This is a genomic window from Lactobacillus sp. B4007 (genome assembly GCF_026535895.1).
Classification (GTDB): Bacteria; Bacillota; Bacilli; order Lactobacillales; family Lactobacillaceae; genus Lactobacillus; species Lactobacillus panisapium.
The window spans coordinates 57,672-115,342 of record NZ_JAFNPA010000002.1; the positions used below are offsets into that span (position 1 = coordinate 57,672).

The following is a 57,671-nucleotide window of genomic DNA, read 5'->3' on the forward strand; positions in this document are numbered from 1 at the left end:
GCGGAATACTAATTACTTTGCGTTGATTATGCTCAGCGGCATATGCAAAAGGGCCATATACGGGAGTATTTAATAAAACTGCATCGTTAGGCTTTAATAAAGCTTGAATAATAACGTGCATATTGGGAACAGTCCCATATCCTAAAGTAATCCAGTCATGTTCAACGTGATTATGGTGCCGTCTCAATTGCCAATTTATTACACTTTGGTACCATCTTTCGGTCGGATAAGTATAACCATATGCTCCATTTTCTGCCATTCTAACTAAAGCTTCCCGAATCTCTGGTGCAGCTTTAAAGTCCATATCCGCAATCCAAAGCGGAATAAAGTCCGTACGAGCATGGGTAAATTTCTTGTAAACAATATTTTTATCCCATTTACGAGCGTTATCGATTGTTCTATCTGCTAGTGTATCAAAATCATATTGTGTCACTTTTATAACCTCTATTCCATTGTCTGTGTATTCATCAGTTTTTCAACGCCATCCTTGACGCTCTGAACTTGGGCACCGTATACAACTTGAACCGATTTTTCCGCTTTCATTACTGCTAAAGCACCTGATTGCTTAAGTTTATCTTCGTCTATTTTTTGTGGATCTTTAACTTCAAGGCGAAGACGAGTCACGCAATTATCGAGAGAAACGATATTTTGTTGACCACCTAGAGCTTCTAGAATTACAGTTGGGTCGTAAATTCCGTTATTTTTGGTCATGACTACATCACCAGCATCTTCACGGCCGGGAGTTTTGACATTATATTTTAAAATGTACCACCGGAAAAGGAAGAAGTAGATGGCAAACCAAATGAGTCCAATTGGAATTAAAACCCACCATTTAGAGTTAGGCTGAAGCCAACCAAATAATATCCAGTCTAAGACTCCACCATCAGTATTGCCCATGCAAGCACCGGCAAGCATCATGACTGATAATGATAGTCCTTGTAAAATTGTGTGGAACACGTAAAGCATTGGCGCAATGAACAAGAAAAGATATTCAGTAGGCTCTGAAATACCGGAGACAAATGCAATTAACGTTGCGGATAATAAAAGCCCTTTTATTCGTGTTCGGTTTTGTGGTTTGGCAGTTACATAAATTGCTAAACAGATTGCTGGCAAGCCAAACATGAATGTTGGCATAAATCCTTGAGATAAAAATGCCGTTGCTCTGTGCGAAATAGGTACACCAGCGTTTAACTGAGCATAAAAAATGTTTAAGGCACCAGTAACTACTTTTCCCTTTACAACCGCTGTTCCACCAGCATCCGTAAAGCGGATCATTGCAAGCAGAATATGATGCAATCCCATTAGTTTTAAAATTGATAGTGCAATTCCATAGAGGAAGGGACCAAAAATACCTGCATTTTGAATTAAATGTCCTAAGGCTACGATACCACTTTGGAAAGTAGGCCAAATAAATGGTATTACCAAGCCAACAAATGACTCAACAATTACGGAGATAATCGGAACAAATCTGATACCTCCAAAAAACGAGAACGCATCAGGAAGTTTAATTTCCTGGTAACGTTCTAATAAATAATAGGTAATAAGTCCTACTAAAATTCCACCAAGAACTCCCATTTCTAAGCTTTGTATACCTAAGACATTTACTTGACCAGCGGCTTGCATTTTATTTAAAGGAGCCAATTTACCTTGTTGCTTAAGCATAAAGTTAATTCCCATGTTCATAGAAATATAACCGGCTAAAGCGGCAATCGCACCGACACCCTTATTTCTTTTAGCCAAGCCAAAGGGCAAGGCCATTGCGAACATCACCGGTAAATAAGTAAAGCCAAAGCTACCTACTGTATTGATGAAGTCAAAAATAATATTAACAAAATGATTTTGTAGGAAAGAAAAGCGTTCCATCATCGGCGGGGCGGTAAAGGCGCTACCGATTCCAACTAATATTCCCATTGCCGACAATGTAGCAATTGGAAACATAAAAGATTTACCTAAGTCTTGTAAAAAGGCATATAATCTTGTTTTAAAGCTTTCCTTTTTTTGTGAATTTTCCATAACTTTCCTTCTAACTTTTTAACAAAAAATACCCAACAACTGAACGCAAAAAGCGTTTCGGTTATTGGGTATTGCCTATTTAAAGTAACAAGCCCTTATTTAATTAAGAAGTAATATGAATAATGTGAATCAGCAAATATAATTGGTCGGAATCAGAAAACTGATATTTCAACTGGTCTTCCAAATATGCAACTACTTGTTTTAAACAACTCGCGGCACGTCGATTATTATGACTAAGTGAAATCAGGAGCTCTGAATCGCCTGGCTTGACCTTTTCTGGTTTAGCTGAATTGGTCCGTAAAATCAGATAATGTAAATGGTTCATTAACCGACTGACAGCTAAACTATTTTCAGAAAATTTGCGCCCAAATTTAGCTTCGATAATATTATTCACTCCGTTTGAGATTTCCATGATAGTGGAAAAATTTTTGACTGAGCTATCTGATTTTTGAATTTTGTATTCTACTAAATGAATGGCTATAAAGCCAGCTTCATCATCAGATAAGGGGACGTGAGATACTTGCTCGATTAGATTTACTGCTTGTTTACCAACGTGATATTCTTGTGAAAAAAAGCGTTTAATATCGAACAACATTGGGTTGGACAAAGCTAAACCCATATTGTATCGCTTTACTGCGAAGAAGATGTGATCTGTTAATGGAACTAAAAGATGCTCATCAAATTTAGCATCGAGTTCATTCTTAGCAAGTTGAATTATCTTTTCAGTCAATTCAAAGTATTCACGCGGGACCTCTTCAGAAAGTTTCTTAAATGAAGCAAGCCACTTATCATCCTCTGCAATTGCAGAAAAAACTTTATCAGTTGCTTTTAAGTTGTAATTTTGCCCTGCATGAACTTTAAAGCCGATTCCACGGCCCCAGATTATTTTTTCTTGCCTTCTTCCATCTTCCACGAGTATTACGTTATTATTCAATACTTGTGAAATTAGCAAAGCAATCTCCCATACTGTATAAATGTAATTGGTTAACCAATAAACTTAAATCTTCGTAAACGTTTACAAAGATGATATTAATAATAAAATTTTTGTTTGTCAAATTTATTTTAAAGTATCAAAATTGCTGGTAGTAGATTACAATTTCAATTTCACTAATAAAATATTTAGGCAAGTGGTGAACGAAAAAGGCGGTACATGATAACTGCAATCAAACAAAAGACAACTATTGCTGCAATAAATAACTGAAGACGTCTTTTACGTGTTTTACGTACGTCAAAACTGAAAACTAAGCAAAAGGCAGCAACTACAATTAGTGGTGCAGTTCCAAATAGTAAAACCGAATTAACTCCCATTTTTTCACCAACTTTTATTTTTATGATAATTAAACCACATCGGCTTGAGTTTTTGTTGTCAAATTAATATGATTAATATAGAAAAGGAGGATCTTATGACCAAAATTAAAGTAATGCTGGTTTTTGGCACAAGGCCAGAAGCAATTAAAATGGCGCCTTTAGTACTTAAATTAAAAGCGGATAATCGCTTTGATGAAATAACGGTTGTAACTGCTCAACACCGAGAAATGCTTGATCAGGTTCTGAACATTTTTAAAATAACACCTGATTATGATTTTAATATTATGAAAAAAAATCAAACCCTTGAAGGAGTTACAGCAAAAGTTTTGCTTGATCTTACTGATGTGATTAAAAAAGAAGATCCTGATATTGTGCTGGTTCACGGTGATACAACTACTAGTTTTGCTGCAAGTTTAGCTAGTTTTTATCAACAGCGGCCAATTGGCCACGTTGAGGCGGGGCTAAGAACATGGAATAAGTATTCACCGTTTCCTGAGGAAATGAACCGGCAAATGACAGACGATTTAGCCGATTTATATTTTGCGCCGACTAAGCTCAGTAAAGAAAACTTACTAAAGGAAAATCACAAGGCAGATAATATCTTTATAACTGGGAATACGGCAATTGATGCTTTGCATGAGACGGTTCAGGCCGATTATCATCACGAAGTCCTTGATTTAATCGAGCCAAAGCACAAAATAATTTTAGTAACAATGCATCGACGTGAAAACCAGGGCGAACCAATGCGGCGCGTCTTTAAAGTAATGCGTGATGTGGTTGACAGTCACAATGACGTCGAGATAATTTATCCGGTTCATATGTCGCCTAAAGTTCAGTCGGTAGCAAAGGAAATACTGGGCAATGATCCCCACATCCATTTAATCCCACCGCTTGATGTTGTTGATTTTCATAACTTAGCTAAACGAAGCTATTTCATTATGACTGATTCGGGCGGAGTTCAAGAAGAAGCTCCTGCTTTGAATAAACCGGTTCTGGTTTTACGTGATACAACGGAGCGTCCAGAAGGGGTTAAAGCGGGTACCTTAAAACTAGTGGGTACGCAAGTTGATGCTGTCCGTTCTGCTATGCTTGAATTACTTGAAAATAAAACTGCTTATAATCAGATGGCCAATGCCAAGAATCCTTATGGTGATGGTCATGCCTCCGAGCGCATTATGGAAGATATTGCTTATTACTTTTCTGATCATAAAAATAAACGTCCAAGGGATTTTACTTAAATCAGAGAATTTATTTAAAATAAAAAAACTGCTGAGTCACTTCACAATGACGCTCAGCAGTTTTTTATTGCCTATTTTGAACCTAATTAATGGGTCTCAATGACTTTTAATTGTCCTTTTTATTTTGATGAGTCTGTATTCTTTTTTTAGCCCGTTCAATCATAGTTGTTTCCTGTGCTTGAAAAACAGAGCGCGTCGTCAAATAATTGAAAATTCCGACTAAAATTTGGTCAATAATTTTAACTAAGAGCGCGTTGAGTTTTAACCAAGATAGACCAACCAGCATGATTAAACTGTCCGGAATTAGACTAATAATCCGGTAGGTAAAGAATACGAGTAATTTTTGCCAAGTTGAATGCTCCAAATCAACGTTATTAGTAAAGACCGCTTTTTGATTAAAAACAAAAGATGCCAGATTTGAAATTACAAAAGCAATCGTATTGGAAATTAAAACTGGGCTATGCAAGTATTTATGTAATACCATGAAGGCTACAGTATTAATTAGCGCAGCAATAAAGCCAAAAAACATATAAACGAATAAGTTTCGGTGCCTTTTGACTAAATGTTGTCCTAAACGATGAATTGTTGGATCAGCTGTGGAATTAAACTTGGATGTATTATCGTTTTTTTCTTTAATCATTTAATTGATCAGCCATTTCCTTTGCGGCGTTGTCAATTGCAGAAATTGCCTCATCATCAGGTGCATTTTCGATAGTTACCGGTTTGGTAACTTCTGTTGCTCCAACTTGTTTAAACATTTTTTCAAAATCAAAAACATTTTCACAGAAATGGTCGGCATATACCATGTCTCCACTACCCATGACGGCGAAGTACTTACCGCTTAAATCTAGTTCCTTTAGTTGCTCATAAAAATCGGCAACATCATCGGTCATTTTACCCTCGCCATATGTGTAGGTGACAAAGATGCACAATTCACTTGCTAAATAATCACTAGCATCTGTGAATTCTGCTTCACTGGTTTCGACATCAAAGCCCAGATCTTGTAAGTCTTCTTCCAAGATATCTGCCATATCGGCATCGTTACCAGTCATACTAGCATAGACAATTCTAGCCTTCATCCTTCTCCATACCTTTCTTATTTTTTTGCTTATCACAATATTATACATAATTTCACCGTCTTGATGAAATTCTTTAGTAAAGTTTTAAAAAACGCTATAATGTTAGTAAATATCATTTTACTAAGAGGAGAAGTTTAATTTTGATTACAATTAAATCCGTTCGTGAACTTAAAGGTATGCAGGCTTCAGGCCGTCTACTGGCGTCAATGTTTGAGGCCCTTCGGGATGTGATTAAGCCAGGAATTACAACTTGGAAAATCGAGGAGTTCTGCCAAGAATTTGTCAAAAAAAGGGGCGGACGATTGTCAGAGCAAGGCTTTGAAGGTTACAAATACGGCACGTGCATCTCAGTTAACGATCAAATTGCGCACGCAACCCCGCGTAAAGATACCATCCTAAACGAAGGTGATTTAGTAAAAGTTGATGTCACCTGCAATCTTAATGGCTTCGAAACTGATTCTTGTACTACATATGCCGTAGGCAAGATTTCGGATGCGGATCGTGACCTTATGGAAACAACCAAAAAAGCTATGTATCTTGGAATTGATCAAGCAGTCGTAGGCAACCGGATTGGTGATATTGGTGCGGTGATTCAACATTACGTGGAAGATGAACATCATTACGGTGATGTTAAGGAGCTAGTTGGTCACGGCATCCAGCCAAGCATCCATGAAGATCCTGAAGTACCGCATTGGGGTAAAGCTGGACACGGATTACGGCTACGTGAAGGTATGACTATTACCGTTGAACCAATGGTTGAAGCGGGAGGCGATTGGCGCATTGAACAAAAAACGGTTGCTGATCTAAATGATGATTGGGTATTTTATGCAACCCCAGACGGTTCAAAGTCAGCGCAATTTGAGCACACCTTTGCAATCACTAAAGATGGTCCCAAAATTTTGACTTTACAAAAACCTTATGACGGTTACGAAAAGTATTTACCACACTTTGATGAAATGGATGACTAAATTGAATGGGTAGAAAAATCGGCGCAGCCAAACAACGTATCTCTTTGTTTTACAAGACAGTTTCAGCTAAATTTACGCAAGGCGAAGTCTTAACTAGCGCAATTGCAATTGCTTATTATGTGCTGTTTTCAATTTTTCCGTTAATCATTATTATTGGAAACATTTTGCCCCTTTTTCGGATTAATACGGCACCTATTGCTAGTTACCTTAAGTTGATTTTCCCTGATCGAATTGCGGGATTCATTATGCCAATTATTGATTCCTTGTTAAAAAGCAATTCTACAGGGTACATTTCGTTTGGTATTTTGCTTGCCCTTTGGTCGGTATCTTCTCTTGTTAATGCGATTCGAATAGGGATGAACCGAATCTATGGCGTACGTGACATTGAATTACGTCAGAAATGGCAGGTAACTGTTTGGACGCGTTCCATTACCATTATGTTGACCAACCTGATGATTTTGGTTTTTGCTTTACTTAGTTTAACTTTGATTTTTGGTCAGCAAGTACTTGAATTCTTACGACCGATTTTTTCTTTTTCAGTAGGCGAGATTGAAAAGGTCTTTAACTACCGTTACCCTGTGATTGGGATCATCTTGATCAGTGCTTTATACTATTTAAATTATTTTTTACCAAACATAAAACTAAAAAAACGGGTTATCTGGCCAGGAGTTTTTACGACTCTAATTGGTTGGCTAATTTTATCTTGGCTGTTTAGTTATTATTTACATAACTTCCACATTAGCTGGGAAAATTACGGAATAATCGGGACCTTTATTATTTTCATGTTATGGCTTAATATTTCTTCCATCCTCTTTTTGCTTGGAACTTGTGTCAATGCTGCAATTGTGACGATAAACTATGGTCAAGTGCAGTATTCGGTAGGACATTTAGCTGAATATGTGCAAAGAAAGCGCCACCGGAAAGACTAGATTCTTCCAGTTTAATTTGCTATATTAGGTTTTAGGAATTTTAAAAGAAAGTGTATAAGGTATGAAAGTAAGGAAAGCGATTATTCCTGCTGCAGGACTTGGTACGCGGTTTATGCCGGTTACCAAGGCGATGCCAAAGGAAATGTTGCCAATCGTAGATAAACCGACAATTCAGTTTATCGTTGAAGAAGCAAAAAAGTCCGGGATTGAAGATATTTTAATTGTGACCGGAAAGAACAAACGCTCCATTGAAGATCATTTTGATTCAAATCCTGAGCTTGAGCAAAACTTGCAGGAAAAGGGTAAAACCGGCCTGTTAAAGATGTCGCAGGCGATCACCCATCTTGGAATTAATATTTATTACACTAGACAGCCATATCCAGCTGGTCTGGGCGATGCAATTGCCCGGGGTCGCAGCTTTGTTGGGGACGAGCCTTTTGTTGTAATGCTGGGCGATGACCTAATGATGGACAAAGAGCCGCTTACTAAACAATTGATTAATCGCTACAATGAAACTCACGCCTCGACCATTGCGGTAATGCCTGTTCCGCATGAGGAAGTTTCGAAATATGGCGTTATTGAACCTGATAATGAAATTATGCCTGGACTAATTAACGTTAAGTCATTTGTTGAAAAGCCTGCAATTGACCAAGCACCAAGTGACTATGCGATTATTGGCAGGTATTTATTAACTCCTGAAATCTTTGCAATACTTGCGGAACAAAAGCCTGACAAGGGCGGTGAAATTCAATTAACCGATGCCATTGATACCATGAATAAGACACAACGCGTCTTTGCCCATGTCTTTAAGGGTGTACGGCATGATGTCGGGAATAAAGAAAATTATCTGGAGACCTCAATTGAATATGGTTTGCAACACCCTGAGACTAAAGACCAGTTGCGGCAATACATTATTGACTTAGGGAAAAAGCTGCAGGCACAAAATAAGAAAAAATAATTAAATAACAAAATATTGGAAACCACTGCAAAGTGGTTTCTTTTTTAGGTAAAATTTTTCTAAATCTAATTCGATTTACTACTTTTAACTAGCAAATTTAGGTATTATGCAACTTGAATATTTTGCTAGGAGAATAACTAATGAAAGATATTTATGTTGTTGCTGCTAAAAGAACGCCGTTTGGTCGTTATCGTGGCTTATGGAATGATCAAGATGCAACCAGTTTAGGTGAACTCGCTCTAATTGAAACCCTTAAAAGCATTAATTTGGATCCCCAAAAGCTTGATGCTTTATTTATGGGTAATGTTTTAGGGGCTGGCTTAGGACAAAATATGGCGCGCCAAGTCGCTTTGGACGCTGGCATGAAAGAAACAAGCAGCAGTGTTACTGTTAATGAGGTTTGCGGTTCGAGCTTAAAAGCTGTGCGCTTAGCCCAGGGCCAAATGGTCATGGGTGATTTTGATTTAGTCGCAGTTGGTGGAGCCGAAAGTATGACGAATGCTGTTTATTTTGCGCAAGATAAATCTGGGCAGGATATGAAAAGCGAGATGCTTACTAACGGATTAACCGATGCCTTTTCTGGGATGCCAATGGGGTTAACAGCGGAAAATATTGCTGAAAAATGCCACATTTCAAGAACAGAAATGGATGAATTTAGTTTGCGGTCTCACCAAAAAGCGGTTGCTGCAAGAAAGAACGGCTATTTTGATCGTGAGCTAATTAAGGCGGATTCTAACAGTGAACGAATTGTTTATGATGAAAATATTCGCCCAGATACTAATATGGCGGCTTTGAGTAAGTTAAAGCCAGTATTTAAAGAAAATGGTTTAGTTACTGCTGGCAATGCATCCCCGTTAAGCGATGGAGCCAGTATGATAATTTTGGCAACGGCTGCCAAGGTGGAAGAATTGGGCTTGAAACCATTGGCTCGTCTTGGTGCCTTTGCTGAATCAGGCAATGACCCAGCATACATGGGCTTTGCACCTTATTTTGCCGTGCAGAAGCTGCTTAAGGAAACGACCAGTCAGATCGAAGATTTTGATATTATTGAGTTAAATGAAGCATTTGCTGGTCAATGTGTTGCACTTGAAAAAGCCCTGGCAATCCCAACGGATAAGTTGAATATTGCTGGGGGAGCAATTGCATTAGGCCATCCACTAGCCGCAACGGGAACCCGAATTCTAGGAACAGCGATTAACGCTTTGGAACATGTGAAGGGTAAAAGAGCTTTGGTAACCTTGTGCATTGGTGGAGGTCAAGCAATTGCTTGCGAATTAACTAGAGATTTTTAAAATGACGAAGTTTTATGAATTATCCCCTGAAAAAAGACGCGCGTTTTTATCTCAGGAAGGCATCGAATTAGATGAGATTGAGCCAGCTATATTACACGAACTCGATCAATTGAGTGAAAATGTTATCGGACAATTACGTCTGCCAGTGGGTGTCGTCCAAAATTTACTCGTAAATAACAAAAGCTATTTAGTTCCCATGGTAACTGAGGAGCCTTCGGTTGTTGCTGCAGCCAATCACGGGGCAAATCTTTTTGCTCAAAATCACGGAGTCAAGGCGCACAGTCAGCGTGACGGCATCTATGGTCAGATAGTTTTGCAAAAGAATCCGGGTTTTGTGCAAGCTAATTTACAAAGAGAGTTGCCTAATTTAATTGCTAAGGCAAATACTAAATTTCACAGTTTGGTTGCTCATGGCGGCGGAGTTCGCCAAATTGATGTGCAAGAAACTACCGGGCAACTGGTTTTTTTAAGAGTATTAGTTGATCCGGCGGAATCAATGGGTGCAAACCGTGTTAATTCAATTTTAGAATTTATGGCGGGCGAATTGAGCAGCTTTCCCGGGATAAGCTGTAAGCTTTTTGCAATACTATCTAATTATCCGAGTCAATTTACTGAAGCCAAAGTTGAATTGGATGTAGCTACAGTTGGTGGCGTTGCTACGGCCAAACGCATAGCATTATTAAGTCAAATTGGCGAAGTTGATCCTTATCGGGCCGTGACTAATAACAAGGGCATTATGAATGGTGTCGACGGAGTATTACTAGCAACAGGTAATGATGTTCGCGCAATTGAAGCTGCCTGCGGTGTCTGGGCTAATGACAAAGGCCATTACCACAGTCTCAGTAAATGGACAGTCGAAAATGACAAATTGCTTGGAAAAATTGCGTTACCCTTAGCAATCGGAACAGTTGGTGGCTCCATCAGCGCCCGCAAGGATGTTCAACAAAACTTTCGGCTTTTGGGTAAGCATATTTCAAGTGCGGAATTGGCGAATGTGATTGCTGCAATCGGCTTGGCCAATAATCTGGCTGCTCTTTTAGCAATTGCGACTAAGGGAATTCAAGCAGGTCATATGAAATTACAAGCCAGAAACATCGTTGCTAATTTGGAGGCAACTGCAGAAGAAAAAGAGCAGGTAAAGGAAAGAATGTCTGCTGCAAATAAGTATTCTGTAAGTGATGCTGAATGGTTTTTGGCTAAGATAAGAGAGGAAAATAATGCAAGTAGGAATTGACAGAATTGGTTTTTATACGCCGAATAAATACGTTGATATGGTTGATTTAGCACATGCTCGCGGTGAAGATCCCAATAAATTTTTAATTGGAATTGGGCAAAGTAAAATGAGCGTTGCTGATCAGACGCAAGATGCTGTTTCAATGGGGATTAATGCTACTCTGCAGTATCTCGATCAAATTGAACGCAACAATGTTGGGTTATTAATTATTGGAACTGAAAGTGGTGTTGATCAATCAAAGTCAGCGTCATTATTTGTGAAAAGTGCGCTTAAGCTTAACCCAGATGTTCGCACTTTTGAAGTTAAAGAAGCGTGTTTTGGTATGACCGCTGGAATTATGATTGCACGTGATTATGTTCGACTTCATCCGCATCATAGTGCGCTTGTTATTGGTAGTGATATTGCGCGCTATGGTGTCAAAACCGGCGGTGAGGTCACTCAAGGAGCTGGCAGCGTCAGTATGCTAATCAAGGCTGAACCGCAAATATTGGCATTAGAAGATGGTCATAGTGCATACAGTGCAGATATCAATGACTTCTGGCGTCCCAATGATTCGGCCGTGGCCCTCGTTAATGGCAAGTATTCAAAAGAAGTTTACTTGGACTTTTTCCAGCGTACTTTTAAATCCTATCAAGAAAAAACAGGAATAAAGACAAGCGCATTCTCGGCCCTAATTTATCATTTACCATTTGTTAAGATGGGTTATAAGGCCAATCAACTTGCAATCACAGGGCAGGACGCAAGTACGACCAAGCACTTAGAAGAAAACTTTACGGCTTCAGCTAAATACAGTCGTGAAGTTGGTAACCTATATACGGCCTCGCTTTATTTAAGTTTGTTAAGTTTGCTTGAAAATGGTTCGTTTGAACCTGAGGCATTAGTAGGACTATTTTCGTATGGGTCAGGTGCGATGGGCGAGTTTTATGCTGGTCGCGTTGTGGCCGGCTATCAAAATGTCTTAGACGCAAATGCTACCCAACAAATGCTTAAGCGGCGGCAAAAGCTTACCATTGCCGATTATGAACAAATTTTTAATGAGGCATTGGTTTTACCGCAAGATAATATTGAACTTAATAGTGACGAAGAGCCCGGTTACTGGTATTTTGCCGGGACAAAAGATCACGTCCGGCAATACAAGCAAAAATAACGTGGTGCTCGGATTTAAACGCTAAAAATTAATGTAATAAACAACAGCAGTTGTCAAATAAAAACCGCCTTGCTATAAAAGCAAAGCGGTTTTTATGTTAGTTTAACTAAATTGTTTTCGGGAACAATTTGAATGCCGTAAACATTGATTTTTTCTTGCTGGTCAATGATATATAACGGAATATTGCGACCGTGAAGATTTTTAACCAGTTTAGTCATTTTGGCTTTAGTCATCGGCTTTTGACCAGGGTAAAGTAAGCATGCACTGCTTGAAATTTTAAGTTTTGCCAAGGGTTTGATTTGCTGATGAACTGTTAAAAAGATGTTGATTTGATCATTCAAATCATTGGTGAGTTGCAATAAATCTATTAATCTCATTATAGTCATTCCTATACAACTTAAAAGTGTTATACTATTGATATTAATTTTTTGAAAAAGGTGGCTTTATCGTTGAAACAATTAAAGCACAAAAAGCTTTTGCTTGCACTAATCGTTATCATTTTGCTAATTTGCATCGGATTTGTTAGTGCAGGATTTTATTTCTTTAAAGTGGCTTGTGTGCCTGGTCCAAAGAGCTTCTTAAGTTCTTCAAGTAGCAAACTGACTAAGTCGGATCCACTTTATCACGAGAAGAAATGGTTTAGAGATTCTACGAAACAAAAGTGGCATATTAAATCAGCAGATGGGCAGTATCAGTTAACGGCAAATTACCTTCCATGTCATAATTCTAACAAAACAGTAGTTGTTTTACCGGGTTATATGGATACAAAAGAAGACATGGGTGAATATGATGCACTATTTCACAAAATGGGGTATAACACTTTAACGCCTGATCCACGTTCTCAGGGACAGAGTCAGGGAAAATATATTGGTTATGGCTGGCCTGAAAAGAATGATGTCAAAAAATGGATTGAATTTCTTTTACAGAAGAAAGGCCAACAACAGCAAATTGTTGTTTACGGTCTAAGTATGGGTGCTGCTACCGCGATGATGGTTAGCGGACTGGAGCTTCCGCACCAGGTAAAGGCTTTTGTCGAGGACTGTGGTTATACCAGCGTAAAGGATGAAATTGAGCACGAGGCAAAGGCTTTGTATAATATGCCAGCTTTTCCACGTTTTCCTTTAGTTGAAATCCTAAGCGGTATTAATAAAATGAAGGTTGGCTATTTTATGAAAGATGGTTCAAGCATCGCCCAGCTCCACAAAAATCACCGGCCAATGCTGTTTATTCACGGTGATCGAGATAAATTTGTTCCAACAGAAATGGTGTACCAAAATTATCGTGCGACAAGAGGTCCGAAAAAGTTATGGATAGCAGCAGATTCTGCTCATGCCAAGTCTTTTGCCAATCATCCCAAGGCATATCGTAAACATATTGAGAACTTTTTAACAAAGTACGTTAAATAATAGGCAAAAACTTTGCAAGCGTTTGCACAAACTGCTATGATGTAATTGTGGTTAGGGGTAATGACGTAAACAAGGTTTTATCTCCATAATTTGTATATTGTCAAAGTAAAGTAAAAAATATGTAATGATATAATTTAAATTTTCTATAGTTTGGAAAATTAGTGATTTTCAAAGATAAATGTTGGCTGCTCAGACCGCTATTAATATCAGTCATTATTTACCATTGTATCTACAACACAGTAATATGCCTCATCCACTAACAAAAATAGTTGTCGCATTGCGACAACTATTTTTTATTCGCTGATTTTAGCGCAAGGTTAATTTAACGACACATTCACAACGCGGAGTTTGTGGCAGCATATCAACATTTTCGATTAACCGCACGTTATAAGCTTCACTAAGTAAAACTAAATCCTGGGCTAAAGTTGAAGGGTTACAAGAAATATACACAAAAGTTTTAGGTTTAACCTTGAGTAAAGTCTTAATTAACCGTTTAGCCAGACCAGTTCTCGGCGGGTCGACGATTAAAGCATCAATTGGAACGCCATTTTGCTCTAATTCAGGTAGTACCTTTTCGACACTTCCCTGAATATAATTAGCATTTTTTAGATGGTTCAATTCAACGTTATGATTGGCATCAGCAACCGCCTCGCCAATGGTTTCGATTCCGATAACTTGCTTAACTTGGTCTGCCGCTAATATTCCTAACGTGCCAACGCCACTATAGGCATCAATTAAAGTGTCTTCAGGGGTTAAGTCTAAAAACTTGAGGGCTTTTGAATAAAGGGTGGCAGTTTGAACCGGATTTAGCTGAAAGAAGGCGCGCGGCGAAAGAGCAAATTGTTTGCCTAATATCTCATCAATAATTTGGTTTTTGCCGGCAAGTTTTTCAGTCTTATTACCCCAGACTTGCGGATTGCGCCAATCAGTCTCATTTTGGTAAACACTCACGACATTTGGTAATTTCATAATTTCACTGCTTAGTTCAAGCAAGTTTTTAATTTTATGACCAACAGTAATTAGTGTTACTTGAATTTCTTTAGTGGCTTGAGCTTGACGCACAACTATTGTTTTTAACCCATCAGGGTGGCGGTAAGGGTCTGCAATGGTAACATGCAAGCGTTCAGCTAATTCCTTAATTTGCCGTTCTGTTTTTTGCGTTGCCACGCTTTGAGTAGGCATAACTGGTAAGTCGTATAACTGGTGCGAATTTGGCGCAAATAAACCCAATTTGGTTTTGCCGTGGTCGCGTTCAATTTGATATTGGGCCTTATTCCGGTAGTGCCAAGCATCAGGCGCTGGTATAGTCTTCTTAACCTTATACTTGCTAAAACCGCGGGGATGATATTTTTTTAGTGCTTCTAGCACGTTGTCACGTTTAAATTCGAGTTGCTTATCGTAAGATAGGTGAGCCAATTCAAGACCGCCAATTGCAGGATCAACCCCTTTAGGGTATGCTACTCGGTCGGGACTTTTTTCTTTAATTCGGACAAGCTCCGCTTCAATGTAGTGCGGGTATTCCTTGTTAATTTTGGCTACTACTACTTCACCAGGTAAAGCACCAGGAATAAAAATAATTTTCTTACGGTAATAGCCAATTCCTTCACCGTTTATTCCTAAGCGTTTAATAGTAATGATAACGTCTTTTTCTTTAGTTTCTTTTTGGTTAAATTTTCGGTACATTCTTTTTCTTTCTACAATTAAAACGTTAAAATGATAACAATTTATTGTACTACCTAAGAAAAGTTTTTAGCAAGAATGAAAGAAATTTGCTAGCATGGACATAGACTAATAGAAAGGTGAACCAACATGCCAATAATTACTAAGGTTAGCAGCCAAAAACGTCCTGGACGCTATAACATTTTTTTGGATGGTAAATATGCATTTTCAGCCAGTGAGCAAACCGTTGCGGAGTATGTGCTCTTAAAGGGGCAGGAACTAACTCCGGAAAAAATAGCAGAAGTTAAGCAATATGATGCAGATGCCAAGGCTACTAATTTAGCTTCACGGTATTTAAATTACGAGCCGCGAACGGTCTTTGAGGTTTTGCAATATTTACAGCAACATCAAGTTGATGATGAACCTGCACAAAATGCAGTGGCTCAACTGACCGAAATGGGCTTCTTAGATGATCAAAAATATGTCGAATTAACCATCAGGCAAAATCTGCGCATAGGAACCGATGGCCCGCTGAGTTTAACGCAAAAACTGTTGAAAAAGGGAGTGGATCCCGAACTGATTCAGGTAGGGTTAGACGAAATTGCCGATGAAGAGTGGCAAGATGCTGGAATGCGAGTCCTAAAGTCAATGAAAAGCAAGGTGGGGAAGCTGGCTCAGCGCGAACTTGAGCGCAAAATGCGTACGAAACTTATAAGTCATGGCTTTTCCAGTGCATTGGCCGGGGAAATTATTGCCAGTCTTGATCTTGAACAAAATGATGAGGAACAATTAGAAGCGTTAAGAAAGCAAGGCGTGAAAGCTTACAAGCGCTTTCGTCGTTTACCAGAAAGTGAGCGTCAAGCAAAGATGCGTAATTATCTGTTTACGCATGGCTTTTCTAGTAGTGAAATTGATGCCTTTTTGGCGGGAAAGATTATTCCGCTTGATGAATTAGCTGAATATTAGGAGTACTTATGCAAAAATTACAAGAAGAAATTACCTTTGTTGGCCGTCCTTTTTCTGATCAAATGATTGATGAGCAAAAGACATATAATAACTGCAACATCGAGCTTGAACAAGATCAGCAGTTTCAACAATTTTTAACGGATAATGAACTAACCAATCGTAGTAGCATGGTAGTTTTCGGACCAGAAAATTTCATGTACTGGTATGGCGTGCTCACATCAGAAGTAACTGAGCTGCCACAAGGATTAATGAAATTTACGCTCCCTAAGGCTCAGGTAGCGGTTGAGGAACGGGAGCAGCAAAATCAATCCTTCTTTGCCCAGCCCTTAAACATTGTGATTCCGCAGTTTCTTCAAACTGTGCGCGAACAAGGAATTCAAACATATGAAAACCCTGGGGACAGTTTGACACCTTATTTTGTACAAAAGCTTGATTTAGAAACAAAAAAACTGACCCAGATGCTCTATCTGGAAGTCAGTCAGTAGATATTAATGCTGTTTAGGGTCGATTGACAGATTATCATATTCAACATAAGCGCCCAAGCAGGTTGATAATAGCATGATTAAAAAAACAATGCCCACGGATTTACCAACAATTTGGTCTAGGGTAAGAAAAGCACGCACGACGAAAGTGGCGGCAAAACAAAGAATAAAATCTAAGATAACGTTTGCCATTTGCAAAAGAGGGCGCCTTCTAATACTGAAGAAACGTAAAAGCTGCTTTAAAATACCATCATCAACTTCAACAGCTAATAGGTCAACTGGACGCTGGATTGTGGCTTTGATTGCAAACATAATTAAGGCGCCAACGAAAGCCCCAATAGAAGTTCTAAATAAGTCAGCTGAGTGCAGGACTAAAGCATTATAGCCAATTCCAATTATCGTGAGGCTGCACAAGTAGGGGATTAAAAGTAAAAAGGTAAAAACAAGTAAGACATGACTTTTTTTCATTAAATAAACCTCATTTCTTACGTGCTATTCTAACATATCATGTGAGTACATGATATAATGTTGATATTAAATTTGTTATTTAAAGAAAGAGAGAAATTAATATGGCTAGCGACCCTGACAAGGGGAATTTATTTAATTTGTTAAAAAATAAATTTTCCCCTGCAAGTGATGAAGAAACTAAAGAGCATTTAACAGCGGAAATTAAAAACTTACACGATAATCACAAAGTAAGCGATACCGAATTTTCAATGTTAAACAATGTTTTGGACTTCCAGGGACGAATGGTTCGTGAAGTCATGGTGCCACGAATCGATGCTTTTATGGTAGATTATGGTGACAGCTTGCAAGATAACCTCAAGGAAATCTTGCGCGAGCCTTATTCGCGGATTCCTGTCTATCAACAAGACAAGGATAAAATTATTGGCGTTATTCACATTAGAACTGTTTTACGCAAGGCCTGGGAAAAAGGCTTTGCCAATATTACTTACCAAGATGTAATGAATCCACCGCTCTTTGCGCCAGAAACAACAGACTTAAGTGAATTGTTAGTTGAAATGCAACAAACGCAGCAACAGTTGGCAATTTTAACAGATGAATATGGTGGTGTTGTTGGTATTGCCACAATTGAAGACTTAATTGAAGAGATTGTGGGCAATATTGATGATGAAGTTGATCATACGGAAGTTTTATCTGAAAAGATTGCACCTAATAAGTATGTAATTTATGGTAAAATGCCCCTTGATGACTTTAATGATCAATTTGGAACCGATCTAGAAATGGAAGACGTTGACACGATTGCTGGTTATATGATTACCAAGTTAGGAATTATCCCAGCTAAAGGTGAAAAACTGTCTGTCAAATTAGATAACGGAATGGTATTGACAACACGCAGAATGATGCGGTCAAGACTACTCACTGTCTTATTAACCATACCGGATAAAGGGCAAAAGGAAGAAGAGCAGAAAAATTAATGAGTGAACAACTAACGGATAAAGTTAATAAAAGAAGAACATTTGCTATCATTTCGCACCCTGATGCAGGGAAAACTACGATAACGGAGCAAATGCTTCTTTTTGGTGGTGTAATTCGCAGTGCTGGTACGGTTAAGGCACGTAAAACCGGTCATTATGCGACTAGTGACTGGATGGAAATTGAAAAGCAGCGTGGTATTTCGGTTACGAGTTCTGTTATGCAGTTCGAGTACGACGGTAAAAGAATTAATATTCTTGATACCCCAGGACACGAGGATTTTTCTGAAGACACGTACCGGACATTAATGGCGGTTGATTCTGCCGTAATGGTAATTGACTCTGCCAAGGGTATCGAACCGCAAACAAAGAAACTGTTCAAGGTCGTTAAACAGCGTGGCATTCCCATTTTTACATTTATGAATAAACTTGATCGTGATGGTCGACCACCGCTAGATCTGATTGCTGAACTTGAAGACCTTCTTGGAATCGAAGGAGTGGCAATGAATTGGCCAATTGGTTCAGGTCAAACACTTCAAGGATTATATGACCTTGCAAACAATCAAGTTGAACTGTATCACAAAGATGGTCCAGATCGTTTTTTGCCTTTAGATCAAGATGGTAATCTTGCAGAAGATGAACCACTTAGTCAAAATCCGCAATTCCAGGATACGCTTGGAGAAGTTGAACTTATCAAAGAAGCTGGTAACACTTTTGACCTTGCTAAAATTATCAAAGGTGATCAAACCCCTGTCTTCTTTGGTTCAGCTTTAACCAATTTTGGGGTTGAGACGTTCCTTAAGAGCTTTGTAAAATTAGCTCCAGCCCCGCAAGAGCACGTTGTTAATGAAGATCAAACGCTTGCGCCAGATGACGAAGAATTTTCTGGGTTTGTTTTCAAAATTCAGGCTAATATGAATCCCAATCACCGGGATCGAATTGCTTTCATTAGAATTGGTAGCGGTGAATTTCAAAAGGGGCTTGATGTCACTTTAGCCAGAACGGGGAAGCCAATCCGGTTGAATAATGCAACTGAATTTATGTCAAGTGAACGTGTCCAAGTCTCTGATGCAGTGGCTGGTGATATCGTCGGCTTATACGATACTGGCAACTTTCAAATTGGAGATAGTATTTATGCTGGCAAGAATAAAATTGTCTATCCTCCTTTGCCAGAATTTACTCCCGAGCTTTTTGTGCGGGTAACTGCTAAGAACGTAATGAAACAAAAGTCATTCCACAAGGGAATGACACAATTGGTTCAAGAGGGGGCAATTCAGCTTTATCGTAATTATCAAACTGACGAGTACATTTTAGGTGCCGTTGGTCAATTGCAGTTTGAAGTATTCAAATTCAGAATGAAAAACGAATATAATTCCGAAGTGGAATTAAATAGTTTAGGCCACCGGGTTGCCCGTTGGATAGACCCAGACCAGCTAGATCCTGCCATGTCGAATAGCCGGAACTTATTGGTTAAAGATCGGTATGATCAGCCACTATTCTTATTTGAAAATCAGTTTGCTGAACGCTTTTTCCAAGACAAGTATCCAGATGTAAAACTAACAGAAAAATTGTAAACAAAAAAGAGAGACGTTCGTCTCTCTTTTTTACTTGTCAATATGAATTTCGATTAAGTGTTGACTTTTGTCGAAGGTTACCACGTACGAAGGATCTTGCTCTTTGATTAATCGCTTAATTACAAATTCTGCTTCTTCCTTACGTATACGACGATCGTGGTTCTCCAAGGCAATTCCGATCGCATCATTACTTTCGGTATAGATGACAGAAGTATTGCCTAATGAATAAACTTTGACGTAATTAACATTAGTCGAATTCAATTGACTGTGAACTAGATCCTTATAACTATTGGTTACATCTATTAAATGCATGGATTTCACCCGTTTCTTCTAGTAGTTCTTAATTTAGTATAACGCTATTTTAAACAATTTTCTCTATTAAAAAATAATATTTATTGTAATTTATCAAAAACTACTAGCTTAAATTAAAGTAATTAATCTTCGTCTGTTGCGCTATGCACAGATTCGGCATTATCTTGTTCACTAATTGTGATTTGCTTATCTGAGACACTGGCCAAAAGATTTTTAGCAGCTGGGTGATCTAGCTTATAATCAGCGACTTTATCTTCGATTTCTTCTTGAATAATTCGCCGTAAAGGACGTGCACCCATAGCAGGATTGTAACCATCTTCAACTAATTTTTCTTTAGCATCATCGGTAACAGTAATTTGCATTCCTTGATTCTTAACCATACTGTTAACTTCATTTAGCATTAAGTTAACAATCTTGATTAAGTCTTCCTTAGATAATTCATTAAATTCAATGACATCATCTAGCCGGTTTAAAAATTCTGGTTTGAAGAATTGGCTCATTGAATTTCTAGCGGAGTCGGGATGTTCACTAGAATTTTCAGCAGCAAATCCGACACTGGTTTGTTTAATTCCTTGACCAGCATTAGACGTCATAATAATGATGGTATCTTTAAAGGAAACCGTCCGTCCTTGTGAATCAGTTAAACGGCCATCATCCAAAATTTGCAAGAATAAGTTCATCACTGAAGGATCGGCTTTTTCAATTTCGTCTAATAAAATTAAACTATAAGGATTGCGCCGAACTCGTTCCGTTAGTTGACCTGCTTCTTCATAACCAACATAGCCAGGTGCTGATCCAATTAATTTCGAAACTGAGTATGACTCCATATATTCAGACATATCAAAACGAATCATAGCGTCTTCTGAACCAAACATTTGCTTGGCGAGTTGCTTAGCAAGCTCAGTTTTACCTACACCCGTTGGACCAATAAAGAGAAATGAACCGATAGGGCGGCCGGACTTGTTAAAGCCGATTCGATTTCTGCGAATTGCGCGGGCAACCTTATCAACTGCCTTATCTTGACCAATTACATGTGCTTTTAAGTTTGAAGCAAGATTTTGTAGTTGGCTTTCTTCTTGTTTTTGTAAGTCGCCAACAGGGATGCCTGTTTTTTCTTCGACAATTTTGTTCATGATCTTGCTAGTAATAATTGGTGACTTATCAGGATCGACTTTTTGATCTTTCATCTTATTGTATTTTTCGATTTGATCACGATAATAAGCAGCTTTTTCGTAGTCCTCATTTTTAAGAGAATCCTGCTTTAATTGCTGTGCAGCATCAATTCGTTCCTTCATTTTATCTTTATCAACATAAGGAATTGTCAAATTCATGCGAGAACCAGTTTCATCAAGTAAGTCGATAGCCTTGTCTGGCAAGAATCTATCTTGAATATAGCGCTCAGATAATTCAGCAGCAGCTTTGATTGCATCATCCGTGTAGTGAACATGGTGATAGTCTTCGTAGCGCTTTTGAATTCCTTTTAAGATTTGAATAGTCTCCGCTACTGATGGTTCCTTAACATCAACGGGTTGGAACCGCCGAGCTAAAGCGGAATCTTTCTCAATTTCACGGTATTCTTTTAAGGTTGTTGCACCAACAAGCTGCAAGTCACCACGAGCCAGTGCGGGTTTAATAATATTTCCAGCGTCCATTCCACCTTCAGCATTACCAGCGCCAACAATTTCATGAATCTCATCAATAAATAAAATGATGTCATCGTGATCTTGCAGTTCCTTAATAAGTTGCTGCATGCGCTGTTCAAATTGGCCACGAATCCCGGTGCCTTGAACAAGTGACACAACATTTAATGAAATGATTCGTTTATCTTGTAATTTGGCTGGTACTGAACCGTCCACAATTTGTTGGGCCAAGCCCTCTACGACAGCAGTCTTACCAACACCAGCCTCACCAATTAAGACCGGGTTATTTTTGGTTCTTCTGTTTAAAATTTCAATGACACGCGCAATTTCTTTATCGCGACCAATGACGGGATCAATTTTACCTTTTTTCGCTAATGCAGTTAAATCAGTACCGTATTGATCAAGTAGTGAGCGCCCATTTCCACCGTTATTTGGATTACCAGGATTACCTGGGTTCATTCCAGGATTGTTAGGATTGCCATTCATTCTGTTATTGCCGTTACTAAAGTTAAATAAATCGTTAAAATCGCCAAAGAAACCATTATTATCATTACTCATATTAATATTTCCTTGTTGTTGAAGTTCTTGATAGCATTGTTGACATAAATTAATTTCGCGGCTTTGCCCATTAACCTTTGCAAAAAGGTGAATTGAGGCAGGTCGCTTTTGACAGTTTTGACAAAGCATTATGTTATACCGCCTTTCTTTTCAATGATTAAATTATATAATTAGCACTCGCAATAATCAAGTGCTAAAACTTAAAACCTTTTTTGTCTACATGGTAAATATGCTAAAATAAGCTTTAGCAATTTTTTTGCTAAGGATGGAATATGTTTTATAGAAACGGTGGTAAATTTGGATTATCAAAAAATTCTGGAGCAGTTAGCAAATGGTGAATTGGATCATTATGAAGTTAAACCCGAAGAAGCATTTGATTTTCAAGCTGCTTTAAGATCTTTTGGTAAAAGGCAAAAGTTAACTGGAAAAGCCTTGCGAGGGGGTAAAATAGTTTACACGCGATCAAAGTCTGAACTTTAATGATGTAAACTGTTACATTTATGTTGAATAATTCACAAAAAAATGATAACCTAATACAAGAATAGGTATTTACTACCGGTTTGATTTTTTCAATTCAAAGGAGATATTTATAATGGAAAAACGCGCTTTTCATGTTATTGCAGAAACAGGTATTCATGCTCGTCCAGCAACTTTGTTAGTTCAAGCTGCTTCAAAGTTTGGTTCAGACATTAACCTTGAATACAATGGTAAGTCAGTTAACCTAAAGTCGATCATGGGCGTTATGTCACTTGGTGTTGGTAAGAATGCCGATGTTACTATTAGTGCTGATGGTGATGACGAAAAGGACGCAATTGCTGCTATTACAGAAACAATGAAAAAAGAGGGTTTGGCTGAATAATGACCAAGACATTAAAAGGAATTGCTGCAAGTGATGGTATTGCTGTAGCACCAGCCTATCTCTTGGTTGAACCTGATCTTACTTATACAAAGACGACAATTAGCGACGTTGACAGTGAATTGGCTCGCTACAAAAAAGCAATTGAAGTTTCAACTGCAGAAGTTGAGCAAATTCGCGACAGCGCTAAAAAGAGCTTAGGTGAAGATGAAGCCCAAGTCTTTGAAGCACATTTGATGATTTTGAATGACCCTGAATTTACGGGTGCAATTGAAAATGAAATCAAGGAGCAAAAGATCAACAGCGAAGCTGCGTTAGATGAAACTGCTCAGAAATTTATTACAATTTTTGAAGGAATGACTGATAACGCATATATGCAACAACGTGCTGCAGATGTTCGTGATGTTTCTAAGCGGATTATGGCGCACTTGCTTAAAAAGGAATTGCCTAATCCTGCTTCAATTGATCATGAAGTTATCGTTGTTGCACACGATTTAACTCCAAGTGATACTGCGCAATTAAACAAAAAGTTTGTCAAAGGTTTTGTAACTGATATTGGTGGTCGGACTGCTCACTCAGCAATCATGGCTCGTTCATTAGAATTACCTGCTGTTGTCGGTACTGATTCTATTACTAAAGACGTGACTAATGGTCAAAATATAGTTGTTGATGGTTTGAACGGTGACGCTGTAATTGAACCAACTGATGAACAAGTAGCTGATTACAAGAAGAAGAGTGATGCTTTCTTAAAGCAAAAAGCTGAATGGGAAAAATTAAAGAATGAACCTTCAGTAACTGCTGACGGGAAGAAATTTACGATTGCTGCTAACATTGGTACTCCAAATGATATGGCTGGTGTAAATGCCAATGGTGCTGAAGCTGTTGGTTTATACAGAACAGAATTTTTGTACATGGATTCTAAAGATTTTCCAACTGAGGAAGATCAATTCGAAGCTTATAAAGAAGTTATCGAAGGAATGCATGGCAAGCAAGTCATTATCAGAACCATGGATATCGGTGGTGACAAGCACCTCGATTACTGGGACTTACCTGAAGAAATGAACCCATTCTTGGGAGTACGTGCAATTAGACTGTCATTGCAAAATGAGGAAATCTTCCGAACACAGTTACGTGCTTTATTGCGTGCATCAGCATTCGGTAAGCTCGGAATTATGTTCCCAATGATTGGTACTTTAGCTGAATTGCGTAAAGCTAAGTCAATTTTGGCTGAAGAAAAAGATAAATTAACTAAGAAGGGCGTAAAGGTTGGCGAAAATCTTGAAGTAGGAATGATGATTGAAGTTCCTGCTGCTGCAGTTTTAGCTGATCAATTTGCCAAGGAAGTTGATTTCTTCTCAATTGGTACTAATGATTTGATTCAATACACAATGGCTGCTGATCGTGGAAATGATAATGTTTCTTACCTGTATCAACCTGCCAATCCTTCAGTATTACGCTTAATTAAGCACACAATTGATGCTGCTCATGAAAATGGTATTTGGTGTGGCATGTGTGGTGAAGCTGCTGGCGACAACACAATGTTCCCAATCTTGCTTTCAATGGGACTTGATGAGTATTCAATGAGTGCTACTTCGATTCTGCGAATCAGAAGTTTAATGAAGAAACTTGACACTGAGGACATTAAGGAATTAGCTAATAAAGCATGTTTTGTTTCAGAAACTGCTGAAGAAAACGAGAAATTAGTTGACGAATTAATGAAAAAAGTGAATAATTAATTATGAAGAATGAAAGGGTCGCATTAATAAATATTAATGGGCCCTTTTCGTTTTCTTTAACTTTTCTTGGTAAAAAATTCACAGTTTATTCACTTTTACAAGTTAACATCGTATAATATATAATATTACGAATATTGCTTACAAAAAGGAAGTAATATGATATAATAAAAGTATTCAAACAATGTGTTCAAAGGAGCGTGAATCACATGGTAAATTTATACATATCTCCGAGTTGTACCTCATGTCGTAAAGCCAAGGCTTGGCTAAGAAAGCATAATATTGATTTTAAGGAAAGAAATATATTTTCTGAACCTTTAACAAAAGAGGAACTTATTCAGATTTTACGAATGACTGAGAACGGTACAGAGGAAATTATTTCTACACGTTCCAGAGCATTTCAACAATTAAAAGTTAATTTAGATGATTTGTCGATTGATCATCTACTTGATTTAGTGGAAAAGAATCCAAGTCTTCTAAGACGACCGATTATTATGGATGATCGTCGACTTCAGGTTGGATACAATGAAGACGAAATTAGACGGTTCTTGCCAAGAAAAGTACGGCGTCTTGAACTTGAAGAGATGCAAAAAATTGCTGACTTATAGTAGGTTAAGTAATGAAGAAAAAAGCGTTGGTTTTTTAAACTAACGCTTTTATTTTATTCGTAAAATACGCTACAATATAACAAAGGATCTGATGGAGGTGAAGAACTCATGCAAGTAGAACATATTAATGAAAATACTATCCGCGTGAGGATTAATAAAGCCGAGTTAGAAAACCGCGGTTTAAAAGTTCTAGATTTGCTGGGCGATAAAGATAAGATCCAACAATTCTTTTATTCAATTTTGGATGAAATTGATACTGACCATTCGTTTAGTCAAGATGCTCCCGTTACTTTTCAGGTAATGCCGAATAATGGTGGGTTAGACTTATTGATTACTAAGACTACTGAAAAGGATCGTGACAAGCTATCTAAGCTGTTTGAAAACGACTTTGGTTATTTGAAAAAAAGCAAAATTACTGACTCACGGCGCTCATTTTTTGATTTAGAAGATGATGACGCAAATAGTGCTGACACAAACGATTCTAATAAGCCAAAAGTTAAAAAAGCTTTTTGGAAGTTGCAGAAAAAACAAGCTTACAGTTTTAATGACTTTAATGAAGTAACGGAACTTGCAGATAGCTTATCAGCCAGTGATCTTTCTTCAAGCCTTTATTTTGAACGTGGGTTGTTTTATCTTGATTTAGCATTTACAGATGAAAATTACGTTGAAATTAAACCAGAAGATGCTTGGATTATTGCTAACGAATACGGTACAAAAGTAAAAGCGACTGATATGGCTCGGGTTAGAACAACGGGTAAGTGTTTAATTGAACGTGATGCCCTTGGACAGTTACGTCATTATTTTAGCCATTTGAAGCACTAATAATTTATTTGAATAAAAAGTAAAAGGCAAGTGAATCTTGCTTTTTTTGCGTACTTAATAATGGGTGAAAATTATGTATGCAGCTTTTTGGAATAATAAATTAGTGACCGCAATTGATGAAGCAGAAAAAGTGAAAAATGCACTAGTTAAAAAGAAAAAAAATCATTATTTTTGTCCGCATTGCTCTCAAGAAGTGCAGTTAGTGGTAAAGGCTGGTACTGCTTATTTTAGGCATCAACCAGGAGAGGTTAATTTGGCTGGAGAAAAAGATGAGCATGCACGAAGTAAGAACCTACTAAAAATTGCTCTTATGCAGGCAAAATTCAGTGCGCAAACAGAGGTAACTTTGGCTTCTGGTCAACTAAGGGCAGACGTTTTAGCAAGTCCCAGGTTGGCATTTGAAGTCCAATGTGCGCCTTTAAGCGAAGCAGAATTTAATCATCGCCATCTCTTATACAGGCAAAATGGAATTAAAGATATTTGGCTAGTAGGCAAACGGCATTATTTAACGCGAGAAATAAAAAAGTCACAACTCATTTTCTTTCGTGAAAATAAGTTGTGGCATAATTATTATTTTGAAATTAACCCTTATAAAAAAATTTTACGGTTAAAGTTTAACGTCCAACGTGAGCCTTTAACTAACCGTATCCAGTATCAGTCAACGAATTTTGCTTTAAGTAAAAGTGGACTACGGCAATTATGGCACTTTCAGCCCCAATTAATCACTTATAACGTTAACCCGCGAGCACAAAAAAGCTACTTGCAAACACAAATAATGCAAAAAAGCACTAAAGGCTTGCGCATTGCTGCTCAACTTTACCAAAATCACCTGACAATTAATGATCTGCCTAATTGGGTTTATGAACGATTCAGACCAGTAAAGTCACCCGACAATATCACATTATTCTTACATCAAGCGTAAATGTCGTGTTGGGTAATAGCTATTTTCTTCTTTTGGTTCGTCAGGAATTTGATTACAAGCACTATTTTTGAAAAGTGCAATTAACTTATCATGAGCTACAATTCCTTCAAGTAAAATTCCGTTATAATTACCACTTTCATTAAAAATAATTGTTGTTGGTATATTCTTAACGTTAAATTTGCGGGCAAGATCTTTGTCTTGCTGAATGGAATCGTCAACGTATTTACTTATTTTAGAACTATTAATGCGATTAAAATCTAACCCTAAATCTAATGCTACTTGTTCAGGTAAATCCTGTGAGTAAATATTAAAATCGCCACTAACAGCTTTTTGTAAGCTAACTAAATAGCAACGTGCTTTTCTATTACCATATTCGAATTTAATTGCATGGTAATTACGTAATGCTTGATAAGAAGCCATTGTGTATTCCGGAATATCATTTATAATTTGTCCGCTAGTTTTTCTTCTAATGATGTCTTCTTTAATGACTTTCGAATTCGTAACGGGAATAAAATGAAAGCAGGAATTTATGTTGAGTTCGTCAATTGCGTCCTTGATTAATACTTCCGTATCATAACAATATAAACCAATGGGATTGACAAAAAGAAATATCTCAAACATGATCAGGCTCCTCCATAACTTGATTAATCTTGATTATTTAATTAAATATAACTCTACCAAATATCTATCCTATAACCAAAAAATATACTTTCACTTACATTTTACCACGATGTTTGAAAGCGCGTGCAATTTTTGCTTGGTTTGTATTAGAAAAGTTTTGCACGATATGATACTTATCTTTTAATTTTGCTAAAACCGCTTTAATTAGCTCAGGATCAGGATTTTCAATTTCTAATTCATAATCCTGATAACCGTCAGGGTATTGGCTTTTGTCAAAAGTTAACTCGCAATCTTGCGGACCAACTGCCAAAATTCGCTTGGTCTTACTGTATGTTTGGAGATGCAATTGACTAGCAGCAGCGAGATGACTTTGTAAAAAATGACCAACATTTCCACTGAAAGAAATTTCTTGCCGCTGAGCACTTTGCTTTATAAGATTTTGGGCTTGTTCAAGTGGCAGTGAATCATTAATCTCTGTTGCCTCATGAAATTTTTGTTGGACTGGGTTTTGATGCGGAACTTTGAGTGTTTGTTCCGCACTATTATCAAAGAGCCGGATCCGGCAGCTGATATTATTATCCTTTAGTAAGCCATTGTTTGTGTCAAAGTAATAATTTTCCTGGGTAAAGCAGGTTTTGATATTAAAATCACCACATAGTTGTTGGTAAACTTGTTCAGGCAAAATTATTTTAGCTTCGATTTCATTATTTTTTGACATCCGACTATCCTTTTCTTTTCATAAATATTGATCAAGGCTTGATTTTACGTTAAAACGTAATTTAGTTTTAACAAAAGATAGGCCCTTATCAAAAGGTGCATTTTCATGTATCTATTATCAGATTTGAAAAAGTACAGGCGTGTTAAGCATCGTTTAGCTCAGCTTGCATTGTCAAAAACACGTAGTCTGTTTACTCTTATTATAATGCATCAATGCTTACCATTTTGTACCTTTTTTACTTTAATAGTCAAAAAATTGGTTTGAAAAATAATAAAAAGGGACGATTAGGACTAATTTTTTGACACAGATTAATAAATTTATCATAATTTTAGATTATCGTTTATGTCGCTTTGCCTCAGTAGCCAAAAAAAACAAAGAATACTGCAATCAAGGCTTTTTGGTAAAAGCAAATACTTAACTTTTACATAATTAGCTTGTCTGAATGAAATTGCTATCATTTGTTTTATGTTAAAATGAATGTGCTGTAGAGAAAGGAATTATTTCTATGAATATTGACTGGGATAATTTTTTGTGGCCTTATAACGAGGCTGTTCGTGAATTAAAAGTAAAGTTTCGGTCCTTGCGTCAGAGTTTTTTGACTAAGGGTGAACACTCGCCAATTGAATTTGTGGTTGGACGAGTAAAAACAGTAGATTCAATCAAAGAAAAAATGGAACGTCGTGTGATCAGTCCCGATGTAATTGAGACTGATATGCAGGACATTGCTGGCATTAGAATTGTTTGTCAATTCGTTGATGATATCTATAAAGTAGTTGATTTAATCCATGATCGAGATGACATGGAAGTCTTAGAAGAACGTGATTATGTTAAAAATGCTAAACCTTCAGGCTATCGCTCTTATCACATGGTTATTTCCTACACCGTTTATTTACCCGAAGGATCAAAAAAATTATTAGCAGAAATCCAAATTAGAACTTTAGCAATGAACTTTTGGGCAACCGTTGAACACACCCTAAATTATAAATACCAGGGTTCCTACCCAGAAGACATTTCTAAAAGATTAAAGTCAACTGCAGAAACGGCTTATAAACTTGACGAGGAAATGTCATTGATTAAAGATGAAGTTCAGGAAGCCCAAAAGATTTTTACCAAAAATAAAGGTAAGGAAAAATAATGAGGATTACAATTGCTCATAATAATAATGCAGAAACGCTTAAGGTTGTGGCGCATTTAAAAAATGCCCTCGAAGTAAAGGAGGGCGTTGTTTTTGATGCTAAATATCCTGATGTTGTAATAACAGTCGGGGGTGATGGTACTTTAATCAACGCTTTCCATCGGTATGAAAATCAAATCAGTTCAATTCGGTTTATTGGCATTCATACTGGTCATCTAGGCTTTTATACTGATTGGCAAGCTCAAGACGTTGATAAAATGGTCGATGCCCTTTTTTTGCGTGAACCGGAATCGGCCAAATATCCACTTCTTGAGGTTGAATTAGTCACGGAGGCTAATGAGAAAAAGCATTATTTAGCTCTTAATGAATCTGCGGTTAAGCGTATTTCACATACATTAGAAGCTAATGTTTATATTGATGGGCAGCTGTTTGAAAATTTTCGTGGGGATGGACTTTGCATTTCCACGCCAACTGGTTCCACGGCTTATAATAAATCGCTTGGTGGGGCGGTGATTCATCCTCGGCTCAAGGCCTTGCAGATGGCGGAAATCGCTTCAATCAATAATCGTGTTTTTCGAACGCTTTCTTCACCAATTGTAATTGCCCCCGACCAGTGGATCACAATTGTTCCTAATTCGGCCCATTTTGTAATGACAGTTGACGGAAGCAAGTTGGACCTGCATAATGCTAAGAAGATTAATTATCGTATTTCCAACAAAGAAATTCGCTTTGACCGCTTCGGTCATACTCATTTCTGGTCACGTGTTCAAAGTGCCTTTATAGGTGGTAAAGATGACTTTATTTAAATTGATTGTACAAACAAAGGCTCCCAAGCAATTAGGGGCTTTTTTAATGAAAAACGGGTTTTCCAAAAAAGCGGTAACCGATGCTAAAAATAATGGTGGTTTAATTCTAGTTAATCATAAACGGCGCTATACCAATTTTGTACTTCATCCACAAGATGAAGTAATTTTTGTTCCTGGCAAAGAAAAGGTTAATCCGTGGCTGCAGCCATCATATCAGCCCATTGATATTGTCCAAGAAACTAACGACTATTTAGCTATTAATAAGCCGGCCGGCGTGCTTTCAATTCCTTCGCGTTATGATGATAATGCATTAGTAAACCGTGTGTTAGGTTATTTTGACCAGCAAAAAAACCAAGGAAGTAAGCCTCATGTGATTACCCGATTAGATCGCGATACATCGGGAATTGTTTTAATGGGCAAGAATGCCATTGCTCATGCGCGTTTTAGCAAGCTCAGTAAAGATGATTTTGTTAAAAAATATCACGCACTTGTTCACGGTAATTTTAAAGCCGATGAAATGTGTGGCATTATTAGGCAACCAATCGGCAGTACTAAAGAAACGGTCAAGCGTTTTATCGATCCTAACGGTAAAAAAGCTGTCACGGCCTACCAGGTTCTTAAGCAAGCTCCTGGAATAAGTTTGGTTGAGTTACGGCTATATACCGGTCGAACACATCAGATTCGGCTTCACATGCAGTCGTTGGGTCATCCTTTATTTGGCGATCTGCTATACGGTATTAAGGATGAGTTTAATCGGCAAGCACTTAATTGCTTTTACGTCTCTTTTCCTGATCCCTTTAGGGCAAATAAACGTGTGCAAATCAGAGTTCCTGATCCGCCGGATATGCAGCAATTATGGCGAAAGAAGCAAAAAGCATAATAATTAAGGCATAATAAAAAGAGTTGCATCAGCAACTCTTTTTTAGTAGCTTAATTTAGTTATTCACTGAATAGAACTCTTGTCCCTTCAGGTACGTAGATATCTTTTTGAATTGGGGTTAAGCACCCATCTTTGGCATTGCGCTTATATAAAGTTGCATTGTCAGAGTTTTGGTTAGTGGCAACAACAAACTGTTCACTTTCATCCCAGTTAAAGTCTCTCGGAAATTCGCCAAAAGTCGATACCCGTTGACGTAATTGGAGTGTATGATCATCGTTAACTGCAAAAACAGTAATTGAATCATGACCACGATTAGAAACATAGATAAATTTACCATCGTGGCTAATTTTAATTGCGGCAGCACCATTGTGATCGGTAAAGTTGTCAGGAATAGTTGAATAAGTGGCAATACTTGTAAATGTCCAATCACTCTCAGAAAATTTAACAACGTTAACTTTACTTGAAAGCTCACCGACAACGTAAAAGTAATTACCATCAGGGCTGAAAACGATGTGTCTGGTTCCGAAGCCGGGCTCATTTTGGTACTTGGCTAAGTGTTCCAGATGATTGTCTTTGAGACGGTAAAAGTCGACGCAATCATTACCGAGATCACAGCTAACCAGGTTTTTCTTCGGTGTTTGGTCAAAAAAGTGGGGGTGTGGTCCGTCTGCTTGTTCTTGCTTTGGGCCAAGAGTGTCGGCAGTGTGGGTAACGGAATCAATTAAGCTTAATTTGCCTTCGTCAGTATATGAAAAAACAGCTAAGGCAGCGGTATGATAATTGGCTGTATAGAGCAATTTATCTTTGCGATTAATGCCAATATAAGCTGGTGATGATCCAGGTGTTAAGTATGAATCCTTTTCTTGATACGCGCCGTTAACTAATTGGAAAGCGCTAATGCCGCCTTTATCACCCGCATTATTAATTGTAAAAATTAAATCGCCATCCTGAACAAAATAAGTAGGGCCGCCGACCTTGATAACTTCTCTAGCGTCTCCAAGCTCGACTTCTAATCCTTTTTTAGAATTGTACAGTGGCAATTCATAAATACCAGTAGCTTTCTTTTTAGTATAGCCACCAATTAATAGCTTCATTTATTAAGCCTCCATCTCAAATTTTGGTTTTATTATCTAATAAGATTAGTATAGCATGACATTTATTTGTAAAAAATTTGAATGGTTCGATCACCTTAAAAAGTGGTAAAGTATGGTATCGGATTTAACGATAAAAAAGTTTTTAAAATAAGAGGTACGCTGAATGGACGAAAATAAAATTCGAGAGCTTTATGCTAAGAATGATGTTTCTGAAGTTTTTACTAATTTGCAGTCCTCATCAGACGGATTAAGTTCTGAAGAGGCAGCTCGTCGATTACAAAAATATGGTTCTAATGAGATTAAAAAATCGCAGGAAGAATCAGAATGGAAAGCATTTTTCAAGAATTTTATCAGTATGATGGCTATTCTGCTTTGGATTTCCGGTGCGATAGCAATGCTAAGCGGGACAGTCGAACTAGGAATCGCAATTTGGCTAGTTAACATCATTAACGGATTGTTTAGTTTTTGGCAGGAACGAGCAGCTAAACGAGCAACGGATGCCTTAAATAATATGTTGCCGACCTATGTACAAGTTATCCGTGATGGTAAAAAGGTTCAGATTGATTCTAAGACATTGGTTCCTGGCGACGTTTTTATTTTACAAGCAGGAAATTCAATTCCGGCAGATGCGCGCTTAATCTCTGCCAGTTCGATGCAGGTTGATCAAAGTGCCTTAAATGGTGAATCAGTTCCGGAATCAAAAACAACGGAATATGCCCCTGGTGAGGGCAGTTACGCTGAAACTAACTTGGTTTATTCGGGTACGACTGTTGGAGCAGGTACTGCACGTGCGGTTGCATTTGCTACAGGAATGAATACTGAATTTGGTAAAATTGCGCAGCTGACCCAAAAGCAAAATAAAGTCGATAGTCCGTTAACGCAGGAGCTTAACCGTTTGACTAAGCAATTATCAATTATTGCTGTTTCAATCGGAATCGTCTTTTTATTAGCAGCAATTTTCTTTGTTAAATATCCTTTCGCAAAAGCCTTTATTTTTGCATTAGGGATGATTGTTGCCTTTATTCCAGAAGGACTTTTACCAACTGTTACCTTAAGCTTGGCCCAAGGAGTTAAGCGGATGGCGAAAAAACATGCGCTGGTTAAGGAACTTAATTCAGTCGAAACTTTGGGTGAAACGACCGTTATCTGTTCTGATAAAACGGGGACATTAACCCAAAATCAAATGACTATTCACTACATTTGGACGCCTAAAAATGAATATGAAGTTACCGGTAACGGTTATGAAAATAATGGACAAATTGAGTTAAACAAAAAGCAGTTATGGTATGAAGAAAATCCTGATTTGCATAAATTAGTTCAAATTGCTTCTCTTGATAATGATACTGCTGTTCAGCCAAGTAAAACTAAGGGTGGAAAGCCCAAAATTTTGGGAACGCCGACTGAAGCTTCTTTGATTATCATGGCTGAAAAGGCTGGCTTTGATCGACAAAAGGTATTAGTTAAATATCCACGTTTACGGGAACTGCCTTTTGATTCAGATAGAAAGCGCATGTCAACGATTCATCGTTGGAATGATACCCAAAATATTATCTTTACTAAGGGTTCTTTTAGTGATGTCATCAAGCAATGTGATCAGATTCAAGTTGATGGTCAAGTTCGGGCTATGACTAAAGAAGATCAGGATTTAGCCAAAAAGCGTAATGCTGGATATGCAGCTAAGGGATTACGAAGCATGGCAATGGCTTACCGCATCATTGATCAAACAACTGATGTGAATAAATTGACAATTGAAACAGCCGAAAATCATTTGGTATTTGTTGGCTTGACCACAATGAGTGACCCACCTCGACCAGAAATATATAATGCTGTTAAACGTTGTCACGAAGCCGGAATTAAAATCATCATGGTCACTGGTGATTCAAAACTTACTGCCAAAACGGTTGCTGTGCAAATTGGCCTTACTTCTGATGCCGCTCGGGTTATTTCGGGTGACGAGCTAAATACAATGAGTGAAGACGAGCTTCGTGAAGCCCTGAAAGGTGAAGTAATCTTTGCTCGGGTAGCGCCTGAACAGAAGTATAAGGTTGTTAAAACATTACAAGAAAATGGTGAAATCGTTGCTTCTACAGGTGATGGTGTCAATGATGCGCCTGCCTTAAAGCAAGCCGACATTGGTATTGCCATGGGAATGACTGGGACCGATGTTGCAAAAGATGCAGCTAATATCATTCTGACAGATGATAACTTTGCTTCAATTGTAGCCGCAATTGAGGAAGGGCGTGCCGTTTACAGCAACATCAGGAAATTTTTGACATATATTTTAACGTCAAATGTGCCAGAAGCTTTTCCGTCAATCCTCTTCTTGTTATCTGGTGGACTAATTCCGCTGCCAATGACAGTTATGCAGATTTTAACTGTTGACTTAGGAACGGATATGCTGCCTGCTTTAGGATTAGGTGGCGAGCCAGTTGATCCCGACGTAATGAAACAGCCACCAAGAAAGAGAAACGAGCATTTGCTTAATCGAAGCGTAATCGTTAAGGCCTTTTTATGGTATGGCTTAATTTCAAGCATCATTTCAGTTAGTGCCTACTTCTTTGTTAATATGCAAAATGGTTGGCCACATGTTCCTCTAGCTGGTAGCGGCTCAGTCTACATGCGCGCTACCACGATGGTATTAGGAGCAATTATCTTCTCCCAGATTGCTAACGTTTTAAATTGCCGGACGAATAAAGTTTCTATCTTTAAGAAGGGGCTGTTTACTAACCGCAGTATCTGGTATGGAATTATTTTTGAAATTCTCTTATTCCTAGTTCTAACGGTTACCCCAGGCTTGCAACAGCTATTTAATACCACAAGATTATTACCAGTTGACTGGCTATTCTTATTCTGTTTGCCAATACCGCTAGTTTTAATCGATGAAATTAAAAAATGGGCTCTATACCACCGAAAATAATTGGAAATAAAGAAAAACCGCTTATATATTAGTTAAGCGGTTTTTGTTATGCTAAAATTAAATCTTAAGGAGCGTAACAAAATGAAGTGGATATCAACAATTACAAAAGTAGGTCAACAAGCCATTGAGCCTGAAGGCAATATGGTGATTTTATTTGGTGAAAACGTCACTAAAGATTTAGTTGACGTTTCGATTATTCAAAAATTTGATACTAAAACTCCTGTTAGTGGCTTTATTTTTAAAAAAGGCGATACAATTACAATTGATGGGCAAACTTATGTTGCTGATTATGTTGGAGCAATGGTTGAAAGTGACATGAAGGCCTTAGGCCATATTACGTTATTTTTCAATCAATCAAAGCCTAAAAATCCATTAGCAAATGCTGTTTACCTCACGTTTAGTGCAAAACAGACTATGCCAGCATTTAATGTTAACGATGACATTATTTATGAACATATTTAATTAGGATGATTTAATGAATTCTCAAGGAAAGTATAAAAAGCAAACTGTTTTTCAGAAATGGTTTTTAAATAATCGTTTTAGTATCGTTTTAGTCAATATTTTATTATTCTTCCTAATTATTTGGGTGTTTAATAAAATTTCATTTGTTCTGAATCCAGCTAAAGTATTTGTTAGTGCTATTTTGCCACCATTAATCTTGGCACTGATTCAGTATTATATTATGAATCCTCTGGTTGATTTACTGGAGCGAAAATTTAAAGTTCCTCGTGTGGCTACAATTATTGGATTATTCTTGTTAGTTGCTGTTCTGCTTATTTGGACCGTTAATACGTTATTGCCAATAGTACAGGCACAAATTGATTCATTAATTCGTCACTGGCCACATATTTGGAATGATGCAACAATTGCAGTGCAAAACATGCTAAGCGACCCGCATCTGCACAGTGTGAAAAATAATATTAATGATGCAATTACACGTGGCCAGGACATGATTTTTAAATCTGGACAAAATACGATTGATGCGACACTAGATAACATCTCGTCTGCTATTAGCATCGTCACGGTAATCTTTATGACACTGTTAACTGCGCCGTTTATTTTGTTTTTTATGTTAAAGGATGGCCATAATTTACGGCCATACTTGATGCAATTTGCTCCTAAGAGATGGCAAGATGGTTTTGGACAACTGCTTTATGACATCAATTTTGCTTTGTCGTCTTATATCCGTGGTCAATTAACTGTTGCCTTTTGGGTAGGAATTATGTTCGGTATTGGTTATAGTATTATCGGACTACCGTATGGGATAGCTCTTGCCGTTTTAAGTGCCTTTTTGAACTTAATACCTTATTTTGGGACTTTTATTGCGTTTATTCCTGCAATTGTAATAGGAATTATGATTTCTGTTCCGATGGTCATTAAGGTTTTAGTGGTCTTTTTCGTCGAGCAAACAATTGAGTCCAGATTAATTAGTCCGTTAGTCATGGGCAATAAAATGGAAATGCATCCCGTAACAACAATTCTTTTACTGATTGGTTCCAGTTCAGTTTGGGGACTGTGGGGCGTAATTTTTGGTATTCCAATTTATGCTATTTTGAAGATAATTACCATTCGCGTGTATAATTACTATCGCAAGGTTTCGAAAGTCTTCGAGGAGGATGAGACCACTTCCTTAACTGAGAAGGATAGTAATAAAAATAATGAAGTGACAAAGAAGTAAAAAAAGTGTGGTCACAAAGCCACACTTTTTCAATTAAGGAGAAAAAATTGACTAATCACGTTGTTTTATATGAGCCTTTGATGCCAGCAAACACGGGCAATATTGCTCGTACTTGTGCAGGCACCAATACTGTTCTTGATTTAATTGAACCATTGGGTTTTCAAATTGATAATAAAAAAATGAAACGTGCTGGACTTGATTATTGGGATAAAGTTGATGTACGTTTACACGATGACTTGAATGCTTTTTTAGCTAGTTTGGGTCCAAATGATGAAATGTATTTGATTTCTAAGTTCTCTGCTAAAAACTACGCTGAAGTAGATTACACTGATTCAAATAAGGATTATTACTTTGTTTTTGGCAAGGAAACTACCGGATTGCCCGAAACCTTTATGCGCGAATATTATGATTGCAACCTGCGAATTCCTATGTCGGATAACATTCGGTGTTATAATTTAGCAAATTCAGTTGCAATTGTTTTACTTGAAGCATTAAGACAGCAAGGATTTCCACAACTTGAGACAAGTCATCACTATGAAAATGACAAGTTAAAGGATAATTACAATCGCCCTGAAAGATATGAGCGTAACCTAAAAGGAGAATAACAATGGAATTTAATAAAGAAACACCTGTTTTGGTAAAGAACTTTCACTATGATTTAAACGAAGAAGCTGAGACTAAGGATGAAGTTAACTTCGGCCTGAAGAAAGTTGAAAAGCAAAATGAGGATGGCACAACTGATGCCGGTGAAGACGGTAACTATTTTGATATTACGGTTGTGTTTGACGTTGCTCCAGCGCCTGGCGATTTTTCGGTTAGCGGCATGATTAGTCAAATAGTTCAGATTAAGGATTATTTTGGCGATGGTAGTGACCTTTCCAAAGCTGACTATAAAATATTAAGTCGTCCGTTAGTTGAATATATTGAGACTTTGACTTATGAAGTTACGCAAATTACGCTGGATGAACCGGTTAATTTGAACTTCCAAGCCAATTTTTAATTCTTAATTAGGTGCCGTTATGCCTAAGAAGAAGAAAAAAACAACAAAAGCGCGAAAAAAGACGCAAAATGCGGGCATTACCTGGGCGGTAGTCGGTCTTGTTGAAATAATTATCGTTTTCTTAGCGGTAGCCAAATTTGGTATTTTAGGTAAACAGATAGCCAACATTTTCCGCTTGTTTTTTGGTGATTCTTATTTGCTGGCTGCTGGATTATGTGCAATTTTTGGCTTAGTGATGTTAATTTATAATAAGCCGATGCACTTCAAGTTTAAACGCAGCTGTGGCTTATTTTTAGCTATTTTGGGCATTTTATTGATTCAAAGCAGTATTTACTTCGAACGTGAACTAGTGAATAACGCTTTTATGAATGTTTTTTGGCATGAAATGTCAGCCGAATTCGGTCGTGCTGCAATTACCAAGTCCGTGGGCGGCGGGGTGATTGGAGCAATGTGTTATCAACTTTTTTACCCATTGCTCGGCCATATTGGTTTACGCGTTTTTGCCGTTTTATTTATCCCAATTGGCATTTTGATGTTTTTTGACGTGAAGTTTGTTGATGTAATTAATAAATTTCAAAAGTTTAGCCAGCTTTTTATCAGCAAAAATAAGGAAGCGGGAACTAAACTAAAAGATAAATACAGTTCGCTTCGAGAAAAGCAAGCCGAAAAAAAACAGGAACAGCTGGCAAAGGATTTTCACGATCCGCTTTCTTCTGAATCACCTGTGTTTCCTAATGTTGATGATTTTACCGTCAAAAATGATACCGAAACGCAGGCAGATAATCAGGAATCGGATGAAGATATTTCCCAAACTGATTTTGCACTTGATGAAGTTACACCGCCTGAACCAGAAGAATCCAAAGAACAAGTTCAAATTGCAAGCCATGATGATGAACAACCCTCATTTGCTAATAAGACAAATTTTGAACTAGATGATGATGCTTTACCAAAATCTCATTCATTTGACGACGAAGATGAAAAAATGAAGCAGGAACTCGGTAGCGTCGATCATGGTGACCTTGAGCAGAGCGCTACTTCAAGGCCTAAGGTGGAGTATAAGAAGCCACCAATAACTTTGCTTGATCCGGTAAAAAACACTGATCAAAGTGCTGATAAAGCTTCAATTAGAAAAAATACGCAAAAATTACAAGCTACTTTTAAAAGCTTCGGTGTGAACGTTATTATTAAACGGGCAATTTTAGGGCCAACAATTACGCGTTACGAAGTTCAACCTGCTGTGGGCGTGAAAGTTAGCAGAATCGTCAATTTAGCGGATGATTTAGCGTTAGCTCTTGCTGCCAAGGACATCAGAATTGAAGCGCCAATTCCAGGTAAACCATTTATTGGAATTGAAGTTCCAAATAGGGCAACTTCAGTGGTGGCATTTAAGGATGTTATGCAAAATCAGGATGCTAAAGCAAAAGCTGACCCAATGGAAGTTCCCCTTGGTAAGGACGTAAGTGGGCAAATCATTTCGGCTAATTTGGCCAAAATGCCCCATCTCCTAATTGCCGGTTCGACGGGTTCCGGTAAGTCAGTTGCCATTAACACCATTTTGACAAGTATTTTAATGAAATCCACGCCAGATCAAGTTAAACTGATTTTAATTGATCCGAAGATGGTTGAACTGTCAGTTTATAATGGTGTTCCTCATTTGCTTATTCCCGTTGTTACCGACCCTAAGCTAGCTGCTAATGCCTTAAGCAAGGCTGTTAAAGAAATGGAACGACGCTATAAGCTCTTTGCTGCTAGTGGTGCTCGTAATATGGGTGAATTTAACGAAAAAGTCCGTATTAATAACCAGGATAAGACTAAACCCGTAATGAAACCATTACCTTACATACTGGTCGTAGTCGATGAGCTGAGTGATCTGATGATGGTTGGCGGTCATGATGTCGAAGGTGCAATTGTGCGGCTAGGCCAAATGGCGCGTGCGGCTGGTATTCACATGATTTTGGCTACTCAACGGCCTAGTGTTGATGTTATCACCGGTTTAATCAAGGCGAATGTACCTTCAAGAATCTCCTTTGCGGTTTCAAGTGGTGTAGATTCAAGAACTATTTTGGATCAAACTGGAGCAGAGAAACTCTTGGGAAGAGGGGATATGCTTTATATGCCTGTAGGGGCATCAAAGCCTGAACGTATTCAGGGTGCCTATATTGCCTCTCATGAAGTGGAAAAAGTCATCTCTTGGGTAAGCAACCAGCAAAAACCTGAGTATGATGAAGGAATGATTCCGCAAAAAAATGAGGAAACTGCTGAAAATAATTCCGATGAGCCAGAGGATGAGTTTTACGAGCAAGCAGTTGACCTGGTAAGACGGCAACAGACGGCCAGTGTTTCGATGTTGCAGCGCCGCTTCCGCATTGGTTATAATCGTGCAGCGAGAATTGTTGATGAAATGGAAGCAAAGGGAGTAGTTGGCCCTTCAGAGGGCTCTAAGCCACGACAGGTGTTATTACCACCGTTAAAGGAGGATGACAGAGGCTAAATTTTTAAGAAAGTTTAGCATGTCTAATTTTTGTTCAGTTTTCCGAAAAAATAATGGTAAAATAGAATTAAAATGGATATGACATTTAAATTGTAGCGGTAATTTACTAATTATTATGTAATTACATTACGGTTTTTAATTGTTGGTTCATAAATTAAGTAGTAAAAGGGAATGTTGTGATGCGACGAGCGATTGTATTTGGTGCAACTGGCGGAATCGGTCAGGCGATTTGTACTGAACTAGCACAATCTGGCTGGTCTTTATATCTTCATTGTCACACTAAGTGGCAAGAGGCTTGTCAATTGAGCCAAAAGCTAATGCAGCAATATCCAGAGCAGGATTTTATTCCAATTAGACTAAGTTTTTTAGCTGAAAATAGCGATTTATCAAAGTTCGTTCAAGACTTGTTGCCGCTTAATGCCGCTGTATTTGCTCAGGGTATTACGGATTATCATTTTGTAAATGGGCAAGAGATGAGTCAAGTTGACGATATGATTAAGGTCAACTTAACAACACCGATTAAACTAGCTGGACTTCTAGAGCCACTTTTAACTAAAAATGATTTTAGTCGGATTGTTTTTCTGGGTTCAGTCTACGGCAAACAAGCTAGTGCGCTTGAAGCTGTTTATAGTGCAACCAAAGCCGGACTTACGGCTTTTAGCCAAGGATATGCACGAGAGGTGGCTTCAGCTAATTTAACGGTCAATGTTGTTGCCCCCGGTGCGGTTGATACGGCAATGAATGCCATGATTTCGGCGGAAGACATGAACGAAGTAAAAGAAGAAATTCCTGCTGGGCGCCTCGCTAGGGGAAGCGATGTTTCCTACTGGGTCAACGTTTTGCTTGACAAACGTTCTAGTTATTTAACAGGTCAGACAATTTATGTAAGTGGTGGATGGCTTATATAATGGTAAAAGTAATTAGTAGTATATGTTATACTCAAAGTGTAAATTAGAAATTAAAAGAGGTAACTATGGCAGATATCGGAGACAAATTACGCAGTGCCAGAGAGGCAAAGGGACTTTCAATTGAAGATATTGAAAAAGCAACCAAAATTCAAGGTAGATATCTGACGGCAATTGAACAGGATGAATTTGAAAAACTCCCTGGTGATTTTTATGTGCGTGCTTTTATTAGACAATATGCGCAAGTTGTTGGTTTAGATGGCAAACAACTGCTTAGTGAATATCATAATGAAATTCCGCAGGCGGAACCTGAGGAATACGTTGAGGATTCAATTGATAATAAGAGTGAGGAAGTCCGCAAAACAACTAGTAGCAAAAAGAAACTTTGGAAAGAATATCTTCCCCGAATTATCGTTGGGATAGGTATTATTGTCGTTATTTTGGTTTGTTACGTTGTTTATGCGCATTTTTCAGCTGGTAATAATCAGAGCAATAATAATTCTGCTAATGACGTATCGGTTTCTTCCGATAATACAAACAAGCCGAAAAAGCAGAAGAAAATTAAGAAGAGCTCTGTCAAAATCAAGGAATTGGCCACGGCGCAATACCGTGTTACTGGCTTAAAGAAGAACCGTAATTTGGTTGTTCGTGCTGGTGAGCAGGCTACTAACGTTTCTATTTCAATCAATGGTATCCACCAATTTTCACAGGTTTTGAACCCTAATCAAAAGCATACTTTGAATTTACCAACTACTGCTCAAACAGTAACGGTTACTTTTGGTAATGGTTCTGGAACATCCATTTCTTTTGGTGGCAAAAAAGTACCATATGATACGCAAACAACTGGCAATACTTTAACCTTCTATATTGGTAAGCAACACCGTGTAAACCAATCTAATACGACTAATAATAGTAATTCGACTACTAATAATTCAACTACTGGTCATTCGGGGACAACTACCAACCAGCAACAGAATCAACATCAAAATAGTGGAACTACAAACAACCAGCATACTGGTCAGACTAATAGTCAAACTGGTGGCCAAGGTGGTCAAACCGGCCAACAGACTGGACAAGCAAATAATAATGAACAGAGCGGTGAAACCAATCACTCTGATAGCTCTTCAAGTACTGGTACTGATGGGAGATAAAGAGCTATTCAATTAGGAGGAAAAGTAAAGAATGAATTTACCCAATAAATTAACGGTTTTTAGAATTATTTTAATTCCGGTATTTATGTTAATTATAATTTTTGGCGGTGATGCCAGTACGCAGGTTGCTGGAACAACTGTCTACTGGAAATTAGTTATTGCTGCGATTGTTTTTGCGGTTGCTTCAGCTACCGACTGGTTTGATGGTCACATTGCCCGTTCACGCAATTTGGTAACTAACTTTGGTAAATTTGCCGACCCGTTAGCAGATAAGATGTTAACGATGACAGCATTTATTATGTTGATTTCCTTGAAATTGGCACCGGCTTGGGTTGTTGCTATTATTGTCTGCCGTGAACTAGCAGTAACCGGATTACGGTTAATCTTAGCTGAAAATAAGGGCCAAGTGATGGCAGCAGAAATGCCAGGAAAGATTAAGACCACTTGTCAAATGTTATCAATCATCTTTTTATTGATCGGTGACTTCTACCATATCGGTACGATTTTACTTTACCTTGCACTAATCTTTACTATCTACTCAGGATGGGATTACTTCCACAGTTCATGGGATGTATTTAAAGGGTCAATGTAAGTTTATGAGAATTAACTAAAAAGCACCAACTTTGTTGGTGTTTTTTGTTTGCTCTGATATCGCCATTTAACGTTCTCATTTGCCAAGCTCAGTTTAACTTGTTAGGATTAAATTAGAAATAAAATTGAAAAAGGGGGAATTTTATGGTAAAGGAAATACCAATGGTTGAATTTAAAAATGTGACTAAGATTTATCCGAAGTCAAAACAACCAGCAGTTGAAAATATTAATTTCAAAATAGATAAGGGTGAATTTTGCTGTTTAATTGGTACCTCTGGCTCAGGAAAAACTACGTTAATGAGAATGATTAACCGGATGAATAGTATAACTAAGGGCGAGGTTTTAGTTAACGGTAAAAACGTGACAGAATTTAACCCGGTAAGTTTACGCCGGCGAATAGGTTATGTCATTCAAAATAATGGCTTAATGCCACACATGACAATTAGGGAAAATATTGTTTTAGTACCTAAATTATTAAAATGGCCTAAAGAAAAATTAGCTGAGGAAGCTAAACGATTAATCAAGATGGCAGAATTACCGGAATCATTTTTGGATCGCTATCCGGTTGAATTGTCAGGTGGACAGCAACAACGAATTGGTGTTGTTCGGGCATTGGCTGCAAATCAAAATTTAATTTTAATGGATGAACCTTTTGGTGCACTTGATCCGATTACTCGTGAAAGTTTGCAAACACTGGTACAAAATTTACAAGTGCAATTGGGCAAAACGATTGTTTTTGTAACGCATGACATGGACGAAGCTCTCAAATTGGCTACTAAAATTGTCGTTTTGCATGATGGACAACTTATTCAGGTAGGAACACCTGAAGAAATTTTGCACCATCCGGCAAATGACTTTGTTAAGAGCTTAATTGGTGAAGAGCGTCTGTCAGAAGCAAAATATGAAACGGTCAAAGTTAAGAATGTGATGACAGCTCCTGTCAAAATTAATTTAGGCGCATCGCTTACTGATGCGTTGACCATGATGAAAGAGCACCGCGTTGATACCCTACTGGTAGTTGATGATGATAATCACTTAAAAGGCTATATTTCAATTACTGACTTGCAGCGTAAGTATCCTGAAGTAAGTACTGTAAGTGATATTATGTTGCCAGTTACTGCCACTGTGGAATCGGATGAATATTTGCGGGATAACTTTAGCCGCATTTTAAGTCGCAATGGGCAATATATTCCAGTGGTTGATTCTGCTAATAAATTAGTTGGAATCGTCACTCGCTCTAGTTTGGTAAACGTTGTTTATGAAAAAATTTGGGGCGACAAGAGTACGTTAAAGACGCAGACTGAAAAGAAGGCGAATTAAAATGTCAGCTTTTATGGCTCAGCACGGTTCCGAATTGTTAGTTAAAACCTGGCAGCAAATTTATATTTCTGCAATTTCGCTTGCACTGGGAATAATTGTCGCAGTTCCTTTAAGCGTCATTTTAATGAAATTTCCGCGAACAGCAAAAGTTGTAATTGCGCTTGCCAGCATGTTGCAAACAATTCCGGCACTAGCATTATTAGCAATGATGATACCCTTCTTTGGTGTGGGCCGAGTGCCAGCAATTGTGGCTTTATTTCTTTATAGTTTAATGCCAATTTTACGTAATACTTATGTCGGCTTGATGGATGTCAATGCGGATACGGTCGATTCAGCTCGTGGGCTTGGCATGACAGAAATGCAATTGATTTTAAAAGTAGATATACCATTGGCAATGCCAGTGATCATGGCTGGAATCCGTTTATCCGCCATTTATGTGATTGCTTGGGCAACCTTGGCTTCATACATTGGTGCAGGAGGCCTAGGTGATTTTATCTTCAATGGCCTTAGCTTGTATCAGCCCGACCTAATTTTTGGTGGTACTATTCCAGTAATTATCCTAGCTCTGTTAACAGATTATTTACTAGGTAAATTGGAAAAAAAGATCACGCCAAAAGGCATATAGGGAGGCTAACATAATGAAAAATTGCTTTAAAAAATTAACATTATTGATTACTGCTTTTTTGGTTATGCTGGCTACCAGTGGTTGCGGTTTACCAGGATTATCTGACAGTCAAGGAAGTAACGAAAATATTAGAATAACTGCGTTAACAACGACTGAATCGCAAATTGTTGCTAATATTGTGGCGCAACTTATTGAACACGAAACGCCATATAAAACTTCGATCGTAAATAATTTGGGTTCGGCACCTATGCAGCACCAAGCGCTTTACCGCCATGATGCCGACATTCAGGCAGCAGCCTATGATGGTGGTGAACTGACTGCCAATTTGTTATTACCGGCAATCAAAGATTCAAAAAAGGCTAATAATACGGTTCGACGCGAAGTAAAGAAGCGGTGGGATCAAACGTATCTTCATACTTATGGCTTTGCCAATAATTATGCATTCATGGTTAGGGCAAAAGATCAGAAGAAATACCACCTGTACAATATTTCAGATCTAAAAAAGGTGCAAAATAAGTTTTCCTTCGGGGTTGCATCTGAATGGGTTAATGCCCCAGGAGTAGGCTATCCTGCTTTTCAGACAGCTTATGGCATCACTTTTGCCAAAGCCCATCCGATGAACATCGGGTTAGTTTATTCAGCTTTAAAAAATGGCAAAATGGACGTTATTTTAGGTTATTCAACCGATGGCCGAATCGATAGTTATAAGCTGCACCTGTTAAAAGATGATAAACACTTCTTTCCACCGTATAATTGCGGTATGTTGATTAATAACTATGTTTTGCGCAAGCACCCGGAATTAAAACCACTTTTAGAGCGGTTAGTAGGTAACATTAGTGTTCATGATATTCGTAAAATGAATTATGACGTTGATGATAAGCTGCTTGAACCGTCCACGGTGGCGCACCAATTCTTAGTAAAGCATGATTACTTTAGAAAGGAGAAATAATGGCTAGATTATCTTTATGGCAGCAATTTATTTATTATTATCAACATAATGGCTTTTATGTGCTTGAACAGTTTAATCGAACTTTTCTAATTTCGATTTATGGCGTGTTATTTGCGGCCATTATTGGAATTCCGTTAGGTATTTTTATTTCACGTAATGCTCATTTAGGTGATTTTGTCGTTGAAATTGCTAACTTTATTCAAACTATTCCTTCGCTGGCATTACTGTCAATTGTAATGATCGGCTTGGGATTAGGCGTGATGACGGTCATTTTTACTGTTACGCTATATTCTTTGTTGCCGATTATTAAAAATACATACACTGGGATGCGCAGCGTTGACAAAAATGTAATTGATTCTGGTAAGGGCATGGGTATGACTAAATGGCAGGTATTGCGCATGGTTAGATTGCCTTTGTCAATGTCAGTTATTATTGCTGGCCTAAAAAATGCGTTAGTTATTGCCATCGGGATTACTTCGATTGGCTCCTTTGTTGGTGCAGGGGGTTTAGGTGATATCATAATTCGTGGTACCAATGCTACTAATGGTAGTGCAATTATTTTAGCTGGTGCGTTGCCAACGGCACTAATGGCCATATTGGCAGATATCATTTTAAATTTCTTGCAAAAATGGTTACAGCCGAAAGGATTAAAAAAATAAAACAGCTTTTTCGCGTATTTAGTAGTGAAGGAACAAATTTAAACATTTGTTCGCTTATTCCTTGCAAATATACACTAAATCAAAGTATAATTAGTACGTACTAAATTGAGGACTATACTAGAGGAGGAAAAATACTTGGCCAAAGATGAGAAACAGGCTGCATTAGAAAATGCACTGAAGAAAATTGAGAAAAATTTTGGTAAAGGTGCTGTTATGCGCATGGGCGATAAGGCAAATACTAAAATTTCGACCATTCCATCTGGTTCGCTTGCACTTGATGCAGCTCTTGGAGTTGGCGGCTATCCGCGCGGAAGAATTGTTGAAATTTATGGGCCTGAATCTTCAGGTAAAACTACCGTAGCTTTGCATGCTGTAGCAGAAGTGCAAAAGCGCGGGGGAACAGCTGCCTATATTGACGCAGAAAACGCAATGGATCCAGCCTATGCAGAAGCACTTGGAGTTGACGTTGACTCACTTATTTTGTCACAACCAAATACAGGTGAGGAAGGCTTGCAGATTGCTGACACGCTGATTACTAGTGGCGCGATTGACATTTTGATAGTTGACTCAGTCGCTGCTTTAGTGCCCCAAGCTGAAATTGATGGTGAAATGGGCGACAGCCACGTCGGACTTCAAGCACGGTTAATGAGTCAGGCTTTGCGTAAGCTTTCTGGGAATATCAATAAAACCAAAACAATTGCTATTTTTATTAACCAGATTCGCGAAAAAGTTGGGATTATGTTTGGTAATCCAGAAACCACACCTGGTGGACGTGCACTGAAGTTTTATTCGACAATTCGGCTAGAAATCAGACGAGCTGAAAAGATTAAGCAGACTGGTGGAGAGATAACCGGTAATCGTGTCAAGATTAAAGTTGTCAAGAATAAGGTTGCGCCGCCATTTAAGGTTGCTGAAGTTGATATGATGTATGGTAAAGGGATTTCACAAAGTGGTGAACTTCTCGATATGGCAGCTGATAAAGATATCATTGCCAAGGCCGGTTCGTGGTACTCGTATAATGAAGAGCGAATTGGTCAAGGACGTGAAAACGCCAAGAAATACCTTGAAGACCACCCAGATATTTATGATGAAGTCCAACAAAAGGTACGTCAGGCATATGGCATTGATGAAGAATCTGTTGCTGAACGCGAAGATCCTGAAAAAATCAAAGCTAAGAAAACAAAAGAGACTGAGAGTAAAGAAAAGGAAGCTTCTGATAAAAAAGAAGCAGATAGCAAAAGTAACTAAAGTCGAAGAGATTAACCTTGACCTGTAAAATAGGTCAAGGTTTTTTTCTACTTAATTGACATCACCACCACGGTTCATTATTATTAATACTGTGTGAATAATCTTAAAAAAATAAAAAAAGGCGATAGTAATCATGACAAATACAATTTTGATTCCCGTCGCAGTTGCTATTATTTCAATTTTATTGGGAACAGGTATTGGATATGCTATTCGCAAGAATGGCTGGGAAAAAAGAGCGCAAAATGCTCAAAACGATGCCGACCATATATTAACCGAGGCAAAAGCACAAGTAGATGCTGCAAAAGCTGAAGTCAACGCACAAAAGCAAGCAGCAGATGCTTTAAAGCAAAGTGCACAAAACACGAAAAAAGAAAAAATTCTTGAAGCTCAAGAAAAGATTCAAGAATATCGACAAAAAGTTGAGGATGAGTTAAACGTCAAGCGCGATGCGATTGCACGTGATAATAACCGTTTACAGCAAAGAGAAGATACTCTTAATCACAAGAATTCTTTGATGGTAGAAAGGGAGGATGAACTCAAGGAAAAGGAAAAGCAGCTAGCTAAAGAGCAAACTGATCTAGATCAAAAAGTTCAGGAAGCTGATGAACTAGTTGAAAAGAGCCAGCAAAAGCTCTATGAAATTGCTCATTTAGATAAGGAGCAGGGTAAGAAACTGGTGCTGAGTCAATTATCAGATGAGTTAGTCAAAGAACGAGCAGAAATGATTAGAAATAGTAATGAAGAAGTTCAAGCTAAAGCTGATCATTATGCACACAAAGTTATTATTGACGCAATTCAAAGCAGTTCTGCTGATACTGTGGCAGAAACAACGGTATCGGTTGTAGATTTGCCAAATGAAGAAATGAAAGGACGAATTATTGGTCGTGAGGGCCGTAATATTCGCTCCTTTGAGGCACTTACTGGAATCGATTTAATAATTGATGATACACCGAAAGTTGTTACTCTAAGCGGTTTTGATGCAATCAGACGAGAAATTGCCAAACGAGCAATGGAACGTTTGATCAAGGATGGCCGAATTCACCCAGCTCGAATTGAAGAGATGGTTGATAAGGCACGTAAAGAAGTTAATGATGATATTTATGAAGCTGGAGAGAGCGCTTTAATGGAATTAGGAATTCATAAAATGAATCCTGAGCTTGTTAAAATTCTTGGTCGGCTAAAATATCGGACTTCTTACGGTCAAAATGTTCTTGGCCATTCGATTGAAGTTGCAAAACTAGCCGGTACAATGGCGGCTGAACTAGGTTTAAATGAGAAATTAGCGGTTCGCGCGGGATTATTACACGATATTGGAAAAGCCATCGATCATGATATTGAAGGGTCACACGTTGAAATTGGTGTGGAATTGACGAGAAAGTATCATGAACCAGATGTTGTTGTTAATGCAATTGCAGCGCATCACGGGGATGTACCGAAGTTATCGTTTATTGCTGAATTAGTTGTTGCAGCAGATACGATTTCATCGGCTCGTCCAGGTGCCAGGAGTGAAAGTTTAGAAAATTATATTAGAAGATTGACTGAACTGGAAAAGATTGCTAATAGATATGATGGGGTTAAGCAGGCATATGCCATTCAGGCTGGACGTGAAGTTCGGGTAATGGTTGAACCAGAAAAAATTTCTGATGATCGCATCACGGTATTGGCACGTGATATCCGAAATCAAGTTGAAAAAGAGCTTGATTATCCTGGTAATATTAAAATTACAGTTATTCGAGAAAAACGAGTAGTTGCAGTTGCAAAATAAATAAAAGGTTGAACTTTTGTAGTTCAACCTTTTTTGTTTGTTCTAAAATAAAACTAAAAGCATAATTGTTGGCGCGTTTAAGCATAAAATTGCACCAAAAAGCATATTTTTAAAAAATGAAAGGGTATACAATACGAATTAGATAGGAGGACAATGATGGATCAAGCAGTCGCTAAAGATCTAAAAGGCTTTTTGCAAGAACTAGGATATCCGTTTGATTCTATTTCAGCTTTGCTAGATTCTGGAAATATGACGCGTTATTTTAATTCAAAATGGCTAAAAAGTTCACATTCATTTGCCATATTAGATCAAAAAGCAACTGATGAGCAGCTGTTAGCTTGTAGTGATGTAAGTAATATTTACCAATTTGTTCCTCCTTATTTTGCCGCGCTATCTAGTAAAAACGGGTTGCAGGCAATCGAACGGCTTTCATCATACGAGCAATTAATTGGGCCAATTGAGATTGGTACTTTCAAAGAGGGGGAAAAGCTAAGAGTTCATATAAGCTATTTAGATGATTCGCGGAAAAATTCAAGGTTTAGTCTATTGGTGGATCAAATCTCATTGATTAGTTTGCTTAGGACTGGGACCGGTAAGCTAATTAAGCCATTATCAATTGGCAGTAAATTTAATTATGGTAAGAAAATAACTGAATACTTAGGACTTAGCGCCCAAAGCTGCCATGATAATTACTTGGTTTTTAGTAAAAGCGATCTGTTAAAACCATTTTTAACCCAAAATGATATTATGTGGAATTTTATGGAACCAGGATTAAAAAAATATATCAGTGACTTAAAGGTTGATCCACCATTCAAGGCAATAGTGCAGAATACTTTGTTTAAACTAATTGCTGGCGGGAATTTTCAATTAAAAGATGTTGCTAATGCGTTAGAAATATCACCACGAACTGTTCAACGATGGTTAAAAAATGAGGGAACAAGTTATAAAGAGCAAGTTAATGAAGTCCAAAAAATTTTGGCACTTAATTTATTACAGGATGCGACACTAAATACAGCTGAAGTCAGTTTTTTAGTCGGTTTTAACAATGTGACTACTTTTTACAAAGCATTTAAAAGGTGGACAGGGAGAACTGTCCTGAAATACCGACACCAAATGATTATTAATAAAAATAGTATTAATGCCGCTAGCTAATTATGCAAAAAGAGGATAGAAAAATGTTTTTGCAAGATAATGATTCATGGAATGCAGTTTATGATGTGGTTGTAGTTGGTTTTGGTGGTGCTGGGGCAACAGCAGCTCGGTTTGCAGCGGATAACGGGGCCAAGGTTCTTGTAGTCGATAGCGCACCTGAAGGACATGAAGGTGGTAATACCCGTTATTGTGGTCAAATTGTTCAGGCAGGTTATGATTATGATCAATTGAAAAAGTATTACCAACAATTAACTGCCCCTCTTGATTTAGATGAAAAAGTTTTAGATACCTTTATTAAAGGGATGGTGGATTTACCGGCTTATTTTGAAAAATATTTAGGCGGAAAAGCCTTTAGTGTTCGCAAAAATCCGGGAAATAAGAACGTAGCACTTTTGGCATACATGATTGCTGAATACCCCGAATTTGATGGTGCGGAGACAAATGATGATCTCTTAATTCATGACCGAATTTTTGATGCAGCATTGTGGAAGAAACTACGGCAAAATGTACTAGACCGCAGTGATCAGATTTCGGTTTTATATTCAACGCCAGCCAAACACTTAATTCAAAATGAAACTAAAACAATTATTGGTGTTCAAATTGAAAATAATGGTCATTTGTTCAATGTTAAGGCTAAAAATGGTGTGGTTCTAGCATTAGGCGGCTTTGAAAACAATGACCAGATGATTCAAGATTATTTGGGAGAAACGAAACTTTTGCCATACGGCACTCTATATAACAAGGGCGACGGAATTAAGATGGCCATAGAAGTTGGTGCTGATTTGTGGCACATGAATAATTATGAACCAGGCGGTGCCGTTAATATTGCAGCGCCAAAAGGCGAACGTGCTCATAATATCATGGGCTGGAAAGCTTTGTTTGAGGGTTCATTAATTACGGTTGGTGATGACGGTACCCGCTATATTCCTGAAGATGATCCAACCCGTCATGGTCATCGCTATAACCATGGTTTATGGCGAATTCCCCTTGCTCAAATTCATCCGCATTTAATTTTTGATCAAAAGAAATATGACGAATTTTTGGCTGAAGATTTAGATAATTTCCAGCGCGAAGTTTTAAATAAAGTAGTTAAGTCTGACACAATTGCTGATTTAGCAAACGAAATCGGCGTTAAAGAAGAAACCTTACAAAACACACTTGAAACATATAATTTCTTTGTTGACCAAGGTGTTGATTATCAATGTGGTAGAAAGCCAGAAACGATGGCTAAACTTTCCCTGTCTGGCCCATTTTATTCTTTGAAACAGCAGCACACGATGCTTAATACTCAAGGTGGACCAAGACGAAATGAAAAGGCGGAAGTACTTGATACAGACCAGCAGGTATTACCACATTTGTACGCTGCGGGTGAGCTAGGTCATATTGGCGCTAACCAATATAACGGCGGCGGAGATATTGCCGATTGCTTGATTTTTGGCAAGATTGCCGGTGAAAACGCTGCTAAACCAAAGGAAAACGATACTGTGACTGGGGCAAGCGCGCAAGTAAACGAGCAGGTCGATTTGACTTCGTTTCCAGTTCCTCTTGCAGCTGAAAAAGATTATCCAACCAGTAAAAACCAATATATTGGCAAATCAAGTAGCGGAATGGGTAATGAAATAGTTGTCCGGGTAACCGTTGATGAGCAACAAAAACCGGCTAAAATTGAGGTTCTCAAGGAAAGTGAGTCACCTGATTATGGCGGTCAAGCAATTAAGCAGCTTCAAAAACAAATGGTAAAAGATAAGACTGCAAACGTTGATGTTGTATCTGGTGCTACTTCAACAAGTCGGGCATTTAAGGAAGCCGTCAGTGCTGCTTTAAAGCAGGCTAAATAAAATTAAAAGAGGCAAAAAATGGCTAATTTAAAAGACGGAATTTATCATGGCAGCGGTTCTGGCAATCGTGGCGAAGTCAAGGTATCCGTAACTGTAAAAGATAACCAGATTAAGGCAGTTCATGTTGATGATCAAAATGAAACCGAAGGTATTAGCACAGACGCACTTAAAAAGGCACCGGAATTGATAGTGGCTAAGCAGTCTTACAATATTGATGCCGTAACTGGTGCTACGATTAGCTTTCAGGCTGTCGAAAAAGCTGTCAAGAACGCTTTGCTTAAAGCGGGAGATCCTAGCGGGCTTGATCAGAAGGTTGATTTACGAACAGCTAAAAAAGAAGATAATGAAGATTATCGCTATCTTGATCCAGACAAAATCCACTTTGAAAAAGAAACTGAGGTATTAATAATTGGTGCAGGCGCTGCTGGTCTTGCAGCCGCAATTTCTGCTCGGCAAAAGGGCAAGGCGGTTATTTGCCTTGAGTATGCATCAAGCTACATGTTGTCAGATATGACCTTATCAGGCGGTTATTATAATGCAGGTGGCGGTACAAGCTTGCAAAAGGCCCAAGGAATTACGGATTCAAAGGAAAATTGGAATAATTACTTAAAGGCAGTTGGTCAAGGGTATGAAGATCCCGATATGCGTGAAGTAATCGTTGAACACGGTGCTGAAGATTATGAGTGGTTGGCTAATGATGTCGGAGTTAACTTTCAGGAAGTTCAGCAAATCGGTAATGAAGAAGCAATGAAAAAGTATGCTGTTCCGGCAGCCCGTTCACACTTAACTGTTGAAAAAAGTGGCTACGGTCTTTCCAAGCCTTTATTCAAGCGTGCTCAAAAATTAGGTACTGAGTTTATTTTTAATATAACAGCAGAAAGTTTAATTACCAATCAAAATAACCAAGTTATTGGCGTGCATACCAATAAAGGCAATTATCGCGCTCAAAGCGTGATTGTTGCTACTGCCGGTTTTTCGCGTAATAAGGAAATGCTCAAAAGTTTTGCCCCAGATTTTGCAGTAGGAGAATCATATGGCTCAATCAGGCAAATGGGTGATGGAATTCGAATGGGTGCACAAATAGGTGCCAAGTTAAAAGATATGTGGATGCCGATTGCTAATTCAATTGGAACGCAATCTGGTGATAATGTTTGTATTGGACCTTTATGTACTGCTTGGACCAAGCCTTATATTTGGGTTGGTACTGATGCTAAAAGACATTTTCGGGAAGACATGTATTTTGAATTTGCTTCTAAAAAAATTGCCAGTCTGGATCAAGGTTTTGTGTGGTTACTTTTTGATGAGGGAATGGCAAATGAAATGCCGACAGCCTTTTCTGCCCCGGCCGCTTCGCCACATTTGAAACGAGAAGTTGAAGATGGCTATTTTAAAAAGGCAGAAACCATTAAGGCTTTAGCTGAACAGATTGGGTTAGATTCTACCGTTTTGCAGGCAACGATTACTAAGTGGAATAATGATGTTCTTAAAGGGCAAGATACGGAATTTGGCCGTGAAAAAGACCTGACGGCTTTTAAACCACCATATTATGCTGCCAAATTAGCCCCTTCAACTCCAGATATGGCAGGAGGCTTAAGCATCAATCGGAGAGCTGAAGTTTTGGATAATCAAGATAGGCCAATCGCTAATCTATACGCGGCCGGCAGTACTACTGGTGGTTGGCGCGGCATGACTTATCCTGGCTGCGGGATGGGCATTACCAACGCAATTGTTTTTGGTCGTATTGCTGGTGTTAGTGCGGCAAATAATGCAACTAAGAAAGTCGATGCCAGTTCTGGTGCCTCGCAGCACGACTAATAATAAAAGTGGATTCGTCAAGAATCCACTTTTAAGTTAATCATTAATATTTAGTCGGTAAGCTTTTAATCAGCTTTGGTGGGAGTGATTTGTACATTTTTGATCAAGTCTGTATAATTAAAGCAACTAATTTATGAAAGTAGCCGACTATGTATAAAATTATCGTTGAATTATTTTTCTTAGTGATCATTCAAGCAGCAATCACGCCATTTATTCGTAGACTTGCCTTTGTTTTAGGGGCTGTTGATGTTCCTAATAAGCGGCGGGTTAATAAAAAGCCCATGCCCACTCTTGGTGGACTAGGCATTTTTGTTACTTTTAATATCGGGGCGTTTATTTTGCTGCGTGAGCAATTCCCTACACATGAAGCTTTTAGTGTCCTCTTGGGCTCAAGTGTTATTGTGTTGACAGGGATAATTGATGATATTCTCGAACTTAAACCGCGCCAAAAAATGTTTGGTATTTTTATTGGCGCCCTGATTATCTATTTCTTGGCCGGAATTAAGATGAACGTTCTCAATCTCCCGTTTGTAAATAAGCAGATTGATTTAGGCTGGTGGAGTTTACCAATCACGATTTTTTGGATTCTGGCCTTAACTAACGCCGTTGATTTAATTGATGGTCTTGATGGCCTGGCTGATGGTGTATCAATGATTTCGCTTATTACGATGGGGATTGTCGGCTACTTTTTCCTGCATACCAACCAGCTGTATATTCCAATTGGCTGTTTCATGTTAGCTGCCTGTTTGCTCGGTTTTTTGCCGTATAACTTTCATCCAGCCAAGATGTTCTTGGGTGATACTGGGGCACTGTATATTGGTTTTATGATTGCTGTTTTTTCACTTAAAGGGTTAAAAAACGTAACTTTTATCTCAATGCTAGTGCCAGTCACGATTTTAGGTGTACCAATTACTGATACTATTTATGCAATGATTAGGCGTAAACTTAATAATCAACCAGTTTCGCAGGCAGATAAGCACCATTTGCATCACCAACTGATGAAAATGGGGTTAACGCACCGACAGGCCGTTTTAGCAATCTATGCGATTTCGTTAATTTTTTCATTTATTTCCCTGCTGTTTTTATTGTCACCCGTATGGGGAATGTGGCTACTGATAGCAGGATTAGCTTTAGCACTTGAACTATTTGTTGAGTCAATAGGTTTACTGGGAGAAAAATATAAACCTTTGCTAACGTTGATACAAAAAATTATCAGTTCCCGCAGTAAGAAAGATCCAACCGTTGAAGTATGGCACCTGGGACAGGCTAAACCAGAACAATTAAAAAAGAAAAATAAAAAGGACTAATTTAGTCCTTTTTTTAGTGCTCATGATAATGATGGTCGGTAATTTCGATTTCGTTATACCGCTTTTTACCCTTAGTAAAAGTTACTTTGCCCGCAAGTAAGTTGCTTAACTTTTCTTCTAACTCAGCTTGCTCTTGTTCATTAATAAAAAGATGAATTACAACATCTACGCCATAAGTGATTTTTTCAACGTAAATTTGCTCGTTTGTCAAAAAATGATTTACTTCATCAAAGCGATTATAGGCTACATGAAAACTAAGTTCTTGCTGCAATACGCGCTTGACAACGCCGATTGCCTCAGCTCCCTTAGTAACACTGTTAGAGTATGCGCGGATTAATCCACCTGCACCCAGCTTGATGCCACCAAAATAGCGGGTAACTACTACCGTGACATTTTTGAGTTTCATGAGCTGCAATGCTTTTAATTCTGGGAGGCCGGCTGTTCCCGATGGCTCACCATTATCACTGGCTTTCACATGATCGTCGTTTAGTCCGATAGTATATGCAAACGTGTTATGAGTTGCATCGTGGTATTTTTTGCTGACCGCCGCAATTACATTTTCTGCGTCCTCAACTGTTTCAGTGCGGGCTAATGTTGCGATAAAGCGACTTTTCTTAATCACTATTTCATGCCAACCATTTTCTTTGATGGTTAAATAATTTTCTTCTTTGGTCAAAAATTTTTGCCCCCTTTTTGCGTACTTAATAGCGGAGGAGAAAAATAATGAAAAATTTATCAAATCTCGCTGGCCGCCAATGGATTAGCAGTCACAAGGATTTTAGCATAATTGCGGGATTAACCAAAACCAGTGCAATCAGTGACGGTCACTGTAACCGTTGTGGAGCAAAAGTTTACGCCCATTTGCCTAATAAAAAACGATATTGCCGTGAATGCATTGGAATTGGGCGAATAGTCGAGGGGGATTTTTTAATACGTTATCAAAATGAGGTGAGTTTTCCGACAAGAAAAAATGGTGGCTTAACCTGGACCGGCAAATTAACTGGGGCACAAGCAAAAATTGCGCATAACTTAGTAACAAATTTTCGGTCAAAACAGGACACCTTAGTTCATGCAGTTACAGGGGCAGGAAAAACCGAAATGCTTTTTCCGGTAATTGCTGAATGTATTGCGCAGAAAATGCGCTGCTGTATCGCAACACCACGCATTGATGTTGTCAATGAGCTCTTTCCACGTTTTCAGGCAGCTTTTAGCGAAATTGAGATTGGCAAATATCATGGTCAAGAATTTAAGCAGCCTGGACTAGAGCAATTGACAATTTGTACTACGCATCAACTGCTTAAGTTTTATCATGCTTTTGCTTTATTAGTGATTGATGAGGCAGATTCCTTTCCCTACGTTGAAAATCGCCAGCTTCATTTTGCTGCTAAAAATGCTGTTAAGAACAACGGCATGCGTGTTTATTTGACGGCAACGCCAACTGCTGACTTGTTAAGTGAAGCAAAAGCCGGCAAGATTGACATTTTGCGTTTAAACAGGCGATTTCATGGTGGCCTTTTACCTGTGCCAAGAGAACAGTTATTTTTAAAGCCGTTTTTAGCACATGGCAAAATTCATCCCAAACTGTTAAAAGCAATTATTACTGCGCTTAAAAAGGGCCATCCTTTACTATTATTTGTTCCACGAATTGATCAGATACCCGATTACATAGCCGCCCTGAAAAAAGTAAAAATAATTAATCAGGTAAAGATGGCGGGCGTCTGGGCCCAAGATAGGAATCGCTTGCGTAAAGTGCAGATGTTTCGAGACGGCGAATTACAACTGCTCGTGACGACAACGATTTTGGAAAGAGGCGTAACGTTTAAACATGTCTGGGTAATTATTGTTCAGGCTGACGATCAAATTTAT

Annotated in this window: 56 protein-coding genes (2 of these 56 cut by a window edge); 41 read left to right on the forward strand and 15 right to left on the reverse strand. The window is 38.2% G+C overall.

Translation table 11 applies throughout. The features are described from left to right. The 4 genes from J3U54_RS03510 to J3U54_RS03525 form a co-directional block, all read right to left on the reverse strand. Positions 1-433, reverse strand: partial view of a MalY/PatB family protein gene (locus tag J3U54_RS03510; protein ID WP_164715363.1) — the 5' portion only. 761 nt of this gene lie to the left of the window's left edge; the window shows 433 of its 1,194 coding nt (coding positions 1-433); the start codon lies at positions 431-433; its stop codon lies off the left edge, out of view. A gap of 11 nt (positions 434-444) precedes the next feature. Continuing rightward, on the reverse strand, positions 445-2,013 hold the full coding sequence (gene malX / locus J3U54_RS03515; protein WP_267385117.1) for a maltose/glucose-specific PTS transporter subunit IIBC: 1,569 nt from the start codon (positions 2,011-2,013) through the stop codon (positions 445-447). A 103-nt stretch (positions 2,014-2,116) separates the two neighbouring features. After that, positions 2,117-2,965 carry a PRD domain-containing protein gene (locus J3U54_RS03520; RefSeq protein ID WP_220235255.1) on the reverse strand — a complete coding sequence of 283 codons (849 nt, stop codon included), beginning with the start codon at positions 2,963-2,965 and terminating at the stop codon, positions 2,117-2,119. 167 nt (positions 2,966-3,132) lie between these two features. Then, positions 3,133-3,321, reverse strand: coding sequence for a hypothetical protein (locus tag J3U54_RS03525; protein WP_103752056.1), 189 nt, complete (start codon positions 3,319-3,321; stop codon positions 3,133-3,135). 95 nt (positions 3,322-3,416) lie between these two features. Between J3U54_RS03525 and wecB the strand changes: the two genes are divergently transcribed. Beyond that, positions 3,417-4,559, forward strand: coding sequence for a non-hydrolyzing UDP-N-acetylglucosamine 2-epimerase (gene wecB, locus J3U54_RS03530; RefSeq protein ID WP_220220928.1), 1,143 nt, complete (start codon positions 3,417-3,419; stop codon positions 4,557-4,559). Between the two features lie 106 nt (positions 4,560-4,665). On the opposite strand, the gene J3U54_RS03535 is transcribed toward wecB, so the two are convergent. Together J3U54_RS03535 and J3U54_RS03540 are read right to left on the reverse strand one after the other, a co-directional pair. After that, entirely contained in the window at positions 4,666-5,199 is a 534-nt protein-coding gene (locus J3U54_RS03535; RefSeq protein WP_103752058.1) for a GtrA family protein, read from the reverse strand. After that, a complete protein-coding gene (locus J3U54_RS03540) occupies positions 5,192-5,638 on the reverse strand; it encodes a flavodoxin (protein WP_103752059.1) in 447 nt (148 codons plus the stop codon). The genes J3U54_RS03535 and J3U54_RS03540 overlap by 8 nt, the downstream gene beginning before the upstream one ends. A 140-nt stretch (positions 5,639-5,778) precedes the next feature. On the opposite strand from J3U54_RS03540, the gene map reads away from it, so the two are divergent. The 6 genes from map to J3U54_RS03570 all read left to right on the forward strand — a co-directional run bounded on the left by map (position 5,779) and on the right by J3U54_RS03570 (position 12,166). Next, positions 5,779-6,606 (forward strand): type I methionyl aminopeptidase, encoded by an 828-nt coding sequence (gene map / locus J3U54_RS03545; protein WP_267385119.1) that lies wholly within the window; start codon positions 5,779-5,781, stop codon positions 6,604-6,606. Between the two features lie 5 nt (positions 6,607-6,611). Then, positions 6,612-7,535 carry a YihY/virulence factor BrkB family protein gene (locus J3U54_RS03550; protein ID WP_103752061.1) on the forward strand — a complete coding sequence of 308 codons (924 nt, stop codon included), beginning with the start codon at positions 6,612-6,614 and terminating at the stop codon, positions 7,533-7,535. Between the two features lie 61 nt (positions 7,536-7,596). Then, positions 7,597-8,493: a UTP--glucose-1-phosphate uridylyltransferase GalU gene (galU, locus tag J3U54_RS03555; protein WP_103752062.1), complete on the forward strand. Its 897-nt coding sequence runs from the start codon at positions 7,597-7,599 to the stop codon at positions 8,491-8,493. 140 nt (positions 8,494-8,633) lie between these two features. Further along, the gene (locus J3U54_RS03560) at positions 8,634-9,785 is read left to right on the forward strand and encodes a thiolase family protein (protein ID WP_267385120.1); all 1,152 of its coding nucleotides are present in this window, start codon (positions 8,634-8,636) and stop codon (positions 9,783-9,785) included. A 1-nt stretch (position 9,786) separates the two neighbouring features. Further along, entirely contained in the window at positions 9,787-11,019 is a 1,233-nt protein-coding gene (locus J3U54_RS03565; protein ID WP_267385121.1) for a hydroxymethylglutaryl-CoA reductase, degradative, read from the forward strand. Continuing rightward, positions 11,003-12,166, forward strand: a complete 1,164-nt coding sequence (locus J3U54_RS03570; RefSeq protein ID WP_267385122.1) for a hydroxymethylglutaryl-CoA synthase — start codon at positions 11,003-11,005, stop codon at positions 12,164-12,166. The genes J3U54_RS03565 and J3U54_RS03570 overlap by 17 nt, the downstream gene beginning before the upstream one ends. A gap of 92 nt (positions 12,167-12,258) precedes the next feature. Here J3U54_RS03570 and J3U54_RS03575 read toward each other — a convergent pair whose 3' ends face one another. Continuing rightward, complete coding sequence (locus J3U54_RS03575; RefSeq protein WP_103752066.1) at positions 12,259-12,543, reverse strand: hypothetical protein; 285 nt, start codon at positions 12,541-12,543, stop codon at positions 12,259-12,261. 51 nt (positions 12,544-12,594) lie between these two features. On the opposite strand from J3U54_RS03575, the gene J3U54_RS03580 reads away from it, so the two are divergent. Beyond that, complete coding sequence (locus J3U54_RS03580; protein ID WP_410476853.1) at positions 12,595-13,572, forward strand: alpha/beta hydrolase; 978 nt, start codon at positions 12,595-12,597, stop codon at positions 13,570-13,572. Positions 13,573-13,878: 306 nt separating this feature from the next. Here the strand turns inward: J3U54_RS03580 and rlmD are convergent, their stop codons facing one another. Beyond that, on the reverse strand, positions 13,879-15,255 hold the full coding sequence (rlmD, locus tag J3U54_RS03585) for a 23S rRNA (uracil(1939)-C(5))-methyltransferase RlmD (protein WP_267385123.1): 1,377 nt from the start codon (positions 15,253-15,255) through the stop codon (positions 13,879-13,881). A 126-nt stretch (positions 15,256-15,381) separates the two neighbouring features. On the opposite strand from rlmD, the gene recX reads away from it, so the two are divergent. Both recX and J3U54_RS03595 read left to right on the forward strand, forming a co-directional pair. Further along, positions 15,382-16,197 (forward strand): recombination regulator RecX, encoded by an 816-nt coding sequence (recX, locus tag J3U54_RS03590; protein ID WP_267385124.1) that lies wholly within the window; start codon positions 15,382-15,384, stop codon positions 16,195-16,197. A gap of 8 nt (positions 16,198-16,205) precedes the next feature. Continuing rightward, a complete protein-coding gene (locus tag J3U54_RS03595) occupies positions 16,206-16,682 on the forward strand; it encodes a hypothetical protein (protein ID WP_267385125.1) in 477 nt (158 codons plus the stop codon). A gap of 3 nt (positions 16,683-16,685) precedes the next feature. Here J3U54_RS03595 and J3U54_RS03600 read toward each other — a convergent pair whose 3' ends face one another. Continuing rightward, complete coding sequence (locus tag J3U54_RS03600; protein ID WP_103752071.1) at positions 16,686-17,147, reverse strand: hypothetical protein; 462 nt, start codon at positions 17,145-17,147, stop codon at positions 16,686-16,688. 101 nt (positions 17,148-17,248) lie between these two features. Here J3U54_RS03600 and J3U54_RS03605 point away from each other — a divergent pair, with 101 nt between their 5' ends. Both J3U54_RS03605 and J3U54_RS03610 read left to right on the forward strand, forming a co-directional pair. Continuing rightward, complete coding sequence (locus J3U54_RS03605) at positions 17,249-18,118, forward strand: hemolysin family protein (RefSeq protein ID WP_220220938.1); 870 nt, start codon at positions 17,249-17,251, stop codon at positions 18,116-18,118. Beyond that, positions 18,118-19,689: a peptide chain release factor 3 gene (locus tag J3U54_RS03610; protein WP_103752073.1), complete on the forward strand. Its 1,572-nt coding sequence runs from the start codon at positions 18,118-18,120 to the stop codon at positions 19,687-19,689. The genes J3U54_RS03605 and J3U54_RS03610 overlap by 1 nt, the downstream gene beginning before the upstream one ends. 30 nt (positions 19,690-19,719) lie before the next feature. Here J3U54_RS03610 and J3U54_RS03615 read toward each other — a convergent pair whose 3' ends face one another. Together J3U54_RS03615 and J3U54_RS03620 are read right to left on the reverse strand one after the other, a co-directional pair. Then, the gene (locus tag J3U54_RS03615; RefSeq protein ID WP_103752074.1) at positions 19,720-20,001 is read right to left on the reverse strand and encodes a DUF1827 family protein; all 282 of its coding nucleotides are present in this window, start codon (positions 19,999-20,001) and stop codon (positions 19,720-19,722) included. Positions 20,002-20,123: 122 nt separating this feature from the next. Continuing rightward, positions 20,124-22,328, reverse strand: a complete 2,205-nt coding sequence (locus J3U54_RS03620) for an ATP-dependent Clp protease ATP-binding subunit (RefSeq protein WP_267385126.1) — start codon at positions 22,326-22,328, stop codon at positions 20,124-20,126. Positions 22,329-22,496: 168 nt separating this feature from the next. Here J3U54_RS03620 and J3U54_RS03625 point away from each other — a divergent pair, with 168 nt between their 5' ends. The 6 genes from J3U54_RS03625 (at position 22,497) to J3U54_RS03650 (ending at position 27,140) form a co-directional block, all read left to right on the forward strand. Continuing rightward, positions 22,497-22,679, forward strand: coding sequence for a hypothetical protein (locus J3U54_RS03625; protein WP_103752076.1), 183 nt, complete (start codon positions 22,497-22,499; stop codon positions 22,677-22,679). A 112-nt stretch (positions 22,680-22,791) separates the two neighbouring features. Continuing rightward, positions 22,792-23,058 (forward strand): phosphocarrier protein HPr, encoded by a 267-nt coding sequence (locus tag J3U54_RS03630; protein WP_103752077.1) that lies wholly within the window; start codon positions 22,792-22,794, stop codon positions 23,056-23,058. Further along, positions 23,058-24,791: a phosphoenolpyruvate--protein phosphotransferase gene (gene ptsP / locus J3U54_RS03635; protein ID WP_103752078.1), complete on the forward strand. Its 1,734-nt coding sequence runs from the start codon at positions 23,058-23,060 to the stop codon at positions 24,789-24,791. The genes J3U54_RS03630 and ptsP overlap by 1 nt, the downstream gene beginning before the upstream one ends. 206 nt (positions 24,792-24,997) lie before the next feature. Next, positions 24,998-25,396: a transcriptional regulator SpxA gene (gene spxA / locus J3U54_RS03640; protein WP_103752079.1), complete on the forward strand. Its 399-nt coding sequence runs from the start codon at positions 24,998-25,000 to the stop codon at positions 25,394-25,396. Between the two features lie 108 nt (positions 25,397-25,504). Continuing rightward, positions 25,505-26,218 (forward strand): adaptor protein MecA, encoded by a 714-nt coding sequence (locus tag J3U54_RS03645; protein WP_267385127.1) that lies wholly within the window; start codon positions 25,505-25,507, stop codon positions 26,216-26,218. Positions 26,219-26,291: 73 nt separating this feature from the next. Continuing rightward, a complete protein-coding gene (locus J3U54_RS03650; protein WP_103752081.1) occupies positions 26,292-27,140 on the forward strand; it encodes a competence protein CoiA family protein in 849 nt (282 codons plus the stop codon). Here the strand turns inward: J3U54_RS03650 and J3U54_RS03655 are convergent. Further along, positions 27,126-27,761 carry a DsbA family protein gene (locus tag J3U54_RS03655; RefSeq protein WP_103752082.1) on the reverse strand — a complete coding sequence of 212 codons (636 nt, stop codon included), beginning with the start codon at positions 27,759-27,761 and terminating at the stop codon, positions 27,126-27,128. The genes J3U54_RS03650 and J3U54_RS03655 overlap by 15 nt on opposite strands. A 94-nt stretch (positions 27,762-27,855) precedes the next feature. Continuing rightward, positions 27,856-28,479: a CYTH domain-containing protein gene (locus tag J3U54_RS03660; RefSeq protein WP_103752083.1), complete on the reverse strand. Its 624-nt coding sequence runs from the start codon at positions 28,477-28,479 to the stop codon at positions 27,856-27,858. A 505-nt stretch (positions 28,480-28,984) separates the two neighbouring features. Here J3U54_RS03660 and J3U54_RS03665 point away from each other — a divergent pair. From J3U54_RS03665 to J3U54_RS03675, 3 genes are read left to right on the forward strand one after another with little or no spacing between them, the layout of a single operon-like run. Then, the gene (locus J3U54_RS03665) at positions 28,985-29,614 is read left to right on the forward strand and encodes a GTP pyrophosphokinase (RefSeq protein ID WP_103752084.1); all 630 of its coding nucleotides are present in this window, start codon (positions 28,985-28,987) and stop codon (positions 29,612-29,614) included. Then, on the forward strand, positions 29,614-30,420 hold the full coding sequence (locus J3U54_RS03670; RefSeq protein WP_220220948.1) for an NAD kinase: 807 nt from the start codon (positions 29,614-29,616) through the stop codon (positions 30,418-30,420). The genes J3U54_RS03665 and J3U54_RS03670 overlap by 1 nt, the downstream gene beginning before the upstream one ends. After that, on the forward strand, positions 30,407-31,300 hold the full coding sequence (locus tag J3U54_RS03675; protein ID WP_103752086.1) for an RluA family pseudouridine synthase: 894 nt from the start codon (positions 30,407-30,409) through the stop codon (positions 31,298-31,300). The genes J3U54_RS03670 and J3U54_RS03675 overlap by 14 nt, the downstream gene beginning before the upstream one ends. Before the next feature lie 59 nt (positions 31,301-31,359). On the opposite strand, the gene J3U54_RS03680 is transcribed toward J3U54_RS03675, so the two are convergent. Then, a complete protein-coding gene (locus J3U54_RS03680; protein ID WP_267385129.1) occupies positions 31,360-32,394 on the reverse strand; it encodes a lactonase family protein in 1,035 nt (344 codons plus the stop codon). 163 nt (positions 32,395-32,557) lie between these two features. On the opposite strand from J3U54_RS03680, the gene J3U54_RS03685 reads away from it, so the two are divergent. The 19 genes from J3U54_RS03685 to J3U54_RS03775 all read left to right on the forward strand — a co-directional run bounded on the left by J3U54_RS03685 (position 32,558) and on the right by J3U54_RS03775 (position 55,805). Next, entirely contained in the window at positions 32,558-35,311 is a 2,754-nt protein-coding gene (locus J3U54_RS03685) for a cation-translocating P-type ATPase (RefSeq protein ID WP_103752088.1), read from the forward strand. 81 nt (positions 35,312-35,392) lie between these two features. Next, complete coding sequence (locus J3U54_RS03690; protein WP_103752089.1) at positions 35,393-35,773, forward strand: PTS glucitol/sorbitol transporter subunit IIA; 381 nt, start codon at positions 35,393-35,395, stop codon at positions 35,771-35,773. Positions 35,774-35,786: 13 nt separating this feature from the next. After that, positions 35,787-36,989, forward strand: a complete 1,203-nt coding sequence (locus tag J3U54_RS03695) for an AI-2E family transporter (protein WP_267385130.1) — start codon at positions 35,787-35,789, stop codon at positions 36,987-36,989. A 47-nt stretch (positions 36,990-37,036) separates the two neighbouring features. Then, positions 37,037-37,594 (forward strand): tRNA (cytidine(34)-2'-O)-methyltransferase, encoded by a 558-nt coding sequence (locus tag J3U54_RS03700; RefSeq protein ID WP_103752091.1) that lies wholly within the window; start codon positions 37,037-37,039, stop codon positions 37,592-37,594. 2 nt (positions 37,595-37,596) lie between these two features. Continuing rightward, a complete protein-coding gene (locus J3U54_RS03705) occupies positions 37,597-37,989 on the forward strand; it encodes a DUF1149 family protein (RefSeq protein WP_103752092.1) in 393 nt (130 codons plus the stop codon). Between the two features lie 19 nt (positions 37,990-38,008). Then, a complete protein-coding gene (locus J3U54_RS03710) occupies positions 38,009-40,480 on the forward strand; it encodes an FtsK/SpoIIIE family DNA translocase (RefSeq protein WP_267385133.1) in 2,472 nt (823 codons plus the stop codon). A gap of 179 nt (positions 40,481-40,659) precedes the next feature. After that, positions 40,660-41,388 carry an elongation factor P 5-aminopentanone reductase gene (ymfI, locus tag J3U54_RS03715; protein ID WP_267385135.1) on the forward strand — a complete coding sequence of 243 codons (729 nt, stop codon included), beginning with the start codon at positions 40,660-40,662 and terminating at the stop codon, positions 41,386-41,388. A gap of 65 nt (positions 41,389-41,453) precedes the next feature. Next, positions 41,454-42,536 (forward strand): helix-turn-helix domain-containing protein, encoded by a 1,083-nt coding sequence (locus J3U54_RS03720; RefSeq protein WP_267385138.1) that lies wholly within the window; start codon positions 41,454-41,456, stop codon positions 42,534-42,536. A gap of 31 nt (positions 42,537-42,567) precedes the next feature. Next, positions 42,568-43,128, forward strand: coding sequence for a CDP-diacylglycerol--glycerol-3-phosphate 3-phosphatidyltransferase (gene pgsA / locus J3U54_RS03725; RefSeq protein ID WP_103752096.1), 561 nt, complete (start codon positions 42,568-42,570; stop codon positions 43,126-43,128). A gap of 143 nt (positions 43,129-43,271) precedes the next feature. After that, positions 43,272-44,447, forward strand: a complete 1,176-nt coding sequence (locus tag J3U54_RS03730) for an ABC transporter ATP-binding protein (protein WP_103752097.1) — start codon at positions 43,272-43,274, stop codon at positions 44,445-44,447. A gap of 1 nt (position 44,448) precedes the next feature. Continuing rightward, complete coding sequence (locus tag J3U54_RS03735; protein WP_103752098.1) at positions 44,449-45,072, forward strand: ABC transporter permease; 624 nt, start codon at positions 44,449-44,451, stop codon at positions 45,070-45,072. 13 nt (positions 45,073-45,085) lie between these two features. Beyond that, positions 45,086-46,021 (forward strand): osmoprotectant ABC transporter substrate-binding protein, encoded by a 936-nt coding sequence (locus J3U54_RS03740; protein WP_267385139.1) that lies wholly within the window; start codon positions 45,086-45,088, stop codon positions 46,019-46,021. After that, positions 46,021-46,680, forward strand: a complete 660-nt coding sequence (locus J3U54_RS03745; protein ID WP_103752100.1) for an ABC transporter permease — start codon at positions 46,021-46,023, stop codon at positions 46,678-46,680. The genes J3U54_RS03740 and J3U54_RS03745 overlap by 1 nt, the downstream gene beginning before the upstream one ends. A gap of 135 nt (positions 46,681-46,815) precedes the next feature. Then, positions 46,816-47,928: a recombinase RecA gene (gene recA, locus J3U54_RS03750; RefSeq protein WP_103752101.1), complete on the forward strand. Its 1,113-nt coding sequence runs from the start codon at positions 46,816-46,818 to the stop codon at positions 47,926-47,928. A 133-nt stretch (positions 47,929-48,061) separates the two neighbouring features. Continuing rightward, positions 48,062-49,693, forward strand: coding sequence for a ribonuclease Y (gene rny / locus J3U54_RS03755; RefSeq protein ID WP_103752102.1), 1,632 nt, complete (start codon positions 48,062-48,064; stop codon positions 49,691-49,693). Between the two features lie 156 nt (positions 49,694-49,849). After that, on the forward strand, positions 49,850-50,845 hold the full coding sequence (locus tag J3U54_RS03760) for a helix-turn-helix transcriptional regulator (protein ID WP_267385140.1): 996 nt from the start codon (positions 49,850-49,852) through the stop codon (positions 50,843-50,845). A 23-nt stretch (positions 50,846-50,868) separates the two neighbouring features. After that, positions 50,869-52,683: an FAD-dependent oxidoreductase gene (locus J3U54_RS03765; protein ID WP_267385142.1), complete on the forward strand. Its 1,815-nt coding sequence runs from the start codon at positions 50,869-50,871 to the stop codon at positions 52,681-52,683. Positions 52,684-52,701: 18 nt separating this feature from the next. Next, complete coding sequence (locus J3U54_RS03770) at positions 52,702-54,498, forward strand: FAD-dependent oxidoreductase (protein WP_103752105.1); 1,797 nt, start codon at positions 52,702-52,704, stop codon at positions 54,496-54,498. 149 nt (positions 54,499-54,647) lie between these two features. Then, positions 54,648-55,805, forward strand: a complete 1,158-nt coding sequence (locus tag J3U54_RS03775; RefSeq protein WP_103752106.1) for a glycosyltransferase family 4 protein — start codon at positions 54,648-54,650, stop codon at positions 55,803-55,805. A gap of 13 nt (positions 55,806-55,818) precedes the next feature. On the opposite strand, the gene J3U54_RS03780 is transcribed toward J3U54_RS03775, so the two are convergent. Beyond that, entirely contained in the window at positions 55,819-56,481 is a 663-nt protein-coding gene (locus J3U54_RS03780) for a YigZ family protein (protein WP_267385149.1), read from the reverse strand. A 47-nt stretch (positions 56,482-56,528) separates the two neighbouring features. Here J3U54_RS03780 and J3U54_RS03785 point away from each other — a divergent pair, with 47 nt between their 5' ends. Further along, positions 56,529-57,671 carry the 5' portion of a DEAD/DEAH box helicase gene (locus J3U54_RS03785; RefSeq protein WP_267385150.1) on the forward strand. 141 nt of this gene lie beyond the right edge of the window, so 1,143 of the gene's 1,284 nt are visible here — the first part of the coding sequence; its start codon is at positions 56,529-56,531; the stop codon falls past the right edge of the window.

Bases quoted from the DNA above. Each gene is read 5' to 3' on its own strand.
- J3U54_RS03735 (WP_103752098.1), top strand. From the start codon at position 44,449: ATGTCAGCTTTTATGGCTCAGCACGGTTCCGAATTGTTAGTTAAAACC.
- spxA (WP_103752079.1), top strand. From the start codon at position 24,998: ATGGTAAATTTATACATATCTCCGAGTTGTACCTCATGTCGTAAAGCC.
- J3U54_RS03710 (WP_267385133.1), top strand. From the start codon at position 38,009: ATGCCTAAGAAGAAGAAAAAAACAACAAAAGCGCGAAAAAAGACGCAA.
- J3U54_RS03765 (WP_267385142.1), top strand. From the start codon at position 50,869: ATGTTTTTGCAAGATAATGATTCATGGAATGCAGTTTATGATGTGGTT.
- J3U54_RS03665 (WP_103752084.1), top strand. From the start codon at position 28,985: ATGAATATTGACTGGGATAATTTTTTGTGGCCTTATAACGAGGCTGTT.
- J3U54_RS03675 (WP_103752086.1), top strand. From the start codon at position 30,407: ATGACTTTATTTAAATTGATTGTACAAACAAAGGCTCCCAAGCAATTA.
- J3U54_RS03740 (WP_267385139.1), top strand. From the start codon at position 45,086: ATGAAAAATTGCTTTAAAAAATTAACATTATTGATTACTGCTTTTTTG.
- J3U54_RS03560 (WP_267385120.1), top strand. From the start codon at position 8,634: ATGAAAGATATTTATGTTGTTGCTGCTAAAAGAACGCCGTTTGGTCGT.
- rny (WP_103752102.1), top strand. From the start codon at position 48,062: ATGACAAATACAATTTTGATTCCCGTCGCAGTTGCTATTATTTCAATT.
- ptsP (WP_103752078.1), top strand. From the start codon at position 23,058: ATGACCAAGACATTAAAAGGAATTGCTGCAAGTGATGGTATTGCTGTA.
- J3U54_RS03770 (WP_103752105.1), top strand. From the start codon at position 52,702: ATGGCTAATTTAAAAGACGGAATTTATCATGGCAGCGGTTCTGGCAAT.
- J3U54_RS03610 (WP_103752073.1), top strand. From the start codon at position 18,118: ATGAGTGAACAACTAACGGATAAAGTTAATAAAAGAAGAACATTTGCT.
- J3U54_RS03595 (WP_267385125.1), top strand. From the start codon at position 16,206: ATGCAAAAATTACAAGAAGAAATTACCTTTGTTGGCCGTCCTTTTTCT.
- ymfI (WP_267385135.1), top strand. From the start codon at position 40,660: ATGCGACGAGCGATTGTATTTGGTGCAACTGGCGGAATCGGTCAGGCG.
- J3U54_RS03745 (WP_103752100.1), top strand. From the start codon at position 46,021: ATGGCTAGATTATCTTTATGGCAGCAATTTATTTATTATTATCAACAT.
- J3U54_RS03705 (WP_103752092.1), top strand. From the start codon at position 37,597: ATGGAATTTAATAAAGAAACACCTGTTTTGGTAAAGAACTTTCACTAT.
- J3U54_RS03670 (WP_220220948.1), top strand. From the start codon at position 29,614: ATGAGGATTACAATTGCTCATAATAATAATGCAGAAACGCTTAAGGTT.
- J3U54_RS03655 (WP_103752082.1), bottom strand. From the start codon at position 27,761: ATGTTTGAGATATTTCTTTTTGTCAATCCCATTGGTTTATATTGTTAT.
- J3U54_RS03720 (WP_267385138.1), top strand. From the start codon at position 41,454: ATGGCAGATATCGGAGACAAATTACGCAGTGCCAGAGAGGCAAAGGGA.
- galU (WP_103752062.1), top strand. From the start codon at position 7,597: ATGAAAGTAAGGAAAGCGATTATTCCTGCTGCAGGACTTGGTACGCGG.
- J3U54_RS03645 (WP_267385127.1), top strand. From the start codon at position 25,505: ATGCAAGTAGAACATATTAATGAAAATACTATCCGCGTGAGGATTAAT.
- J3U54_RS03575 (WP_103752066.1), bottom strand. From the start codon at position 12,543: ATGAGATTAATAGATTTATTGCAACTCACCAATGATTTGAATGATCAA.
- J3U54_RS03565 (WP_267385121.1), top strand. From the start codon at position 9,787: ATGACGAAGTTTTATGAATTATCCCCTGAAAAAAGACGCGCGTTTTTA.
- wecB (WP_220220928.1), top strand. From the start codon at position 3,417: ATGACCAAAATTAAAGTAATGCTGGTTTTTGGCACAAGGCCAGAAGCA.
- J3U54_RS03650 (WP_103752081.1), top strand. From the start codon at position 26,292: ATGTATGCAGCTTTTTGGAATAATAAATTAGTGACCGCAATTGATGAA.
- J3U54_RS03660 (WP_103752083.1), bottom strand. From the start codon at position 28,479: ATGTCAAAAAATAATGAAATCGAAGCTAAAATAATTTTGCCTGAACAA.
- J3U54_RS03535 (WP_103752058.1), bottom strand. From the start codon at position 5,199: ATGATTAAAGAAAAAAACGATAATACATCCAAGTTTAATTCCACAGCT.
- J3U54_RS03525 (WP_103752056.1), bottom strand. From the start codon at position 3,321: ATGGGAGTTAATTCGGTTTTACTATTTGGAACTGCACCACTAATTGTA.
- J3U54_RS03570 (WP_267385122.1), top strand. From the start codon at position 11,003: ATGCAAGTAGGAATTGACAGAATTGGTTTTTATACGCCGAATAAATAC.
- J3U54_RS03730 (WP_103752097.1), top strand. From the start codon at position 43,272: ATGGTAAAGGAAATACCAATGGTTGAATTTAAAAATGTGACTAAGATT.
- J3U54_RS03605 (WP_220220938.1), top strand. From the start codon at position 17,249: ATGGCTAGCGACCCTGACAAGGGGAATTTATTTAATTTGTTAAAAAAT.
- J3U54_RS03540 (WP_103752059.1), bottom strand. From the start codon at position 5,638: ATGAAGGCTAGAATTGTCTATGCTAGTATGACTGGTAACGATGCCGAT.
- J3U54_RS03695 (WP_267385130.1), top strand. From the start codon at position 35,787: ATGAATTCTCAAGGAAAGTATAAAAAGCAAACTGTTTTTCAGAAATGG.
- rlmD (WP_267385123.1), bottom strand. From the start codon at position 15,255: ATGTACCGAAAATTTAACCAAAAAGAAACTAAAGAAAAAGACGTTATC.
- J3U54_RS03550 (WP_103752061.1), top strand. From the start codon at position 6,612: ATGGGTAGAAAAATCGGCGCAGCCAAACAACGTATCTCTTTGTTTTAC.
- J3U54_RS03760 (WP_267385140.1), top strand. From the start codon at position 49,850: ATGGATCAAGCAGTCGCTAAAGATCTAAAAGGCTTTTTGCAAGAACTA.
- malX (WP_267385117.1), bottom strand. From the start codon at position 2,013: ATGGAAAATTCACAAAAAAAGGAAAGCTTTAAAACAAGATTATATGCC.
- J3U54_RS03690 (WP_103752089.1), top strand. From the start codon at position 35,393: ATGAAGTGGATATCAACAATTACAAAAGTAGGTCAACAAGCCATTGAG.
- J3U54_RS03600 (WP_103752071.1), bottom strand. From the start codon at position 17,147: ATGAAAAAAAGTCATGTCTTACTTGTTTTTACCTTTTTACTTTTAATC.
- J3U54_RS03630 (WP_103752077.1), top strand. From the start codon at position 22,792: ATGGAAAAACGCGCTTTTCATGTTATTGCAGAAACAGGTATTCATGCT.
- J3U54_RS03685 (WP_103752088.1), top strand. From the start codon at position 32,558: ATGGACGAAAATAAAATTCGAGAGCTTTATGCTAAGAATGATGTTTCT.
- J3U54_RS03615 (WP_103752074.1), bottom strand. From the start codon at position 20,001: ATGCATTTAATAGATGTAACCAATAGTTATAAGGATCTAGTTCACAGT.
- J3U54_RS03680 (WP_267385129.1), bottom strand. From the start codon at position 32,394: ATGAAGCTATTAATTGGTGGCTATACTAAAAAGAAAGCTACTGGTATT.
- J3U54_RS03775 (WP_103752106.1), top strand. From the start codon at position 54,648: ATGTATAAAATTATCGTTGAATTATTTTTCTTAGTGATCATTCAAGCA.
- pgsA (WP_103752096.1), top strand. From the start codon at position 42,568: ATGAATTTACCCAATAAATTAACGGTTTTTAGAATTATTTTAATTCCG.
- recX (WP_267385124.1), top strand. From the start codon at position 15,382: ATGCCAATAATTACTAAGGTTAGCAGCCAAAAACGTCCTGGACGCTAT.
- J3U54_RS03620 (WP_267385126.1), bottom strand. From the start codon at position 22,328: ATGCTTTGTCAAAACTGTCAAAAGCGACCTGCCTCAATTCACCTTTTT.